The following is a 57671-nucleotide window of genomic DNA, read 5'->3' as shown; positions in this document are numbered from 1 at the left end:
AGCTGAGTCTCGGGGGCTACAACCGCAAAAACGACCAGCTGGCTGGGACCACCTTCGGGCGGAGAAACGGCGATCGCTGCCGTCTCACAAATCTCCGGAACCGTGTTTAAAGTCCGCTCGATTTCCGCTGCACTAACTTTAATACCTCCCAAATTCATCGTGTCATCGACCCGCCCTAAAGCCCGGTAATAGCCCCCCGGCAACCGCTCAAGTTGATCACCATGACGGCGAAGAGGAATGGAATTCCAATGGGGTGTATAAGCAAAATAGACCTGATGATGATTCTTATTGAGCAACTCTGTAGATAACCCAATCGATGGCGGAATGATGAAGGCTTCACCTTTAGAGGAGAGGCGATCGCCATCATCCACAATCACCAGATCCATTCCCAACGCCGGAGTCGTGAATGTTGCAGGGGCACAGGGCTGAACGCAAGTTCCCGTAACATAGGCACCTCCGATTTCAGTTCCACCGCAATATTCAATTACGGGTTTATAGCCTGCGATCGCCATTAGAAATAGCATGTCTTGGGGATTAGAACATTCCCCTGTAGAGCTAAAGGCTTGAATGGCACTCCAATCTAAACCCTGCATACACTGATTGGTTCGCCAGCAGTTGACCAAACTGGGAACAACCCCCAGGACATTGACCCGAGCATCCTGAAGAAACTGCCCAAACTCCCGACCCGTAGGGGCTCCGTAATAGAGGGCGATCGTTCCTTGATTGATTAACGTGGCATAGATTAACCATGGCCCCATCATCCACCCCAAATTTGTCGGCCACGCAACAATCTGCCCTGCATGAATATCTTGATGTAGATGACCATCTACGGCGCACTTTAGGGGTGTAGTTTGTGTCCAGGGAATGGCTTTCGGATCTCCTGTGGTGCCCGAGGAGAACAGGATATTAGTGTGGGCAGATGGCTCGACTGCGATGGCCTCGAACTGATCGTTTGAGCTTAGAAATTCCTTCCAGAGGCAATCCTCCGATCGCAGTTGCACGGCCGAGATCGCCTCCAGGGACAGCACGATCGCACGAGGGGCCTCTGCCTCTACCACTTTGTGATAGAGGGGTAACTGTTTACCGCCCCGCAGAATATAATCCTGGGTGACAATAGCTTTCGCTTTGGAAATGCGCAAACGCGCCGCAATCTCATCGGCTGCAAAGCTATCGGCAATGCCGACCACTACACATCCCGCTTTGACAATGCCCAGGTAAACGGCGATCGCCTCTGCCGTCATGGGCATCGCAATGGCAATCGCATCTCCAGCTTGAAACCCTGCCTCTACCAGGCCATTAGCAATACGGTTACTCAAGGCGTTTAACTCGGCATAGGTCCAGGTTCGTAACGGTTCTGATTCAGCCTGGAAGATAATGGCGATCGCATCCCCTGGAGCTTGAAAACAGCTTTCCGCAATGTTCAATCGGGCATCCACAAACCACTCTGGCGCTTCGACACCTTGCGATATATTCATCACCTGGGTGTAGGGTTGGCGAAAGCGAATCCGCAATCGTTGAACCATCTGCTCCCAAAACTCCTGTCGATGCTGCACAGACCAGGCATGCAGCTCAGCATAGGAGGTGAGATTCAGCGATCGCATCAGCTCAGCAATATTCGTCTCCCGTATCTCATCCTCTGTGGGAAACCAGGCTGGAGGTGGCCCCTGGTCACTATTCCAATCACGATAGGCCGTTTGGTACAACAGTTCATGTAGGGCAAAAGGATGCTCGGGCTTGAGCAGCTTTCGACTCAACCACTGCCAGCACTCAGCCGCCGGTAGAAAAGCCAACCACCGATTAATTGACGGCAACATCTCAGCGGCATCGCCAGGAGTAATCCCCGTTTCAAGCAACTGCTCTAGAGTGAGTTGTTTCATCCTCTATCCCCCTCCACAACCTAGTAGTCCGTCGAGATAAATTTGAGGGATCCCTCAAATCTATAAAAACTAATTCTTAGGTTTTGTTGAGGGGTTGTAACCCCTCAACAAAACCTGGACATCTAAACAGACAACGGCGCGGCCGTTCCCAATAAAGCCACCACACCAAACACCATACTCAACCGATCCCACAGAACAAACGCCTCATAGGTTTGAGAGCTCCGTTGAGTCTGAAACCGCGCTAATGCAATTCCCAAACTGATCACTGTAATCAGCGCGAAAACCGTAAATACCCAGGGATGCGCCATGGGCAGCAAAGTCACCGCGAGGGGAATAGACCCCAGCAAAAGTATCAACAAGCCCCAGGCAATGGTAAATGCCGTTTGGTCTCCTAACCTGTTTGCAATCGTGACAATGCCCTGACGGCGATCGCCCTCCGCATCATGAATATCCCAAACAACCTCCTTTGCAAAAGCAAGGCAGAACAAAAATCCAATAGGATACAGCATGGCAAAAGGACGCCCCGCGACTAAACTTCCCAGAAAAATCAGCCCGGAGATAACGGTAGCCACAATTAAATTGCCTAAAATCCCGTTGAGCGTCAGCAGGTGCGAATACTCCCACAACACCGCCGTACTCACAGCCACTAGAAGAAAGGGGTAAATTCCTAAGGGAATAGACGCCACCAGAGCACATCCAAACAGAATAGCCGCGGTGTACCAGACTTGCTGAGGCATTAGGCGACCCGATGGCAACGGCCGTTCTGGATGATCAACCCGATCTTTTTCAACATCCCAATAATCGTTGATCGCGCAGGCCGCAGACATCATGCAAAACAGAATGAGCGCCGTCAGCCAGTAATGATGAACTGGAACAGTATGATTTAGGGCAACGATCGTGGCACAACCAGCTATCCCAGCCATAATCCCTACAGGCAGACGAAAGAGTTGTGCAAAATCTCGCAGGCGTTGACCCGGATTTGAAGCATTGGGAGAAGTGTGAGGGGTATCCATAGCAAGTTCTCCAGAATCAAATTTAAGTTTGAATAGGCATTTAACTGTAGGGGGCCAGTTTCAGCAAAGTACGGTTAGATAAAGCGGCAGGAATTGAATAGGTGCCACGTAGGAACGGGTTTTACCACAATCTTTAACGACACAACCGAGATTGTTTTTAAACCCGCCCTGGGAGTAGATGACTTTTGGTAAACAGGGCAGGTTTTGCCGGAAGGTTAACTATCACAGTTATGGGTTGTTTGCTAAACCCGCCCCTACGGCGATTTTTAACGGATGTTTTATAGGTAGACATGCTCCAGGCGATCGCGCTCCAACCCATTCCAAAAGACAGCGATCGCCTCCAAGATTTCCCGCCCCCCTTGCATAAACTTCTCCCGATCAAAGTCAGGATGGAAATACACCTCCTCCAGTTCTTCCAGGGTATGCCCAGCGTGTTGACCCTCAACCCGGTTATGCCAGGTAAAAAAGGCGAGACGTAGATGGGGGTAACGGGTTTGCTTCAGTATCCCCAGGCCGTCTTCTAACTCTTGCCAGAAACCAGCCGCTGCCCAGTTTTCAACAGCAAAGCTGGCTCCCTCGGCGATCGCCGGGTCAGCACTGCCATACAGACGAATCAATTCATCACAGAAATGTAGAGTTGTGGGTCGGCCATGCTGCCGCTTCCCAATCTCCCCAAAGTCCAGTCCTAAACCGTTTGCCACATCCGCCAACCACTCAAAATGCGCGGCCCGGAAGCGACAAATTCCACCGTCTACGGTGCCCTCCGTACTGACCAATTCAGGGTCACCCTGCCGATCTTTTTCATCCTCACTCAGGCCTGTGGAAGGAGCGATCGCCTGCTCCGGTTTGCGGTAGATCACTCCTAACTCATTCAACAAAATTTCTCGGCCCGCTCGTGATTGTTGCAGGTTGGGTGCATTAATAATTTTTTGCAGCGCTGCAATCAAGAATTGATTTGAAAAGACCGAGAACTGCTTAATGAAGTGACGCAGTTCTGTATCGGAAATCTGGCCTTCGCTAAACCAACGGGTATAGACGTTGTCGGTAATGATGGGATGGTGAAGAAGTTGGCGATCGACCTGGGTCAAAAATTCTGCAAATTCATCCACTTGCGCCTGAACCAATTCCCCCCGTTGTAAACGCTCCTGAATACGAGACGAAATAGTCAGGCCCTCTGGGGATTTTGTAATGGTGTAATTCATAATGGCATCCTCTACCTATCATTTTTGTCACATCAGGGCGTGTTTTAGAATTGGCTGGAAGGATTATGTTTGCATGCACTTTACAGACGAAAAAATAGCTCTTAAAACAGACATTGAGAGTTATATTGCTAAAGCCCTTGGTGTTACAAATACAAAGTGTTTGTAACACCAAGGGCTTTAACAAAACGGTCCAATGTAGTTTTGCCATGAGTTTGAATTATTCAGCGATCCAGCTATAGGGATAATCTTTGTCTTCCAGGTCATAAGCATAGCGGGTTAACTTTAATGGCCGAAACGTATCAACCATAACGGCAAACTCATCGGTTCGGGCTTGACCAATGGATTGCTCATAGGTTCCCGGATGGGGACCATGGGGAATACCGCTGCAATGCAACGTAATCGACCCTCGCTCTATGCCCTTACGGGAAATAAAGTTTCCTTCGACGTAGTACAGCACCTCATCTGAGTCGACGTTGGAGTGGTTGTAAGGGGCCGGAATCGCCAGAGGGTGATAATCAATTAAGCGGGGCACAAAGGAGCAAAGGACAAAGCCCGGTCCCGCAAAGGTTTGATGCACGGGAGGGGGCTGGTGCACCCGTCCGGTAATCGGTTCAAAATCCTCAATATTGAAGGCATAGGGCCAGAGATACCCGTCCCAGCCCACCACATCGAGAGGGTGGCGGTGATACAGGTAACGGGTGATGTAATTCCGGGCCTTAACCCGTACCTCAAATTCGCCCTCCTCGTCGTGGGCAACCAGGCTTTGGGGAGGGCGAATATCCCGTTCGTTGTAGGGGGCTTGCTCCAGAAATTGACCGGAACGGTTCAGATACCGTTCCGGCGGGGTAATGTGCCCGTGAGCTTCAATCACCAACATCCGCTGTTCTACATCCGCATCCGGAATCAGCCGCCAAAGTACCCCTGCCGGAATGACCAGATAATCTCCGGGGCGATAGGGCAAAATGCCAAACTGAGTTTCTAAAGCCCCTGTGCCATCGTGAATAAACAGCACCTCATCGCCATCTCCAAAGCGATACCAGTAGGTCATGGGAACCGTGGGACGGGCGATCGCAATACAAACATCTGCATTGCCCATAAGGGGAACTCGGGAGGCGATCGCATCCCCGCTCCCTCTAACCACTGCCGTTCGCAGATGATGGTGCCGCAAGGGCCAATCCTCTTCGTAGGGAATGTCCACTTTTTGTTGCAGCAGAACTTTGTAAATTTGAGTCGGCGGGTGCAGATGATAAAGCAGAGCTTGAATCCCTGAAAACCCATGAATTCCAATCAATTCTTCGTGGTACAGCGAACCATTGGGTTGGCGAAACTGCGTGTGTCGCTTGTGGGGAATCGTGCCGAGCTTGTAATAGTAAGTCATGGCTGCACCTTCACAAATTACCGCGTACTGCCTGCTCCCGTTCGATCGCCTCAAACAATGCTTTGAAATTCCCCTCTCCAAAGCCTTTCGCCCCACATCGTTGAATCACTTCAAAAAAGAGGGTCGGTCGATCCTGAACTGTTTGGGTAAAAATTTGCAGCAAATAACCGTCTGAGTCGCGATCGACGAGAATGCCTAATTCTGCCAGTTTTTCTACCGCTAGATTAATAGGCCCAACTCGTTCTGTCAAATCCTGATAGTAGGTGCTTGGAACTTGTAAGAACTCTAACCCTGCGGCTTTCAAACAGCTCACCGTTTCGATGATATTGTCGGTTGCTAAGGCGATATGTTGTACACCGGGCCCCCCGTTGTACTCCAGATATTCCTCAATTTGAGATTTGCGTTTGCCGGAGGCCGGCTCGTTGATGGGTAATTTGATGGTGCCAGTCTTGTCCTGCATCACCTTAGACATTAAAGCCGAGTATTCAGTTGAAATCGCCTGCTCATCAAAGTGCACCAGCACCTCAAAGCCCATCGTTTCAGCAAAAAACTGAACCCATCGCTCCATAGCTCCCAATTCCACATTGGCGACCACATGATCAATGGCTGTTAAACCAGACGTATGGTGGTTTTCTGTGAGCGTACAAGGTTTAAATCCAGGAGCAAACGCACCCGAGTAATGACTGCGATCGACAAATTTCAGCAACACATTTCCATATAGGTGAATCGCTGAATAACACAGCACTCCAGAGTCATCTTGCGTCTTTGTGGGTGGAATCGCTTCTAATGCCCCCCGATCGGTAGCTTCCAGGTAAGCTTTCTCTGCATCTGGTACAGCAAGCGCAATGACAGCAACGTGATCACCATGATCCCAGGCAAGTTTGGCAATGGGGTGTTGCGGATTGAGGCCACTACTGACGACAAAGCGGATATTTCCCTGCTCCAGAACGTAGGAAGCGACATCCCGCTCTCCGGTCTCTAGCCCCCGATAGGCTGTATTAGTAAAACCAAAACATTTGGAATAAAAGAGGGCTGCCTGTTTGGCATTACCAACGTAAAACTCGAGATGATCAAATTGTTGAATTGGAAAACGATCGCCCATACAAGCCTCTCCTTAAGTTTCCCACTGCCAAAGCTCCCGCCAGACCTGATCTAGCAGACAGTGAAGAAACATGATGCAAACAGTTACAGCCTCTTCCACGATCAAGCAAGCTTGATCGAACCAGGATACCGACCGTTGCCTTCGAAGCACACGTTACTACCGAGTTCGGTTAATCCCATCCTAACGAGTTAGGCCTAGTTCCATTGTGGTACTGATCCCCGGTAGAGCAACCTCTGTCAGGAGACTGATCCCCGCTGTCTCTCCAGAACGATTAGTCAAACAAAGCTTTCGCAGTAGGATACAGGTATTCCAATTTCATTAGGACATACCGTTCTATGACCTCATCGGTGCAGACCTTGCTGTCAGCCGTTGTGGACTATGCCGGGCTTTTTCCCCCGGCCCAGTTGAGCCTGCCAGAAGCTATCGGGAATTATGAACAGGACCGGACGAGTTCTCAGGCCTGGATGCTGGGCCGTTTTGTATTACCTGCTGGGCGAGTACCCGAGTTAGCATTCCTGACTCAATCTTCCGGCTCTGAACCATGGCCTTTGAGTGTAGTTCTATCTGGGGGTTTGGAAGCGATTTTGGAGCAAATGCGATCGCTCCAATCGGTCCCACCCCAGGCTACTCCCAGTTCTTCCCCTCTGGCTCTTGCCGCCTTAGAATTTCCGCCCCTGCCTCCAAGCGCCCTTCAATCCTTACTGCCTCAAATGCCAAACGGGATTGATGCGTTCTTTGAAGTTCCTTTTACCGATCCGCTTCCCCATCTGAAGGCTCTCAAGGGAACGGGTGCCTTTGCCAAGATTCGCACTGGTGGCATTAAAGCTGAGGCATTTCCAACGGTTACTCAGCTCAGCCAGTTTATTTTGGCCTGTGCAGACGCTGAAGTGGCGTTCAAAGCAACAGCGGGGTTACATCATGCGCTACCCGGCGACCATCGCCTTACTTATGAGCCTGAGAGCCCTACAGCACCTATGCACGGATTTTTGAATGTGGCGATCGCCGCCACCTTTGCCTACTCGCAAGCAGCAACACTGGAAGACCTATCCAAAATTCTGAGAGAAACTCTGGCGGTCCGAGGAGATTCCTCCGAAAAGGAAAGTGGTTTTGTGTTTGAGAGCGGCGGTATAAGATGGGGTGCTCACCATATTTCTTCCACATCAATTCAAGCAACCCGCCAGCATTTCTTTCATGGTTTTGGTTCCTGTTCATTTCAAGAACCCATTCATGATTTGATGGAATTACAGTTATTGGAGACGTCACTCACGCCACAAAAACTAGCAACAAAATGATGTCAAAGTAAATTTATTTTTGAATATCTATGCATTACTCAATCAATGAAACCCACAATCCCAACTTGAAAAGTTGGGTTGAATCCGCCAATACTCCAGATACCGATTTTCCTATTCAAAACCTTCCCTTCGGCCTATTTCAACCGCTCGGCAGCACCGCATCTCCTCGTATTGGCGTCGCAATTGGGAACTACATTCTAGATCTCTCTCAATGCTCTCAACTGGGCCTATTCCAAGAGCTTCCTGAAGCTGTGCAAATGGCTTGTACCGCACCTACCTTAAATCCACTAATGGCACAAGGGCAGAAGGCTACTTCTGCTCTAAGGACCTGCTTGAGCCGGTTACTACAGGCTGACGAGCCTTCCTCACCTCCCAATCCATCTCTCCTCATATCAATGGCTGAGGCCGAATTGCTAGTACCAGCCCACATTGGCGATTACACCGATTTTTACGCCTCCATCTTCCACGCCACCAATGTAGGCAAACTGTTTCGCCCAGATAACCCTCTACTGCCAAATTACAAATATGTTCCGATCGCCTATCATGGGCGAGCTTCCTCCATACGGCCCAGCGGCACGAGTATTCAGCGGCCTAAGGGACAACGCAAAGCTCCTGATGAAACGGCACCCAACTTTGGCCCCTGCCGCTTGCTAGATTACGAATTGGAGGTTGGGTGGTTTATTGGGGCGGCCAATGAGTTAGGAAGGGCGATCGCCATTGACCAGGCAGAAGAACACATTTTCGGACTGTGTTTGGTCAACGACTGGTCAGCCCGAGATATTCAGGCATGGGAATACCAGCCTTTAGGGCCGTTTCTGGCTAAAAACTTTGCGACGACTCTCTCCCCCTGGGTTGTCACCTTAGACGCTCTGGCCCCCTTCCGCTGCGCTGCATTTCAACGACCCGAGAGCGACCCACAACCGCTGCCCTATCTGACGCTGTCCAGCGATGCTCAGACCAGCGGCATCGATATTACGGTTGAAGCCTGGCTCCAGTCAGCACAGATGCGAGAGCAGAGCATAGAACCCATCCGCTTGAGCCAAACCTCTTTCCAATACATGTATTGGACCCTGGCCCAGATGGTTACCCACCACACCAGCAACGGGTGTAACCTTCAACCCGGTGACCTGATGGCAAGTGGTACGGTATCAGGTCCAGAAGCAGGCTCCCTGGGATCGCTGATAGAGATTACACAACGGGGTGCACAGCCGATTTCACTGCCGACTGGAGAGGAGCGATCGTTTTTGCAGGATGGGGATGAAGTTATTCTGCGCGGATTTTGTCAGAAGCAGGGTTACGCCAGGGTGGGGTTTGGAGAATGCCGGGGCATTGTGCAGCCTTCAATTGATGAAGTTTGAGTGGCCAGCTTCCTAATTTACAGTGCTTTGTGCTTGAATTGGCTACGGTTGTTTCTGTGAGAGCGCGGCTCTTACAAAAACAACCAGATTTTAAGCGCTTGAGAAGCGCTGTAAGTTGGAGAGCTACTTTAGGGCGATCGCCCTAAACGCTAGAGTCCGCAGGCACCCATACCGAAACAGAACCAGCATCGCATCGAAAATTGGCCCATCCTTCATCATTCGTGGTGATCAGCTCGTCGATATGTTCAGTGATATCAATGTAGGTACAATTGGGTTGTCCAACCTCCATCCATTTTATGCCCGCTTCCCCGTTACTCAGCACTACAGCCATGCCACCGGGATGTTCTTCATCCCCTAAACGGGTCCAGCCGAGAGTATTGGGGTGGTCAAAATAGTCGTACTGATCACCATAGGCATAGGTTTGACGGGCATACAAGAATTTGTCAATAATCCATTGATGGCTATCGAGCCAAATCTCATGCTCGTTACCATCCCTGCCCTTATCTTTGTAATGGGCACCGTAATAATCGGCATAGAAGATGCAGGGATAACCCTCACGCCGCAACAGGATTAATGCATAAGCTAACGGCTTAAACCAACCTTCTACCACAGATTCCAATGCTTGCAAGGGCTGAGAATCGTGATTGTCTACCAGGGTAACGGCTAAAGCGGGTTGCTGTTGCACCAAAGTGTTATCAAAAATTTGCCGCATGTCGTAATGGTTGCCCCGAGTGCTGGCAACGCTGAAATTGTGATGCAATGGAGCATCAAACAACAGCACATCACCACCCGTAAGAGCAATGAAATGGTGTAATGCTTCAATGTCGTAAGACCAGTACTCGCCAACCGCAAATAGATCGCGGCCCGCATACCGACGGCAGTGGTTCAGCCATTCGGGAAAAAAGCCTGCTTTGACATGCTTCACGGCATCAAAGCGAAAACCATCCACATCCGTTGTATCAATAAACCATTCACCCCAGCGCTTTAGTTCATCACGAACTTCTGGATCTTCCATATCCAGATCACAGCCCATGAGGTAGTCAAAAGCGCCTTTTTCTAAATCAACTTGTTCATCAAATTTCTTTCCTTTAAAGAGGTAAACAGCATCCTCAGATTCGTTATAAACGTTGTAATCAACCGCATCAAAATGCCACCAATGCCATTCCATTTCAGAATATTTTCCGTGGCGACCTGGGAACGTAAAATGTGTCCACACCTTAATCGTTTGCATGTCACCAATGGGGCGATGGCGATCTTCTGGATCGTACGGTGTTGCTTCTACTTCTTCCAGTTCATCAGCCCCTAGTTTGTGGTTGAGAACGACATCAGCATAAACCCGAACACCCGCAGCCTTGGCAGCTTTGATAGCCGCGACATACTCCTCTTTCGTTCCATATTTGGTACGAACAGTGCCCTTCTGATCAAACTCCCCTAGATCGAACATATCGTAGACCCCATATCCAACTTCCTGGGCACCGCCCACACCTTTATAAGCTGGAGGTAGCCAAACTGAAGTTATACCTGCTTCCGCCAATCCCTGAACACGCTCTGCAAACTCATTCCATAAAGTACCATCGGATGGAATATACCAATGGAAATACTGCATCATCACGCCATTAAACTGACCCACTGATATTCCCCTATTAAAATTTTGGATAATCAAACTCAACTATAAGAACTATAACGAAAGCCTTCATTTATGTTTGTCCATCACCAGATAGAAATACAAGATACCTGTAGTTACAGTTACATTAGTTCGGACAGTTTTTCTGAAACCCTTGATTTTGCGTGCGCGAAGCGCACGCAAAATCAAGGGTTTCAGAAAACTGTCCAGAGTATTGAGTTATTGAAGTTGTAAGTGAGCAGTTGCCATTCAACATAAAACCCAAAAGGCTATGCCATCTTTTAGCTCAACTTACGTCTCAAAAAACATTTCACAAATCATGGAGAAACGTTATAAATGGCGATGGTTACTGCTTACTCACTGGTCTCAGGAGATGTCTGAGAGAAAACCTAATGTTGTCCTCTATTCATTCCGTGCACATGGAAACACTAAAAGCATTACAATCTGGGCAACTAAAGGGAAGTAAAAGACTGGATTTGGCAGCTAACCTAACCGAGTTTCCAGCAGAGATTTTTGACCTCGCAGATTCCCTGGAGATCTTAAATCTCACCCACAATCACCTGAAATCGTTGCCAGATAACTTTGGTCAATTACAGAAGCTCAGAATCGCTTTCTTCAGTAACAACAACTTTGAAGAATTGCCCGCTGTGCTATCTCAATGCCCCAATCTTTCCATGGTGGGCTTCAAGTCAAACAAAATTAGAGCGATCGCCGAAAACTCTCTCCCTTCCTCTGTCCGCTGGCTCATTCTCACCGACAATCAAATTGAGCAACTCCCCACATCCTTCGGGCAGTTAAGCCAATTGCAAAAACTCATGCTGGCGGGAAATCAGTTGCGATCGCTCCCCGAAGAAATGGCCGCCTGCCAAAACCTGGAACTGGTTCGCATCTCAGCCAATCAACTCACAACACTTCCCTCCTGGTTGTTCAGCCTACCCCGTCTATCCTGGCTCGCGTTCTCCGGAAATCCATTTTGTGAGCAATCCTCATCGGAAGCACCTCTGGAGGAAGTGGATTGGGCTGACCTAAGCATCGAAAGTACCTTAGGAGAAGGAGCCTCTGGTGTTATTTCCAAGGGAGCCTGGGCCACTAAATCCACGCAAAATGTAGATGTTGCCATCAAAGTATTCAAAGGAAAAGTCACAAGTGATGGGCTTCCGCTGGATGAGATGCGATCGTGCATTGCCGCTGGCACTCACCCCAATTTGGTCAGGCTATTGGGCAAGGTGAAAAATCATCCTGAACAGAAGGCAGGGCTGCTCTTTACATTCGTTCCCCCCACCTACAAAGTCCTTGGTAACCCTCCCAGCTTCGACACCTGCACCCGAGATACTTATCCCTCTGACGCCTCTTTTTCAGTGCCAGTTATTCTCCAGATTGCCCAGGGCATAGCGGCTGTAGCTGCCCACCTTCACGCCAGAGGCATTACTCACGGCGATCTGTACGCCCACAACATTCTGGTCAACTCCCAGGGAGAAAGTCTACTGGGGGATTTTGGAGCCGCATCCTTCTATCCATCCAGCATTTCAGACATTGCCTCATCGCTGGAATATATCGAGGTCAGAGCCTTTGGATGTTTGCTTGAGGATTTGCTGGATCGCTGTGTTGTGGGTGATGGAGATGTGGGGGTGTGCGATCGCCTGCGCACCTTACAGCAAGCCTGCATGAACCCTGTTCCACCTATGCGCCCTACGTTTACAAAAATCTGTGATGTTTTGGGGGCGATCAGCTGACCTTTCCAGGCTTCAAAGAATTGATACTGCCGTCGCTAAGCGACGGCAGTATCAATTCTTTGAAGCCTGGAAAGGTGAAACTACCTATAAAACTGAACTACCACCTTGCCTACGTTTTTCCCAGTTAGGAGGTAATTAACGGCAGTTGGAATGGATTCAATCCCATAAAACGGGGTTGGGTTGATGGCAACACGAATTTTTTGGGAATAGAACAGATCGAGGAGGCGATCGCGCGCCTCAACCATATACTCTGCATAATGCGGCATGAGAAACGCCCGCACTGAAGCTGCTTTCCAAAAAAGCTTGTGATAAATACGAGGCTGAAGAATGGGTTGAGGAGCTTTGGCATATTCTGAGATAAAACCAATACTTACTAACCGTCCTCGCACGGCTAAATTCTCAACACAGGTATCAAAGACGGTGCTGCCTACACAATCGAACACCAAATTTATGCCGTTAGGATATTCATTTTGCAAAACGCCATGTAGATCTTCCTGGTGGTAGTTGATGATGCGATCGCACCCTAATTCCTGCAAAAGTTGAGCTTTGGCCTCTGACCCGCAAGTGCCAATCACATGATTTCCGGCCAGCTTTGCTAGTTGTACGGCAATGTGTCCGGTTCCCCCAGCAGCAGCGGTCACTAATACGGTTTCCTGACTGCGCATTTCCCCCGCCTGCTCTAACGCCACGAGAGCCGATATTCCTGTCGGCATTAATGTCAGGATTTCTGGAATGGCCTCAGAAATCTTGACCGCAAGGTGGGCCGGCACAACTTGATACTCTCGATAACCTCCCCCTCGCGCTATGGTTGCAACCGCATTTCCAACGTCAAAACCGTCTACAGCATCACCGATTGCCACGATCTCACCTACCGCTTCAACACCCAGATCGAAGGGGGGGGTGAGGTTCACATAGGGTACGTTCCCCTGGCAAAGAAGGGTATCAAATCCGGCATTAACGCCAGCAAATTTGTTGCGAATCAGAAGCTCGTCAGAGTTTGGGGTGGGGATGGGGAGTTCTTCAATGGCGATCGCCGATTGAAAATCCGAGCTGAACTGTTTAACAACAAGCTTTTTATAGGTGCCGGATTGCATTGCAGCGCATCCATTTTTAATGGGACGGTGAATTGGAGGGCGATCGCATTCCCAAAGCCGGAATGTTTATCGTACTTATTTCATTCAAACATGAGTCAGATGCATCTCACGTTTGTGAATGAGGCAGGCAAAGCATTCCTCACTCACAAACGTGGCTTCCCAAATCTACAAAAGTGGGATGTATTCCATGAGTCTGTTTGCCAGCAAGGGTATAGCATTAAATTTACAGGCTCAGATTCGTTAAATGATGCGCTTCAAATTCGTCGAGAGGCCGCAACGTCATGGGTGAACAAAACCAACCATCTTCATCTATATCTCCATTAGCAGACGATTTAAATACAAATTTAGTCCCAGAGGATTGGGGTGGTGATGGTCAGAGCCGGATGCATTTATCTGGGCGATGTACAGCTATCACGTCAAAATATCTCCCTCGTCAATATCAGTATTTCGACAGCGATCCGGTTCCCAAACAACCATGGCAGGTTCATGGTGTACCCAAAACTGTCACAGCTACTGGCCGGGTGCTTTCCTGGCATGACAATGGCGCATCTACCGTCAAGGTTTTACTGCCTTCTCAATTTGAAATACCTGCAGGCAGATTTACCGCAGATCTGGAAATTTTTGTGCTCAGTGGCGCTATCCAGATGGGAGATTGGAAACTGGGCAAAGACAGCTACTCCTTCATTCCAGCAGGCGTCAGAGTCGGGCCATGGAAGACCTTAAATGGTGAAGCAGCAGAAATTTTATGGATGGCAAACGGTAACTTGCAGTATCAGGATGCGGAAAATCATCCAAATGCCAGGATGCGTGATTTTATTCCCGCATTAGACAGTAAATTGCTCTCCTGGGGAAGAACTGACACGACGCAGTTTTTCGAATCGAGCAAGAAGTGGCTGAGAAAAGCCGCGAATGGTGGAGGAACGTGGTTACTCGCTATCCTGCCCCATTATGACGGGAGGCAGGCGATGATTCAGTCCTATAACGAAGAAGCATATTGTCTGGCAGGATATTGCGATATTGGCAACTATCGATTCCTCAAGGGCCACTATGGCTATGTCCCCAGCTTCACCACGTCTCTCAGACACATTTCCGAAGACGGCTGTTTATTCTTCATTCGAGTGGACAGAGATTTATCCCAATCGGGAACCGTCTTGTCCTATGCAGATTGATGGGTTGGTACTAAAAGATAGAATCGTTGATTAATGGTGCCGTTCTTCCTGAATTAGCGTGCGCTGAAACAGTTGATGATTCTTAAACCAGTGCCAGGTGCGGGTGCGGTGATTGTTGCAAGGACTAATTTGAATCATTTCATAGAGGTAAAAGTCTGGAATGGTTTTGTAGGAGAACTTGAGGATAACCGTTGTATCATCAGCTTCCCATGCCTGTCCCTGAATCCGATCGGTGTCAAACCACAGTTTTTTGTCGCGGTAGATGCCAGGAAACTGGTGTTCCTCCTGCTTACCATTTGTCCAGGTATAGCGATTGATTTGATAGTAATCATACTCGCCTTCCTGAGGAAACTGACAGGATAAGCGGGCTTCGTGCTGGTCAAGGATTTTCGCCGTTGCATCAATCAGAGTATAGGTGCCAAACCACTCCCCTTCATGGCGGGCAAGAACAGGCATTTCTTCGCGGATGTTAGACATTGTTGTGTTTTTTATACAGGATTAATCACTGGATAGCTCCAAACTGCATGGCAGTAATCAGTTGTTACAAGATTTAACCCATTCCGGTGATATTTAGAATTAAAACCACCAGGGGTCCGCGATCGCCCCCGTCTTAATCAACAACGCCTTCCTACGCATAAACCGCCTCAAGGCTGCCGCGCCCATACGGGAACCGCCCATACCTGAGAATTTAAAAGCATTTTTCTCACCCTCATGCATGATGGCTGTAAGTGCGGCATCATTGATGCTGATGGCTCCAGCATCCAACTGTTCTGCGATCGCGATCGCCTCCCCCTCTGTCCCTGCAAAGACAGCAGCACTCAGCCCATAAATCGTGTCATTTGCTAGCGCGATCGCTTCTTCAACAGAAGAGAAGGGCATCACGGGCATGATAGGCGCAAACGTCTCTTCGGTCATCACCTTCATCGAGTGATTAACATTCGTGAGTACGGTTGGACGACACCATAAGCCGCCTTCTAAGGTTTCTACTCTGCCGCCGCAGTGAGCGATCGCCCCTTTCGCAAACGCATCTTCTAAATGCTCAGAAATAATGGTGGCCTGTCGTTCGGCAATAATGGGGCCAATCGGCCCGTCCTTCACCGTAGGGTAGGCGAGCTGAAGTTCTTTGGCCTTGTTCACCAGCCGATCAACAAAGGGTTCAACGATTGAATCAGCCACATAAATTCGCTCAATCGACAAGCAGGATTGCCCCGTGTTGACCACCGACCCCCATAAAAGCGCGGAGGTGGCTAATTCTAAATCCGCCGAGTCAAGAACAATCGCGGGATCTTTGCCGCCTAACTCCAGAAACGCGGGAATGAATTTTTGAGCCGCTGCACTGGCTACCTTACGCCCCGTTGCTACACTGCCTGTGAAGCAAATTAAGTCTACCTGTTCGATTAAATCAGCGCCCGTTTCTCCAGCCCCCTCAATGTAGGTGAGGACGGATTGGAGTGCGGGAACTGAGGCGATCGCCTCCATTAACGGCTTCAAGAAACGCGGCGCAATTTCACTAGGCTTCACCACAACCGCACAGCCTGCTAACAGAGCCGGAATCGTATCGATTGTGGAGAGTAAGAGTGGAAAGTTCCAGGGACTAATGACCCCCACCAGAGGATAGGGAACAGCGGTCTGCTGTAATCGAATAAAGGGAATGGCCGTGTTCCGTTCCTCGCCCTGCAATAGCTCAGGAGCTATATGGCACCAGCGATCGAGGCTTCCTAAAAAGGAATCAACTTCTAGTACAGAAACACCGAGCCGACCCGTATCTGCGACCAATGCCTCAATCAGCTCATCCCGTTGTGCCTGAACAGCCTGTTTCCATTGCTGTAATGCTTCAATTCGGGCATCCAATCCCTTCTGCTGCCAGTCCACTTGAGCGTTGCGTAAGCCACCACACAGCTCTGTCAGCTCGTCTGGGATAGGTGGTGTGATGTGGTAATCAACCTGGCCTGTGCGGGGGTTGCGAACACCTATTGAGGTATCCATAGCTGATAGCTCCCTATTTGGAGGAATGAGGCTTCGCACCCATCCCTTAAATCACATCTGAGTTGGCTAAATGTTCGATCGTCTGCTGCTGGGTTTGCATGAAGTGCTTGCGATCGCCCTCCCCATCAAGCATCGTATTAGCCGGATAAAACTGTGCCTGACGGTAGCTCTCAGCATACAGTTCAAAGCGTTGTCGAGAAAGCAAGTTGGTTAATCCGGGGCGACGACGGTAACGGCGTAGGGCGGCCAGATCAATTTCCGCAAAGGCAGCCATGCTTTCGCCGGTAGCGGTTTCGGCTAACACCAGCCCGCGATAATCAATGATTTTAGAACCTCCATCAGCCGAGGCGATCGGGATGGGAATTTGGGCAATACCTGCCGTATTGGCGGAAACGACGTAAGCCATGTTTTCAATCGCACGGCTGATTTTGGCAACGTCTTTGGGCGATCGCTCCTTACTCCCATAAACCTCTGAGGTCATGTGCAGAAACACCTCCGCACCCCGCATCATCAAACAGCGAGCAACTTCTGGGAACAGGATTTCATCGGAGGCGATCGCGGCCAAATTCCCAATCTCCGTCTTCACTACAGGGAAAACCCCTTCCAGGCCGTAATGCTCCAGATACTCATCCCACACATCATGGGGAGTGGGCGCAAACATGGAGTTTAAGCGTCGGTAGCGCAGGACGACGTTGCCGCTCGGATCGATCACAAAGCAGGTTTGAAAGTACAGCTTTGGAAAGTGTGGATCGAGTTCGTAAGCATTCCCTGCTAAGAAGATGCGATGCTTTTGAGCAATCTGCCCGAGGGCTTCATACTCGGCTCCTCCTATCTCCAAGCAGGCCTTATCAGCCCAAACCGCGAATGGTTCGCCCAATGGAAAGCCAGTCAGGAAATACTCTGGCAGCACAACCAAGCGACAATCAGCCCCGATAAACGCAATACTGGCCGCGATTTGAGAGCCGATGCGGGCGATCGCCTGCTGCATTAGAGTGCGGGCTTCCTGGCGATCGCTTGCCTGATTAATGGCATGACAGGTCAACTGAAGCGCCAACGCTCGGTATGCCTCAGTAGTAGCAACGTGTTCCATATTCAATTCACGTGTTTAATGCTTTATCCCATTCCAATTGGTGGCTCAAACCATATTTAACAAAGTCTTCCACTTGAGCTTTATCATTCTTACCAAAAACACCCAGGCTGTAAGGGTTCTCTTGCATCCGCTCCTCAACGAATTCCTGTTCCATTCGGATCACATCTTCTCTAGGTTTATCGGGTTTGAAGAAATCTACAACCAAAACCGTTCTCTCGTGCTCCGTGTAGTTATGGGGACAGTGGGGATAGCTGTGGTCTAACACCATAAATTCGCCTTCATGCCAATAAAACGTGTCATGGCAAATTTTCATGGCAATATCTCCCTCAGGCACAATCAGCCCCAAATAGCCACGATTTGTGTGCAGGTTATAGTTCACATGTAGCTTCACATCTAGCCCTGGATGAAAGGTTCCATAATACACATTCCTGAGAATGTTATCGTTAGTTGAATTTGTTTTTTCGATGATTTCGCTCAGTTTCGGAAAATATCTTTCTCTTAACTGAAAAACTTTTTCTGCAACATTTTCCCCATCGTATTCAGGGTGTTTAATTTGATGTACTCGGATATAATCCTCAATCAGCAACCCTTGAAATAGAACACCAAACGCGCTGTATTTTGCAGTGCCTTTCGTTTTCACCGTTTTACTTTTTGGTCCCATCACCTCATGGGCAAATCTCAGCTCTTCCTCAGATGCTTTGTTCTTAAAAAATGTAAATTCATCTCGAATCGTCTGCCAGTTTTCCTGCAACGTGTTGAGGAAAGGAAACTGCTGGGGGTCTAAATGATACTCGTTAAATTCTTCCATAATCTTTTCTCCTGAATCTGTGTGAAATGAAGCCGTTATAATTTCATTCTAAAAGTTTTATTTTGAGCAACGTAAGAAAAAATGATGTCTAGCTTTGTGTCAATGTGAACCCTAATTCCACATTAAAGGGGTAGAAGTAGGGTTTCACAATTGACGTGAATTTACAACGGCTTCCGGCAAGAGGTGTTATGTCTACAACCCCCACTCTAGATAGATTGATCAAAAACGTGCGGGTGGTTCGACCCCATAAATCATCCGTCGATCGCCTGGATGTGGGCATTAAGGACGGTAAATTCAGTCAAATCGCACCAGAAATTAGCCCAGACCAGGCTAAGGAGGTATTTGATGCTCAAAATCTCCTGGGCTTTCCAGGGGTTGTTGATGCTCACATGCATATTGGCATTTATCAAGAGCTAAGACAGGATGCGATCGCCGAAACCAAAGCTGCCGCCATGGGCGGAGTCACCACCAGCCTCAACTATATCCGCACCGGCCAGTATTACTTGAATAAAGGCGGTTCCTACAAAGATTTCTTCCCAGAAGTGCTGGCCTTATCCGACGGCAACTTTTTTGTGGATTATGGCTATCACATTGCACCGATCGCCCCTCAACACATCGACGAGATAGAGTGGCTGTATGAAGAACATGGGGTCGCTTCATTCAAAATCTTTATGTTTTATGGTGGGTATGGGTTGCATGGGCTATCCAATCAACAAAATTTGTTTTTGATGATTCAGGAGGGCGATCGCTACGACTTTGCCCATTTTGAATTCATTATGCGAGGGCTGACTCGGCTAAGGGAGCGCTACCCCAACCTGCAAGACTCCATCAGCCTCAGCCTTCACTGTGAAGTGGCGGATATTCTCAATGCCTACACCAAAATCGTGCAGCAAGATTCGTCCCTAACGGGTCTAAATGCCTACAGCGCAGCTCGTCCACCCCATTCAGAAGGACTCGCCATTTGCATTGCCTCCTATCTCGCCCATGAAACGAATTGCGCCAATATTAACTTACTCCATCTCAGTTCCCGCAAAGCTGTCGAAGCGGCCCTGATGATGCAAACCACCTTTCCCCACATCAACTTCCGGCGAGAAGTCACGGTGGGTCACCTCCTGCTAGACGTGAATGCGCCCACCGGGAAATGGGCCAAGGTCAATCCTCCCATTCGCCCCCGAGCCGACGTCGAGTACTTATGGAATGCCGTTTTGCAAGATCAGGTGGATTGGATTGTCAGCGACCATGCCTGCTGTTCAGCAGAGCAAAAAGCCAGCCTTAACGATCCAGACAATATTTGGTTGGCAAAGTCTGGTTTTGGAGGGACAGAATACTTGCTCTCCGGCATTGTCAGCGAAGGCAGCAAGCGGGGTATGTCCTACAATCACATGGCCAGGCTCCTCAGTTGGAATCCGGCTCAGCGGTTTGGACTGTTTCAAAAGGGTGATATTGCGATCGGCTACGATGCCGACCTGGTACTGCTAGATCCCACTGAAAGTTTTGTGGTACGTGCGGCCGAATCTCCTTCACAGCAGGGCTATACGCCTTTTGAAGGGATGGAGTTAACCGGCCGAGTCAAGCACACATTTCTGCGCGGGAATCTGATTTACGATCGCGGAGAGATACTGGGTTCGCCACAAGGACGTTATCTGAGGCGATCGCAAAACCTCTAGCCGGAGACCATCATCGATTGTAGGGGGGGGGTTTACCGTTATCTAAACAACAAAACTGGGGATGTTGCTCAAACCCGCTCTTTCTGTGGAATGCGATTGCCAACGAGGGCGGGTTTTGCCAAGCGGTTAACAACACAGGCAGAAATGGTCGGCTAAACCCGCCCTTACATCCTCAACGGCATCATGAGAATGCGATCGCAAACCAGGGCAGGTTTTGCCGAACGGTTAATAACACAGGCAGAAATGGTCGGCTAAACCCGCCCCTACATCCTCAACGGCATCATACCCTGCGTCCAACAATCACCCAGGTCATCTCATCCGGTGCAACTAAGCCAAACGAGGGTTCATTAAACTCATTCGATAGGATTGGTGTTACTGACTTTGCATTGCTGTGGGTGATGCGATCGCGAAACTCCTCAATATCATCAACTTGATAGGTAAAAAGAGAAATTCCCAGTGATCCAGGCTGAGCAAACTCAAGCTTATTCGGTGTCGAGTACAGCGGTGTGTAAACTTGTAAAACCCCTACATCCGTTTTGGGTGACATGAATGACGATAAAAGAAACTCCTGTCCCTCTTCTAACATTAGAATTTCCCGCGTTGCAGGATTTTGATACCCCGATCGCTTCTTCGTATTGTTAGCCGAAACTAACCCAAAAACATCGGTGTAAAAACTAACGGTGTCATGATCCGTTGTGACAATACTGGAGTGCGTTCCCTCACTGACACCCAGGGGGGAACTTGGATCAATCACCCCATAACCGGGACGTGTGTAGTTGTAGCGTTGAAAGAAAGCCTGCCGCGTTTCTGCGCCAATAACAAAAAACTCGCGCACACCCGTAAATCGTTCATAAAAGTTAGTACCGGGTTGACCAACAAATTCAATGCCTCGAATCGGTTCCGTCACAACCCAATCACCGCCATTAGCCTTGTCATCATTAAAGGCATCCGCAACGGCATAGATATCCTGCACCAACGAAGCAAACCATCGGCTACCAATCACAAACGGGTGTGATTTTTGCAGCCCTTCATTGCGAGGTTGCTCCCAAATCATGACGCGAACCAGGCCATGATCCGCCGAATTCCCATTTTGCAAACGGATCGATGTCAGGTTAGAGGCGTGCCCATAAAGCGCATGAGCCGCTTCCGCCGACAACTCCCCCCGCTGAATTTCCCGATACCCTAGCTCTGCCCAGTACCGGAGCGTCTGCTGCTCTTGCTGAGAACCAATACAATGCTCGAAGATGCCACTGATCATAGTTTGCAGAACAACTCCTATGGATGGGTTGTGGAGAAGCAGGTGAACGCGATCGCTATAACCAAGCTACAACAAAAAATGGCGATCGCTCGTAGGGGCAGGTTTTGCCATTATCCAAGCGACACATCCGAGATTATTTTTCAAACCTGCCCTTGCAAGGGGCGAGCGATCGCAAACGAGGGCATCTTCTTTGGGAAGGCTGACTATACAGGTTAAGCATCAGTACTCGCCTACAAAATCTGAATGAACCCAGAGAAACTCGCGCCGCTTGTTCTGTACTCGCACCAACCCACCAAAACCTGGATCTTTGTCCTTCAGCATTGCGTGTAGTTCTCGTAGCATGGAGCCTTGGGCACGAACGGCTTCGCCCTGTTCAAATTCAAGGGAATCACGTTTGTTTTGCCAATCGATCGCTATATCACTGCTTTTGATGCCAAATTCAAGGCTTTTTTGACCCAGGTCTAATTCCTCTTGAATGCCTTTGTAGGTGGCATCATCTAGCATGAATTGAGTTGTTGAAGCGGCAACGGGTAGAACCAGGCTTAAGGTTCCAGTTAGCAGTTTGAAGTAGGGAACTGCTTTTGTAAACCACTCACGATTGAGTTCCAACTCATAAACTCCCTGTTTGCTACCTGAAGGATTGAGAACCGGAAGAGGTTTGCGCGAATGTTCACACCACAGGGTGAGTTGAAATTTTTCGCTAACCCATGTGGGGCGATCGAAAAATCCTGGATCAATGGGCTTGAAGCTGAACAGGCGCGGGCCATCTTTGGCTTCATCCGTAAGCATCTGCATCAATATTGCAAATCTCTCATCTGCTTGGCTTAAGAGCTGACGATCATTTTGATTAAGTACCTGAAATCGTTGTTGCTCCCTGTTATCTAGAGTACGTATGTCTCTACGAATACTATCCAGCCTATTTCTGACAGTTCCTAGTTCTTCAACAAGCATTTGTTCAGTAGAAGTCTTTCGGGAGGTAGGTGCATTTCGCATCAAATCATCAATATTCAGCCATTGATTACAGCCAGAAACCATGCAAGGAAACTTCGGCATCCCCTGACGTCTGCTCTCAATTAATTTCTGCACTTCAAATAGTCCAATGCCTGGTTGATCCTTTCCACAAGGTTCGATGCATGGCACCATCACCTCACACCGTAGTCCTTCCCAAAAATGCTCAACGAGCCACTTCACTTCTTTAGTCAGCTCATAGAGAAAGAACTCCGGATAGGCAGCTCGGACTGTAATTCTAATATCGTTGCTGATATGTTCGAGCAAGGCTCGACCGTTGTAATCGTTATCGAGCATTAGGCCTCGTTGCCAGTGAACGCTGTTTTCATAGTTAGTACGTCCTAGCGAGTATTTATGTAAGCGAACGATGAGTTGGTAAAACAGTCCTTCTGCATTGGCACTCTGACCGCGATCATCAACGATGCGGCATATTTGTACCTGCTGTCTGTCTCCCTCGTCTGGTTGTTCACCCCAATTGAGCAATTGCTCAGGGCGATTGTCAGAAACCAGTTGGGCAATCAGACTGGTAGTGCTTTCTTCTCTAGAAGCTGGATCGAAGATAACTTTATAGGACAGATCGAAGCGTTCCATTAGCCGCAGAAATACCGGATGGAGTGCTTTGGGATAACCCTCTTCTCCTGCAAAGGGAGGATGGCTCCACAACTGGCTGAGATACTCAAACTCGACCAATCCGTTACGGCACCGAGTCGTTTCATCATCCAAGACAAAGCTGATGGCTTTGGCTAACCAAGCAGGCTTGAGGATGACAATATCTTGCAGGATGGGGTCGTAGTGGTAATGGATCAAATATCCCAGAGTATGAGATACGCGAACAAACAGTTCGGCAGCAAAGCCCTCAAGACCCTGTTCTTCACAAAGGGCAATCACGTCTTTGTAAGGCAAGTGGGTTTTGCCAGATTCTCCCAACAATTCCCGAATGTGTTGCCATTTTGTGGGAACCTTGCGACCCATGCCGGGTAGGGTAGCGGCAACATTTGCAATTGCGTCTTGCAATTCATCAATGCCTGTATTCAGCTTGCTATCAACATGAAAGAATCCCGCGATGGTATCGCTGCCGAATAGGTCAGCCAATTCCTGACGATCAATATCCGGCTGTCGCTGTCCAGGGCCACCATGAGTTGCTACCACCAGCACTTTTGCATCAGGCTCCCGATGCTTGATCAGTATAATCCACTCTTTGACAAACCCCTGCTGTGGCCCCTCCCGTGGCTTCCACACCACCAGATAAACCGCAGAGGAACTAAAAAATAGCTGATGCGTGGGACGATAAACCCGCTGTCCCCCAAAATCCCAACCATTCAGTGTAATTTCTGCTCCATTACTAGAAGCAGTGACAATGACAGGCTTAATTTCAATTCCATGAGTCGTAGGACGACCATCGACCCATTCATCTCCCCGCAGCGCCCCCAACAAGCAACTCTTACCGACTTCACCCTCACCCACCAAAATCAGTTTTGCCTCATTCAGCATTACCTCTCCCTCTGCCCTTGCCCTCAGATATTGCATGACGGCTTCAGTACCTTGCTCGTAAGCGGCAGCAATATCAGGATTCAGAGGATTATTATCAAGCTTAACTTCGTTTAAGTGCTTGAGCTGATGTAAAAAAATAGGCAGGTCTACAATATAATTTTCGTTAAGTAAAAGAACCTTTAATTCTGCTAGTTCTTCAACTTGCTCAGGAACCTTTATTAACTCCAGAGAGCTAAGATTCAGAATTTTTAATTTACTTAAATAACTAAACTCTTTCGGTACGACCTTGAACTGATTTCCCCAAATATAGAGCCGTTCAATTTCTGTAAGCTCTTTTAATGAATTTGGCAACGACGAAAGCTTGTTGCCGCCAACTGCTAAATGCTTTAATTGTATAAGTATGCAAATCCATTCTGGTAGGCTGGTCAGGTTATTCGCATTAAGGACAAGAGTCTTTAGCTGGGTGAGAGAAGCAATTACGTTTGGTAATTCTACAAATTGATTATCAGAGAGCTCAAGAAGTTGCAACTGGGTGAGGGATACGATCGCCTCCGGTAGCTCCGTCAATTGATTGTCAATAAGGTAAAGCTCTTGCAACTGGGTGAAGGATGCGATCGCCTCTGGCAATTCCGTCAATTCGTTGTTCGAGAGGTTAAGCTCTTGCAACTGAGTGAGAGATACAATCGCCTTCAATTCCGTCAATTCGTTGTTGGAGAGGTTAAGCGATTGCAATTGGGTGAGAGAGGCAATCGCCTCTGGCACCTCCGTCAAACCCAGTCCACTCAAATCAAGTTCCGTAGCTCCTTCCTGAAAGGCTGCTTCAATTCGCCGTTCTGCTTCCTGATAGGCTTCGTCTCGCGCCATATTCTCTCACTATGCTTTCTGCTGACTCTGTTATAGCCTCTTGTTCTGCTAATTCGGTCAAGGCATAGAATAAAGGCAGTATGAGAGCGATCGCCCGTCACGCTAACCCCAAAATCATGATGCAGACCTTAACTCTGATCGGACAGATCGACACCAATGGTCATCTTCGGCTAGATGTACCAACCGCCTTACCTCCCGGTGAGGTTGAGTTGGTTTTGGTTATTAATCCTGCCGCACCTCAAACTGCTCCGTCTCCCAAATACGATTTTTCCAACTTGGCTGGCAAACTGCAATGGCAGGGGGATGCGATCGCCACTCAACGGGCATCGAGAGATGACTGGTAATCGGTACTTGCTCGATACAAATGCGGTGATTGCTTTACTTCAGGGCAATCAGCAAGTGCTGCAACAGCTTCAAAGTAGTGATTGGATTGGGATATCAATTATCAGTCAGCTTGAATTCCTGTCGTTTTCAGGGTTAACCGAGAGCGATCGCCAACTTTTCAACCAGTTTCTTCAGCAGATTGAAACGCTCGGATTAGATCCTGCACAACCTGATCTAATAGATTTGATCATCCAACTGCGACAAACCTATCGTCTTCCTTTGCCCGATGTCATTATTGCAGCTACGGCTATTCAGGCAAATGCTAGCTTGATTACCGCTGATAAACAGTTAAAGACGATTCAAGAGATAACGGTTGTAGATTTTTTGCCTTAAAGGGCGATCGCCCTCCCTAACAACTCTCCCCAGGCTGCTCACAAGCACCAATACTGACCCAACTGGAAGACCCATCTTCCCAGTGTTCTTTTTTCCAGATAGGGGCATTGTGCTTGAGGGTATCGATTGCATACTGGCAGGCCGCAAACGCCTCTGAGCGATGAGGACACCCAACCGCTACCAGCACACTAATTTCGCCAATGCCTAAACGTCCAGTCCGGTGATGAATCGCCACGTGAGTTACATCCGTCCACTTCTGTTGAATTTCGGCGGCAATTTGCTCAAACACTCGCAACGCCATCGGCTCGTAAGCCTGGTACTCCAAACAAACGACCGATCGCCCATCGGTATTGTTGCGAACCATCCCACTCATTATCACCACAGCTCCATTCGCTGGGTCATCGGCTAACTGATAAATGGCGTCCAGCGACAACGGCTCCGAGGTCATCAAGAAATTTGGATTTCCTTGATTAGAGTCAGGAAAGGCGGACGAGAGGGTTGCAGCCAGATTCATGGTTCTAAAATTCGCGTGAATAGGGATTGAGGATCTAGGGGAAAAGCTGAGGCGTTTCTAGAACATGGAAGTAAACCAATGCCACCACCGCCAGAGTATAAAGGGTTGATGTTCCAACCCCCATCAGCACATCCTTCTTCAGGTTACGCTCCCGATTCTCAAACAAAACATCTGTCGCGCCGAACTGCATCATCAGTATGCCCAGCACATTTGAGAGCCAGTACCCTACCACGGTAGCAGGCAAAAACCACTCAGGCGCGAAGAACCGCACCAGGTAGCCAAACCCATAAGCGATCGGCAAATTAAAGAACAGGTCGTTCCACCAGGACAGAGGTGACAGCATAAACCCCAATCCGACCCAAAATCCACCCCGCAGGCGTTTGAGCCAGCGCGACAAAGATGTGGATGAAGTAGCCTCATCCTCCATCTTCTGCCCTGTGCCCTCGGCCTCCTGCCTTACTTCGTCAGCCTTCATCCTTCACCGTGCGCCCACTTCCCATAAGGTACAGCAGCGCCATTCGCACCGCAACGCCACTGGTTACCTGCTGGGAGATCAGGCTGAAAGCTGGGTCATCCATCAACTCGGAGCTGATTTCTACGCCGCGATTGACCGGGCCGGGGTGGAGAACTTTCACGTCGGGTTTGCAGAGTTTGAGGCGATCGCCCGTGATCCCAAACTGCAAGTGATACTCTCGCAGGCTGGGCAGTAGATGGCTCGTCATCCGCTCCCGTTGGAGGCGCAGGGTCATGACGTAATCAGCATCGCGCAGGGCCGGTTCCAGGTGCCAGTGGAAATGGAGCGATCGCGGCACTTCTGGATGAACTGTATTGGCATTCTCCACAAAACCCTTGAACCACTCCGGCAGCAGGGTAGGTGGCCCCGCCAGGTGTACCTCGGCTCCCGCTGCTGTGAGGCTCCAGATATTCGAGCGGGCTACGCGGGAGTGGAGGATGTCGCCCACGATCGCAATCTTTTTCCCGGCCAGCATGGAGAGGCGCGGAGATTTGGGGTTGATCAGGGTGCAGAGGGTGAACAGATCCAGCAACGCCTGAGAGGGGTGTTCGTGCTGGCCATCCCCAGCGTTGAGGACGCCGACGTTGGTTTTGAGGCGATCCATTTCCTCGGCGATCGCCTGAGGCACGCCCGACTCCTTGTGGCGAATCACCATCATGTCGGTGCCCATCGCCAGATAGGTCTTGGCTGTATCCAGAATAGTTTCGCCCTTGGACAGGGAGGAGCTACCTGGGGCAAAGTTGAGTACGTCTGCTGAAAGCCGCTTGGCTGCTAGCTCAAAGCTGCTGCGGGTGCGGGTAGAGGACTCAAAGAACATATTCGTAATCACCTGCCCCTGTAAGGCCGGCACCTTTTTGGTACGGCGGGACAGGACTTCCTGGAAACTGGCAGCCGTTTGTAGAACTGTGTCGTATTCTTCGGGGGTAAAATCTTCAAGAGACAAGACGTGCCGCCGATTCCAGGTTGTCGTTACCATATCTGCTTCAGGAGAAATAACTGGCACAACTTGCAATCCTTTTCTTACTTCGCCATGATTAGAATCCGGACGACTACCCACCCCATCCGAACGATCTTGAGAACACCCGATGGGGTTTGTCTTCGCTTAATTCCAACTTCAGGGCTACCGCAAGCCCACAGGATTGTGCCATGAACCGGATCAACTATAAATCTCTTTCTGCACTGATGGTGGCTTTGAGTCTCTGCATCAGCCTCGCCAGTTGCCGCAACAATACCGCTGAAACTCCCAGAACCGGGTCACCGACAGACAATTTGACCCTCGCTCCCAATGGTTCCCGCAGTGCCAGTCCTTCTCCCAATGCTCTAGGTAGTGCTGCCAGCCCTGCCGCCAGCCCTGGGTCTTCGAGCGAGACTCCCGCTACGGGGCAATCCACCAACTCGGCCAACTCGGTGACAGTGACGGTCTACAAGTCCGATGACCAGTGTGTGAATTTTGAGCCCCAGCAGGTACAGGTGGCGGGCGATCGCCCCTTAGAAGGGGCGGTGGGCAAAGTTCTCGAAAATCAGGGCAGTGGTGACTTCGACCTCTCGGGCTACCGAGTGACCGTTGATCCCAATACCCGCGTCGCCACGGTGGATTTACGTATGAACCCCAACTCCCAGCGCAAGCTAGTGTCTCTCTCCGCCTGCGAGCAGTTCGCTCTCTTCGGTAGCCTGAGGGAAACGCTCGTCAAAAACCCTGACTGGAACATTACCGATGTTCGCTTTACCGAACGGGGCGAGGAAATTGCTTTGTAGATCGATTTTGGAAGATTGATGCATGTCAAAGACTAGATCCCCAGTTTTTTCTGGAAAGAACGGGGATCTAGCCCTTGTAATCCTCAAACCAGTTCCCCGTTTTTCTGAAAGACGGGGAACTGGTTTGAGGATTACTGACTTTACACGCTTGGGTTTAAACTACGGTTGAAAGAATAACGGTTGATGTCATCGCGCTTCACCCAACCCCGTCGCACTCAATACTCATTTGCCAGGTCATTATCAACAAAAACATCAATATGGGTCTTAAAGATACCGATAGACTCCAGCTCTGATAGACAGCGTTCAACGAGAGCTGATGCAATTCCACGGTTCCGATACTCAGGTAAAACGATCACGTGTTGTAAATATCCACGCCGACCATCGTGCCCACACATTGCACAGGCAATTATGCGATCGCCGTCTAGAGCTACAAAGCTTAATCCCCGATTACGTTCAAGGTAGCGGGCTGTCGCTTCTTTTGAATCAGCCGAACGAACTGACACCCCTGGAACTTGTTGCATTAAGTCTAGAACATCATCGTAATGATTAATGGCCATTTCAGCAATTTTCATCATTTTTGGTTTAAACCTGACCAACAATTCAAATGATGCTGCTCCTACCCAATTCTCCAAATCACTTTGACTTTTACAAATTCTCTGAAACCGATTGCTACCGCACAAACTTAAGCCGTGTTAACGGCCGCGCTCATCGGACGCAAATAAGCCTCGCAGCTTAGCTAAGGATCCTTACAAAAATAACTTAATTAACTAAGCTGTCTTTCGCGGCACAATCCGGTAGTTCCATTCTCCATGAAATCGACACCGCTCAATGGCTATTGCATTGAACTGTTCATCCGTCACTTGAATACCCGTGGGATAGAGATTGTCATCCAATTGAGCGTGAACTTCTAAGCCGGTTCCAGTCGTGGTATTGCTAATCAAGTTAATCACAGTTTCTAAACTGGTTAATGGCTGTCCTCTCCAGTTCGTCGTGATCTGACAAAATAAACGGTGCTCAATCTTGTTCCACTTGCTGGTACCCGGTGGAAAATGACAGACATGCAGCGTTAAGCCCGTTTCATCCGCAAATTCCTGCAGCTTCAACTTCCACAATCGATTGCGATAGCCGTTACTCCCGCCACAATCCGCCGTAATCAATAGATGCCGACTGCGGCCATATTGAGTTTGTCCAAGTTGCTGCCACCAACGTCGAATCGATTCAACTGCAAACTCTGCGGTGTCATGATCAATGCCGACATTCACCCATCCCTGGTTCTGAGTCAGGTCATAAATGCCATAGGGAATCGCTTTACCCTCGCTTTGACTCGGAAAATCATGGGTCTTAACCGCAATGGGTTCCCCTTCGGGTTGCCATTCTTGTCCACCATTTTTGAATTGACCCAGGTTCTCCTTCTTCTTGGTATCAATTGAGATCACCGGTCGGTGCCGACCTTGAAATGCTTCCACTTGTTGGGCAATGTGGTGAAACTGCGCATCTCGATCCGGATGTTGCTTGCCTTCTTGAGTTTTGCGATTGTTCTGCAAGCTGTAGCCCATCTCAATCAGTAGGGTATAAACCGTCATGGCACTAATCTGATAGCCTTGCTGCTGCAATGCGTCTGCCAGGTGATTGACGCTTTTGCACGTCCACCGTAAGGGAGATTCGGGTTCTCCTCGGCTGGTGGGTTCCACCAATCGGTCTAAGGCCTCTAAAATCGACGGCGTGTGTTCCTCTACTCGTTTGCGTCCACCCCCCACCTGGCGAATGCGCTCCTTAGGGGGTAAATCCTCTGCTTCTCGTTCCAACTCCTTCAGGCCAGCGCGAATAGTGTTTTGGCTGATACCCGTGGCTCGGTGAACAGCAAGGATACCGCCATAGCCCAAAGCCCGTGCTTCCGTTGCCGCCCATAATCGACGACTGCGCTCGTTGAGGTAAAGACTGAGGTTATGATACTTTTCCTCAATCTGCTTGACTACAGAATCGGAAATCATAGGAAAGGCTGAACATCGCTTTCCTCAGCCTAATCATTCAATGCCTGCTTGAACAAAGTAGTTACGCAACTTATTAATTTAAGAATCCTAAGCATAACGAAACGTTCCGGTACAGTGCGGTTGTTAGGTTGCTGCTGAACCCCTAAACTTAAAATAAAGTCTTCATCAAGAGTTTCATCTCTCTGTCAATAATTGCATGGCACCAAACTAAGCAACCAGATAACGAGCGCTCTAGCATTTAACCATCTACGAATACCTAACTATGTTCTTGTACCTGGCAAGAATATCAGGGTTTTTTCTTAGCCTTTCCTCCAAATCAAACGAGTTCCACCAAAGAATTCTATTTTGTTCCTTCCTGTCCTTTTGCCTTTCTAGCATTTCTGTTAGGTCTCTTGTAATTTGAGTATTTACAACTAACATATAGCCATCGGGTCTATAGTCAAAGATTGTGTTGGCTATATCTACGTCTGCTTTTCCAATTGAGCTACGTTTAGAGCTATTTAAATTAGTTTTACATTGAACAATCATCTTTCCAATTTGAATTGAACTCTCGCCTTTCTCAACCTGACGTTCGTCGTAGCGCATATTGTACTCACATATCAGGTCTCGACCGTTATCACTCTGATTGGTAGGAGCTACTTTCTTAACTGAGAAGATATAGGGTTCACGGTTTAGCAACTCTAGAACAAGATCTTCAAATACAGCGCTATCTTCCCTTGTTTTTATCCTCCACTCGATTTTTCTATCACCAAACAAGAGTTCTATTTCTTGCTGCTGCCGCTTCCATATGAGCTCTTTTTCCTCTGCAACACCGAGGAAACCACTATTTGCGTGTTTAATTACTAAATGCAAATCAGAAACAAACAATAGCTGGTTTTCTTGTGATATCGCAATCGTTTCTGTTGCATCGTTAAGAGAAATAAAAATTTTATGGGCTAGGTCTTCATGCTGATATGAAATTGCATTACTTAGATTTCTAAATAATTCTATTTTCGCACAAACTCCATTTAAACGTTTAATATTACTTTCATTATTAGAGTAAAGTTGCTTCAGAAGCTTCGCTATGTGTGGACTTTGACAAACAGACAACTCCTCAGAAAAGCTTCTAAAATAAAACCAGTCAGGGTTTTTGCGAACATTGGCTACATAAGAAATTTTGTTCCCTAAAACAGATGTAATTTTATCTACCCATTCATTGAGCTCCGGTGATTCAAAAGAAAAGTCTTCTTCTGCGCTCTCAAGACAACCAAGGACATCTCCTTGAAATAGATAATAGACAAACAGAAGGTCAAGAATCCCTAAAAAGACTTCTAAGTCTTGCTTATAGCCTGGGCGTATTCGCTCATTAAAGGGTTGCGCAGGAAAGAGATACATCCCATATAATTCGTCCTCTATTCCACTAAAATCGTTGTGCTCACCTAGAAATCTAAAGGAACAATAGCCTTTGCTTTTCACTATCCCTGCAAAAACTGTCGGAATAATTTCGTGTAGGTCAGTAACCTCTTCAATGCGTATTTGTCTCAAGTAGATTAGTGGAAAGTAAGTGCCATCATCCATAAGGTATAGCGAAATTCGCCATGAAGGACAACACTCCAAAAAAATACTAATGTTACCATTCTCCTGAATAGTAGCTTTAAAGCCAATTTCTTCAACCTTAGTGAGGAATTTGGTTAACATGAAACAACGTGTTTATTACACCTAACAATTGAGTAGGCTAAAGCTTTCGGCCTATCATCAAAATTTAAGGGATCGAGGGGAGGCTTATGCATATTAACCAGATTGGGGCGATCGTGAGAAACTTCCCGCCGAGCTACTTTATTTAGAGAGATCGGGAACAAAACTTCTGCCTATTATCCCGATTTGGTTAAATCGTAAGAAACTTTTTATTCCGTGATCATAAGATAGCGAAAAACCTTCCTTATATTTTTCGACGAGTATTGACAACCGCTCCGATCGCCCTAACCCTCCTCTCACGTAGGCGCTCTTACGAAGCAGTAGCCCTTCTGTAAGCCAGGCAGCACCCATCTACTCATCTACCCACACACCCCTATATAATAGGAAAGATCTCCGTTCACAAATCTACAAATTCCCACCCTGGAGCCTTCATGCTGCGACTGGAACATATCAGCAAAATTTACCCGACGGGCGAAGTGCTCAAGGACGTCAACTGGGAAGTGAAACCGGGCGATCGCATCGGCCTGGTCGGGGTCAACGGTGCAGGCAAATCCACTCAACTGCGGATTATTGCTGGGGAAGAGGAACCGACGAGTGGCGAAATCATCCGTCCCGCCAGCCTGAAGATTGCTCACCTGACCCAGGAGTTTGAGGTCGATCCCTGCCGTACCGTGCGGGAAGAATTTTGGCGGGCCTTTGCGGAAGCCAACGATGTCCATGAATCTCTGATGCAGGTGCAGCGGGATATGGAAACCGCCGACCCCGACACATTGGACAAGCTGATTCACAAACTGGATAAGCTACAGCGGCAGTTTGAAGCATTGAACGGCTATGCGCTGGATGCCGAGATTGAGAAGATCATGCCCGAGCTGGGCTTTGAGTCAGAGGATGGCGATCGCCTCGTCAGTGCCTTCAGTGGCGGATGGCAAATGCGGATGAGCTTGGGCAAAATCCTGCTGCAAACTCCCGACATTCTGCTACTGGACGAGCCGACAAACCACCTGGATCTGGAAACTATTGAGTGGCTGGAAGTTTATCTGAAGGGAATTGACACCCCCATGGTGATCGTCTCCCACGACCGGGAATTCCTCGATCGCCTCTGCACGCAGATTGTGGAAACCGAGCGCGGTGTTTCCACGACCTACCTGGGCAACTATAGCTCCTACCTTCAGCAAAAAGAAGAGAATCGTCAGGCTCAACTAGCTGCCTACGAAGGACAGCAAAAGGAACTCGAAAAACAACAGGCATTCGTAGACAAGTTCCGAGCCAGTGCCACCCGTAGCACCCAGGCCAAGAGCCGCGAGAAGCAACTGGATAAAATCGAACGGATCGAGGCTCCTGTCGGAGATGTGCGGACACTACATTTCCGCTTTCCTCCGGCACCCCGTGGCGGGCGCGAGGTGGTCATGATTGAGGACATGACCCACACCTACGACGACAAAATCCTGTTTTTAGGCACGAATTTATTAATTGAGCGGGGCGATCGCATCGCCTTCCTCGGCCCCAACGGTGCAGGCAAATCCACTCTGCTCCGTCTGATTATGGGCATGGAGCAACCCACTGAAGGCGCAGTAAAACAGGGCACCCACAACATCATCCCTGGCTACTTTGAGCAGAACCAGGCCGAAGCGCTGGATCTGGAAAAGACGGTGCTGGACACTATCCACGACGAAGTGCCCGACTGGAAGAACGAGGAAGTTCGTACCCTATTGGGACGATTTCTGTTCAGCAGCGATTCGGTATTCAAGCAGGTGAAAGCCTTGAGTGGAGGGGAAAAGGCACGTTTGGCTTTAGCCAAAATGCTGCTGCAACCCGCCAACCTGCTCATTCTGGACGAGCCTACCAACCACCTGGATATTCCAGCCAAGGAAATGTTGGAAGAGGCTATTTGCAACTACGATGGCACCGTGTTGATTGTGTCCCACGACCGTTATTTCATCTCCCAGGTTGCCAACAAAATTGTTGAAATTCGGGATGGAGAATTGAAGCTGTTCCGGGGCGACTATCACTACTACCTCGACAAGATTGCTGAGGAGAAAGAAGCGGTGAAGTTGGCAGCGATCGCCGCCGAAGAAGCCGCTAAAGCTGCTGCCAAACGCGAAAAACAAAAGCAAAAGGAAAAGGAAAAGAAGGAAGCTAAAACGGCGGCTAAAGCTGAAAAAAAGGGTAAGTAACCCTGTTTGAGTAACTGGATGATAGAAACCCGGTGCTTTAAAAACACCGGGTTTTTAGGTTTTTCTAAGTCAGCGAATTTAGCTAATGCATATAGCGCTGTGCGGGTTTATGGTGTTGTGGGGCGCGTAGCGCCCCACAACACCGTTTCTGTCCTTAAACCGCTATGGACCGAAACCTTGCCGTTCGGAAATGGCTCATACTGCATTGAAGAACTTAGAGATTCAAACCTTCCATAAGGACGGCTCCCAATGCTCATAGCTCTCGAAGGTGCGCCTGCCGTTGGCAAATCCACAACATCCCAGGCTTTGGTGAAGCAACATCAAGTCTTTGTGGTGCCTGAGGTGAACAAGCTCTTTGCCCGTCCTCAGAATGAGCCTGAACAGTGGTATTTGAATCGACAAGTTGCCCGATGGGAAGTGGGTTTGCGACAAGTCAAAAACTGTGACCGCATTCTCTTTGACGGGGATTTGTTCCAACCTCTCTGGTTTAGCTGGATTTATCCCGACGAGCCGTGGACACCTCTTGAAGCAGCAGAAGCTTTTTACCAAGAACAAATCGTAGCTGGCAGACTTGGCTTTCCGGATGTGTATTTTATCTTATGGACAAGCCCTGAAGAACGGCGACAACGGGAATATGAACGAGGGCGGGCTTTAAACCAGGATGATGCCAAAATTGAGGCAAAGGTTCAACGATACGAACAATTCGCGAGCCCACAACTTCAATATTTCAAAGCATTTCAACAGCTTTTTCCGGAGAGGGTTCAGTTTGTTCAGTCCTCAACGGTTGAGGAGAATGTGAGGGCGATCGCCTCCACCCCACCTCCCCTAAAAAAGGAACAAGACTTAGAAATATTGGACAGATTAGTTGAATGGTTACGAGTCAATAAACCCAAGCAGGGCTTAGATCTATAGACTGCCTGCATGAATGGGTGCGCGGTTAAATCTGCACCATTAAAAAAACTACACAAGCCTGTGAAACGGATCAATCTGGAATGACCTATATCTCCTTTGTAGTCTTAGCAAGTGACTACTAAATTGATGAGCTAGCTACACGCTCATCTACATAACTTGACGAGGATTTCTATATGGAGTGGTATTTGACAGCTCTCCAAAAGTACGCCGTTATAAGTGGACGAGCCCGACGTAGAGAGTATTGGTACTTTGTTCTATTTAACTTTCTGATTTCCCTTGGACTGGGTATTATTGATGGGGTCTTAGGCTTGACCATTGAGGGGGGGTTGGGGGTCCTGGGTGGCCTTTATTCACTGGCTGTATTTATTCCAGGCACTGCTGTTACAGTTAGACGACTTCACGATACAGGTCGTAGTGGATGGTGGCTTCTTCTGGTCTTAGTCCCTCTCATTGGCCCTTTGGTTGTGCTGTTTTTTCTGGTCGGTGATAGCCAACCTGGAACCAATCAGTACGGCTAACAATATTGTCACGTTTGGCCTATATCGCGATATAGTCGCTTAAAAAAGTTGCGTACGCTTGGTGTACGCAACTTTTTTTGGTCAACTTTGAGATGTCAGAACTTATATCAAATTCGGTTGAAAGTGGTGTTACACGCTTAATAAACGTGTATAACACCACAGATCCAATAGAAGTACCCAATGAGAACAAAGCTTACGCCCTGGATAGTTTAAACTAGGGACGCGATCGCTTCACCCGTCGATACTTAACATGAAGACGGAAGCCCAATAATAGAAGGACTCTGATACGAATGCACCTAGAAATTCTTGTGCTTCGGGAGACATAAGTTATGCAAGTTTCATCAGGAGCAACAGTGGACAAACAACGGAAAAAACGATCTGTCTAAACCTTCGCGGCATGCAAAATTGCTCTATGCAGGGGTGGAAACCCTTTAGATACTACAAAGGATCGCTACATGTTGTTGCTTCAATTCAGCACCTCTCATTACTGTCGTAAAGCTCGTTTGGCCTTGGGTTATAAGGGTATCTCCTACCGGGTTGAGAACTTAACTCCAGGCATCCATGCCTTGAAGCTACGACCCCTCACGGGATTAACCACAACGCCAGTACTGCTCCCCGAAGTGCCGGGAGAGGTCGAGGCGATCGCCGACTCCACCCACATCCTCACCTTCCTCGATCGCTACCAACCTGACCCACCGCTATTCCCAACGGAACCAAACCTGCGCAATGAAGTCAATTTGCTAGAAGATTGGCTCGACGAAAGTATTGGAGTGGCCACGCGGTTTGTGTACTACGACTACCGATCTGGAGAAGGTAAAGCACTCGATCCATCCCTGGCGAGCCAGGCCGTTATTCAGATAGTGCGCAAGCAGTATGGCATGACCCCAGCGCGGGTCACGTTGGCGAGCGATCGCCTTGCCAACGCCCTCGACGCACTCCAACGGTGGGAGAAAGCGTATCTAGTAGGCGATCGCTTCACCGCAGCCGACCTCACCGCAGCCGCTCTACTCAGCCCTTTGGCCCGATTACCTTACTATCGTCAGAACTACCCTTGGCTGTTTGCGCGTATCATCGAAGTGCATGAACGCTGCCATGAACCCCTTCCCCCTGGATTAGAAACCGATTCTCTATCCGTCTAATTGCGCTATGTCTAAAGCCACTGCTTCTCGCCTTTGCCTATCCCTCCTCGGTTTATCGATTGCCCTTCCCCTCACGCCAGCAGTGGCCCTGCCACCCCCAGACGATATTCCCGAAGAAGTGTTACGGACACAAATTGTGCTGGAGGGGCGATCGCCTGAAGATGGCGAATTGCTCTCCGCCCGTGAGTACGCCGAACAGGATGCGGCAACAGATGCTAACCTCAATGCTCCCGGCATTGTTACCGGGCAGATTGCACAACTCGTCACGCTGCTGCGTATTCGTAAAGCATTGCGATTCGTGTTGCCAATCATTCCCTAAAACAGGCCGTGTTTCCAATATGTGGTTGTGAAGCAGTTGCTAGCTCCCTTTCCACAACCAACGATGCGTCTATAGCGCGGTGCAAATTCTTTACAACGCTTTGCGCTCGAATCAGTCACGGTTGCTTTTGTGAGAGCCACGCGGAGCGCAGCTCTCGCAAAAACAACCAGATTTTAAGCACTTAAAAAGCACTGTAAGTACCCAGGAATGGGGGGTGTGGTATTGCACATCCTATCCCCTGTGTACTTGACGTGCTTGCATACTGCTCTATTGATTGCATGTATCTGAATGTGTAACGAGAGCCATGCAGCTCAAATGACTGGTTAAGGTGAAATCGGAGTACATCACTCCTGCCCCTTAGTCGATCTAACGCATTCATCAAAAGGAATTGAAACGATGGTACGCCGTGGACTTCCTGTTGCTCGCTGGCCCCAAGCTTCTGCTCTGTTGTTGTCGCTAACCCTGCTGGTAGGGGGTGTTGCCGAAGCCCCAGAAGCTTTTGCCAACCCTAACCTCACAACCTCTTCACCTCCAGCTATCGGTGACACGTCCCACATTCCTCCCCAAATGCTCGTAAACCGGGTACTACGCACCGCTTCCCGCGACATTGGATTAGCGCGCCGAAACCTACAAATTCAGCGCTTTAGCCGGGAAACCTGGACGGATGGATGTTTGGGTTTAGGTGGCCCAGCAGAACTATGCCTGGCAGCGACGGTAGAAGGTTGGCAGATGGAAGTCACCAACGGCGAACGGAGCTGGTTCTATCGCACCGATGCAAGCGGCCAGACCATCCGCCGGGTTGAGCGGCCTGATGTATTGCCGCCTTCGGTGCGCGATCGCCTTCTCGCTGAAGCTGCCCGCCAACTCAACGTTCCCGTATCGGAGCTGGGCGTGCTCTCTTCAGAGCCCCGTACCTGGGATGGTTGTATGGGCATCGTTATTTCAGCCGCGCAGGTGTGCCAGGACATGGGCATTTTAGGGTGGCGTGCTCAGGTTCAACGGGGTGAAGCCACCGCAACAGCCCCCACCTGGGTCTTCCATCTCAACAGCGATGGCACCGATGTGCGATTAAATCCACGACCTGAAGACCCAAGCACCAGAGCCATTCCGACCAAGATGAACAGTGCTGAGTTGCAAGTCTGGTTAGATACCCAGGATCGCCGTAACATCAACACTGGGGCGGTACAGGAGCGAATTCCCACAGAAGCGCTAGTCACATGGCTGCGGGAACACTGGCAGCAGGGCAGTGACCCCGCTGAGGTACAGGCTGCCCTGCAAGCGGCAGATTGGCAAAGCGGTCCCGAAGATTTTCAGGTCATGGATTTGAATGGGGATGGTCGGGATGAGTGGCTCTTGACCATTCGTCTTGACCCCAATCCGTTGCCCTGGGGACGGTCAGGAGATTTCTGGATCATTGGTGATAGCGATCGCCTCCTCCACCGCTTCTTTGAGCCCGAAGATTACTTCCGGGCTAGCTCAGAGGAAAACCCCATTCCCCTCTCACGGGAGTTCTCCTTGAGTGCGCCTCAAATCGTCGCGCTTCAAGACTACACCGGGGATGGAGCCCCCGAAATTCTGCTACAACGCCAGATGTGCGGGGCTCACACCTGTACTCAGAGCTACACCGTCTTGAGCTACCGAGATGGAGCCATTCACTCCTTGATCTCCCAAGCGCCTTCGTTGGAAACAGAAGGTCTTTCCGTTGTCATGCCCGCTTCTGAAGTGCGCCCTTCCCGAGATGAGAACGGAGATGGTCGCCCTGACCTGGTGCTTCATGGCGGGGTGATCAGCAGTGCAGGAGCGGGATTGCAGCGCCCTCGCATGGAAGTTTGGTCCTGGAATGGTACTGGCATGACCCATTACGACACCTACTGGGACTACAGCGACTATCGGTTCCATTTGCTGTATGAGGCAAACTACCGTATGGCTCAAGGTGGGCGTGAGCGAGCGAGCGCCCTCTACCGCCAGGTGATTGATGACGAGTCGTTGCGCAATGACCTCTGGTGGAATACATCCGGGAGTGTTTACGATAGCAGTCGTCAGTTTGCTGCCTTCCGCTTAATGATGATGGGGATGATGGCGGGCGATCGCCATGAAGTCGATACCTGGCAGGGCTGGCTGTGGCTCACCTACCCCGACGCTCCCATCACCGAAGCTGCTCGTCAAGCGGCCGAGCTGTGGAATAACGGGTCTTCTCTGGAGGCGGCCTGTACCGCTGCTCACGATTACCTGACGCCTCTGGATAAACCCGAAGATGACCCTGTAGCCTCCGATGGCCCTACAGGCCCACTTCGGTACATGGGCTATGGCAATCCTGAATTAAAGGGCTCAGATGTTTGTCCCTTAGACTTGGTGCGAGGAACGACGCCCTAACCATCGCTCAAGTACGTAGGCGTAATTAACCCCAAAGTGCTGCGCCACCCGCAATGCGAGTGGCGCAGCACTTTGGGGTTTATGGTTACAGGACTTACGCATTTGTGTTGTAGGTGGGGTGCGAAGCACCCCACCTACAACACAAATACACTACAGATAGCGGGCTTGCGTAAGTCCTGGGTTAACTGAGTTGAGTGACTTTTGTTGGACGAGCTGCAAAAGGTTCTTGACGAGAGCCTTTTGCAGCTCGTCAGCTTTCTCAGTTGCGTCCGCTTTGCCGCTCACGAATCACAGTACTGGCTGTAAATTAAAGCGTTAGAAACAACTGAAATTCTACTTTTTCCAACCTTCCCACCAATGGCTCAATCTGCCCCCCCAGACAAACCGCAATCTGGCATCCGAGGCAAAGGGACGTTAGCCCTTCTGGCAACATTTCTAGCTTCCCTTTGGGTTCCCTGGCTCTTGAGTCTTGTGAGCTGCTTTCTCAGCCTGTGGATTGTCATTCCGGCTCCCACATTTTCCTTGCTGCCCCTAGGAGTGGGAACGCCAGAAGTCAGCCCCTGGTTAGTTGTTGTGAATGCGATCGCCCTGCTGCTCGTAGCACTGCGGCTCCAATCGAGCTGGATATATGGCGTCGCCCTAGGAGTAAGCCTGCTGGGTCTGCTGCTCAGCCTATTGCCTCTAATCCAGTTCCCAGCCGCCAATGCTCGCATTGCGACAGCGATGGAAGCCGAATTTGGGGCAGCGGTGCTGACACCTCCCATTTCTCAGGTGTTGCGCTCCCATCCGTTCGTCTGGATCGATGCGTTTCGGGGGATTCGGGTGCCAGAAGTTCGCGTAGATCGAGGTATTCCGTTTGCCACTGTGGATGGGGTTAAATTAACCCTTAATCTCTATCGCCCTTCGACAGTGGGGCTGCACCCGGCGATCGCTGTCATTTACGGAGGAGCCTGGCAAGCTGGCACACCTGCCAATGACGAAACCTTTAGCCGTTATATGGCCGCTCAGGGTTATACAGTGGTGGCTCTGGATTACCGCCATGCGCCACAATTCCGCTATCCAGCACAGCTCGAAGATGTGCGAACGGCATTGTCATTCATTCAGACCCAGGCAGAAGCATTTGAAATCGATCGCCAGCGCATTGCCCTGTTGGGGCGATCGGCAGGTGCACATCTGGCCTCTCTGCTAGCTTATGGGCAAAGTCCTCTACCGATTCGAGCGATCGTCAACTACTACGGGCCAACAAACCTGATCGAGGGCTATACTGACCCACCGGTGCCGGACCCAATCAACACTTGCGCCATCTTGGAAGCGTTTTTGGGGGGCAACCCCGATCAAGTGCCACAAATTTATCAGGAGGCCTCTCCCGTCAATCACATTTCACCCAACCTGCCTCCCTCGCTGCTCGTCTACCCAAGCCGCGATCACATCGTTCTTCCCAGGTTTGGACGGCAGCTCCATGAGAAACTGCAAGCATCGGGAAACCAGGCTGCTCTGCTCGAAATCCCCTGGGCAGAACATGCCTTTGACGCCGTTTTCAATGGTGTGAGCAATCAGCTTGCCCTATACTACACAGAGCGATTTCTTGCCTGGGCATTAAGGGAACTGCCATGACGCAGCTAAAAGATGCCGTTGTGCTGATTACAGGAGCGACGGGTGGCTTTGGGCAGGAGATTACTCGACAGTTACTTATGGCAGGAAGTCGGCTCATTTTGGCGGATCTGGATGGGGCAAAGCTGGAGCAGCTAGCCGCCATGCAGTCCAGTATTTCGGCGGGAAAAGTGCTGGCTTGTGTAGCAGCAGAGCTCTCCACAGTTGAGGGCTGTGAGCTGCTCTACAAACAGGTTCAAGCACTTAACACATCAATTGATATTTTGATTAACAATGCGGGGATTGCGGTGTTTGGTCGCATGGACGAAGTACCCCGTGACCAATGGGAACGGCTGATGCAGATTAATCTTCTGGCTCCCATGCGACTGAGCAGCTTATTTGTTCCAGAGATGATTGCGCGGCGATCGGGGCATATTGTCAACATTTCATCAGCGGCGGGTTGGGTGGCGATCGCAGGTCTCACACACTATGCCACCAGCAAGTTTGGGCTACGGGGCTTTAGTGAAGGACTGCAGGCTGAAGTGAAACCTTACAACGTTCGGGTAACAGCCGTTTATCCATTTTTTAGTCGTACTCCTATTCTGCAATCCAAGCGTTATGGCAGCTTACAAGAAAAAGCTAAGGGCATTCCAGATAACTTAATTACAGATCCGGCTGTCGTGATACGTCATACAATTCGGGCAATTGAACGCAATCAACTGCACGTCTTTCCCGATCGCACGGCATACATCCTTCATCTACTCAAACGTTTTGCTCCCTGGCTGCTCAAATCGTTGTAGGCTTCGCGAAGCGCACGAAAAACAACTTTCAAAACAAGCCCTAGACTGGATGAATAGCAGACATCATCGGAGGATACGTTGTGTTGCAGAGCGATCGCCCCAGGGTAACGCCCCAGGCCGTTGACCGAACCGATCGACACCTTATCCTGGGAGCCGGATTTGTGGGGCTGGGCATGGCTCAGGCACTTCAAGCGGCTGGAATTGCTTATGATCAGGTCGATGCCAGCGATCAAATTGGTGGTAACTGGTATCACGGCGTTTATCAAACCGCACATATTATTTCATCGCGGAAGGTGACTCAATTTACGCACTTTCCTATGCCCGCCGATTATCCTGATTTTCCCAGTGCTACACAAATGCGGGATTATCTGAATGCCTTTGCGGATCACTTTAATTTACGTCCCTCCATTGAATTAAACTGTGCCGTTCAAGCGGTGCAACCCGTCGAGAACAATTACTGGCACGTCACATTTGCGAACGGAGAACAGCGAATTTACAAAGGTGTATTACTCTGCAACGGGCATCATTGGGATAAACGCTTTCCACAATTTCAAGGCAAATTTAATGGCGAAATTATTCACTCCAAAGATTACAAACATCCAGACCAACTCCGAGAAAAACGGGTACTGGTAATTGGTGGAGGTAACTCTGCCTGTGATATTGCGGCAGAAGCCGGTCGTGTTGGGGCAAAGTCGGTCTTAAGTCTGCGCGAATCTGTCTGGTTTTTGCCCAAAACCTTTGCCGGAAACCCAATCACCGATTTGATTCAGGGGTGGATGCCAGAATCGCTGCAACGCCTGATTGCCTACGGCATTATTCGTCTCACCTTTGGTAAACATGAGGACTATGGTTTAGCCAAACCCACTTACCGCATCTTTGAAAAACACCCCACCCTGAACAACGAAGTGCCCTATTACATTCAACATGGGCGCATCCACCCGAAACCAGCGGTACGAGAACTCAAAGGGGACATTGTTGAATTCGTTGATGGGAGCTGCGAAGCCTTTGATTTAATTGTCTGTGCTACCGGGTTTCATGTTTCCTATCCCTTTCTACCGCCTGCCCTGCAGCGTACTGAGGGGGCGATCGTTCAATGTTATGGCAGCTGCTTTTTAGACGACTACAAGGGAATTTATTACATCGGCTGGGGTCAGGCACGGGGCGGTGTTGGCTCTCTGATCGCAGCCTATGGGCCCTTTTTTGCCCGCTGTCTCAAACTCCAGGATGAAATTCAGGTACCGCTGGGTCTGGTTTTCAAGGAAATGGGCATGCAGCTTCCCAAAACACACCTTTCCGATCCACATGCTGCTTTTCGCCAGCTGAAGCTTGCCAGCCTGGGGTTTGGCTGGCTCACTTATAAAGCACATCAGGTCGATCGCCAGTACCCCAATTTTCAAAACACGATCTAACATTAGTTCGGACAGTTTTTCTGAAACCCTTGATTTTGCGTGCGCGAAGCGCACGCAAAATCAAGGGTTTCAGAAAAACTGTCCAGAGTATTGATCTAATATACTCTTCGCCATTTTAGGAGATTTCTGAGAAACAATATCCCCATTATTTGGAAAAAAGGCGCGGCTTCGCCGCGCCTTTTTTCCAAATAATGGGGAAGCTCTTATCTGGAAACCTCCTTAGTTAGGAGAAGAAAGTGCTTTGTACTCTCTTCTCCTAACCAAAGTGCTATTGCTATATGAAATCCAATTTCACAATAAGTCATGCACCACTTCCAATGGGATGAGATAGAAAGACTCTCGTATCCCATCCCATTGAGAAATCCAATATTTGGCTTAGCTTAATTGTTGAATATAGCGCATCAGATCGTTATCCCGGTTGAGCCAGCCTTGTAAAAACACTCGTTGACTGGGGTCCCGGTTGACTCGACGGTAGCGATAGTCGATCCGGAGTTGTGGGTAGCGAAGACCCAAATCAGCATGGTTGCATTGACCCAAAGCTGTTTGAGTGCGGGGGCCAAAAACGCGATCGACCGGGACGCGCAATAATTCTTGCAGGAACAGTGTGGCTCCACCAACACCAAAGTTCACAGCCGTATCGAAATGGGCGATCGCCAACGGTCGCGCCATCGCCTCACAACGAGCAGGCTTCCAATACATATTCTCGTAAATCTCGCGCACTTCGGCATCTGTGATGAACCGCACACTCTGCCGGGGTAGGCCTTTCCGCGCGCGATAATCCCGATAGGTCGCTGTGGTAATGCCCTTATTCGTTTCACCCCCATGATCAGCGGGGTGATTCACATACCCTCCCTCCCACCTGAGGGTAAAGCGAAGGGCTTCTTCAAACAGAGAGCGAGATGGTGGGGGCAGAGGCGGGGAAGATGGAATTGCCTTCAGGAGCAGGCCCGCCGCTCGGGGAGAAAGTTCGTCAGCGAGAAGCCCAAAACGATAGCAGAAGGCCGTGTAGGCCGATGCTGTATCAGCCCGCCAGATCCCGTCAGCGTTACCCAGCAGAAACCCTAACCGCCGTAACGCTGACTGAATTGACTGCACCACGGAACGCTCATCCCGCAGGCTGGAAAGAGGATAACTGATGGTGTCGCGGGCGATCGCCGCCAAACTCAGTTCCGGCATAGGTCACAACACGAAGTTGACTGATCGTTATTAGGGTTATAGTGCACGGGCAAGCCTCAATCAATACAGACACCCCATCCTGAGATCCAGCATTAGGTATTTATATTGCGTGAACAAAGCCCAGCCAATAAAACACGACATCCTAGACTGTCATACAAAGTCAGTTTATCCCCCAGGAAGGAGTTGATGGTTTGGAGGAAACCCACAAACCATCAACTCCAGATCAGGTGGTGTACTCCGCATTGATGCGAACGTAATCGTAGCTGAGATCACATCCCCAGGCAACGCCCTGCCCCGGCCCACCCCCCAGGTGAATGGAGATGAGAACCGTGTCGTCTTTTAAATACGCACCAGTAGCCGCCTGTTTCAGATACGCACTGGCGGCAGGGCGATCGAAGGACAGCGGTTGACCATGCTCCATCATCAGAAAATCGCCCAGTTTAATCCGCAGGTTACTCTGGTCAAACGGCACCCCGGCCCGCCCAGCAGCAGCGGCAATCCGGCCCCAGTTAGGGTCACGGCCAAACACGGCAGATTTGAGTAAGGAAGACCCAGCTACAGTCCGAGCAACCTGGCGAGCAGCGGCATCATCGGGAGCCCCTTCGACACGGATCTCGATCAGGCAGGTGGCCCCTTCGCCGTCACGGGCGATCGCCTTGGCCAAATGAGTACACACCTCCGTCAGCATTGCTTCCAGCTTTTCTGCTTCTGGGCTCATTTCCGTGATGGCCGAGGTGCGTGACTCGCCATTGGCCAGAGCCAGTAGGGTATCGTTGGTGCTGGTGTCCCCATCCACGGTGATCTGGTTGAAGCTGCGATCGGCAGCACGGCTCACCATCTGTTGCCATAGGGGGGGCGAAACGGCTGCGTCGCAGGTCACGAAGGCTAACATTGTTGCCATGTTCGGGTGAATCATTCCCGACCCCTTCGAAATGCCACCAATCCGTACAGGGCGGCCTTCCAGCGTGGTTTCGAGGGCAATGGATTTGGTTACCAGGTCTGTGGTAGTAATGGCACGGGCAGCATCCTCGCCCCCCTGATCCGAACAGGCCCCCACTAATTTGGGAACGCCAGCCCGCAGCGCATCCATCTTAATCTGCTGACCAATCACCCCCGTTGAGGCCACCAGCACCGACTCCGATGGAACCCCGATCGCTGATGCCACAAGCTGAGCACTTTCCAGAGCATTGGCCCAACCCTGAGCCCCGGTAGCCGCATTAGCCTGACCTGCGTTGCAAAGGATGGCATGGGCGGCAGGTTTTTGTTCCAGGCGTTGCTGACAATAGTCCACACAGGCTGCGCGCACATGGCTGGTGGTGAAGACTCCGGCGGCGATCGCCTCCGCCTCTGACCAGATCAGGGCCAGATCTGGTGCTCCCGATGGCTTCAATCCGGCGGCGATCCCCCCTGCTTTAAATCCTTTAGGAGCCGTTACACTCCCCTCAATGGCGTACCACTCTGTCATGCAGTCCTCCAGCGTTTGCTGATGCGCGATAGCTCAGTTCCAAATGTGAAGCCTAGTTTAGCCAATCTTGGGAACCGCAACGCTGTCCTTAAGCAATTGACAAAAAAGAGCACTCCTCAGGGGTTGTATGCATAACACACATAACCTCTGAGGAATGCCCGGAAAAAGCAGAAAGCGCCCGGCAATGCCGGGCGCTTTCTGCGGTTAAAACCCTAAAACCCTTAGCTCATCGTGGAGCTGCTGCGGTCGTAGTTCTTGCTAAAGGTGGGATGGGGCTTACCTTGAATGCTGTTCCAGTAATCGTGGGTGTCATCAATGCCGATTTCTGCAGCGGCACGATTCAGCATGGACTGCTGGCGGTTCTTCACCATATGGTGATGGCGGGACAGCAGGGCACGGGCCTGATCGTGGGTCGACATAACGCTCTCTCCTTGAGTGATGGTCTTGCTGAATTTGCTTTGCTCTATCACTATAACAATGATTTTCTGTATAGACGACTACAAAACTCTTTATTATGAGTATTTTTAATAATTATTTACATTTGGGTAAAAATGAATAATCTCTTGCCTCCCGTCCCCGCTAATGAGTAAGCTCAGCTTCAGACGTTTAGACAATCCAAAAGGCCAAAAGGCTGATTTTCTGTAGGTTTTGCCCACAAAACATGCTTTTTTGAAACCCTCTTTTATACAGATTTAGGAGCGTGACGCTGTGGCAGTTCAGGAAAAAAACGCGGAAGTCGGCAAGTTAACCTGGTTTTACCGGGAGGCTGAGCCTGACAGTCCTCGCGATAAGCCTCCCGTACTGTTGCTGCATGGATTAGTGGCCCAGAGCTATAGCTGGCGTGAGGTGTTGAAAGCTCTGGAAGATCAGGGGTTCCGGGCGATCGCCCCCGACTGGATCGGCTCCGGTTTCTCTATCAAACCCGATCGCCGCGATTTTGCTTACACCCCCGACGCTTTTATCAGCGCCCTTGATGATTTTTTAAATTCTCTAAACCTTTCTCAGATTTCTCTGGTAGCTCAGGGCTTTTTGGGGTCGGTTGGGGTGCAGTACGCCCTGCGTCATCCCGAACGGGTGGATCGTCTGGCAATTCTCAACACACCGCTGCAATCCACCGATAAACTTCCCTGGAAGATGAAACAACTGGGCGTCCCCCTGATGGGAGACATGATGACCCAGGACCCCCTACTGGTGGATCGCACCCTGGAGGGTGGCGGCGGTTATCGCGTCGAGGATGCCGACCTGGACGTGTACCGTCGGCCCTTCCTGAAAAGCTCGGATGCAGGCCGTGCTCTATTTGCCACCGTGCAGAATTTGAAACTCAAGGATGTGACCGCTGAAATCGAAGCGGGCTTGGCCCAGTGGAAGCAACCCTTGTTGTTGGGATGGGGCGATCGCGATCCCTGGCTTCCAGTCGCCCAGGCAAAGGCGCTAGCTCAACGTCTTTCAGGAGTAGATCTCGTGACTTGGGAAGAGGTCGGTCACTATCCCCAGGAGGACTGGCCCGAAAAGGTCAGCGAAACTCTGATTAACTTCTTGCGGCGGCAGGCTTAAGCGACACATCCTCAGGCGAGAACACCCGATACGTGCATCATGGCTGCTGTAAAGCTGCACAGGAGAGGCGCTACGCCCCACATCCTGTGCAGCTTTATGTGGTTTGGTCGTAATTGGCTGGGGTTGTGATTCTGACAAAAACCACACCCCAGCCAATTACCTGGGTTAAATAGCAATGGATTTTAGAGTGCTTAACGCTTCACACCCACAGGATGTTTGCGAGCGCAGCCGTTGCTTCACCTGCTGCTCTAGGGCGTGGCGTAGCTCACCGTGAGCTATGCCTGTGCCAGCCAGGCTGTGCTGTTTCTGAAATAACTCAACAGCATGAGCCGTTGCAGCATTGTAAAAGCCGTTCAGGGGAAGTTGCGTTTGCACCACCAGATTTAAGCTGTGTTGCAAATTACGAATCAATTGACGGGCGCGTTCTTGCGTCGCGCGATCGAGTTGCCCACTCGGAACCAGTTGATAATCTTGTTGAAATAACTGAATTGCGTTGGTGAAAACCTGATCAGGTAGATCCTCTGTATTACAAGCCAGCTCGGATATCGGTGCAGCGGGTAAATATCCTAAACCCTGTAACACAGCGCGAAACTGATGTAGCGAGTAGGCCGTTCCCATACCTTGTCTCCCCGGCCTTTTCGGTGCCGTTTTTAAGAACGTATTGACTGAGATATGTGCAATGGGGGATGTCATCGTTTCTAGCCGAGGTTAATCAGGCCAATCGGCCCACAGGACCCAAGGACAGGTGAATTGCTATATCCCTACGTTACGAATCTGATGCGGCTCCTGCCTCATGCAAACGTCTCACCCGACAGTATGATTCTGAAAATTCTTCCTGGAATTGCGATCGGCCGTACTGTAGACCACATACCTTTGGGTTGTATTCGCGTTTGCTTCGCATAAAGTGGGGATATGGGTAGTCGGCGATCGCCCAACATCCGATATGCTTACACCATCGCTCAATATATGCCTGAGGCATAGATTCAGCCACTTCTGCCAATACCACCTTTGCCTCGCGCTTTACCCTTACTGACGCCTGAATTTGGTCCTATGTCAACTATGTTCGATCTGCTCGTGAAAGGTGGCCCGGTAATGATCCCCCTGATGGGGTTTTCAGTCTTTACCATTTCTACGGGCTTGGAGCGAGCCTGGTTTTGGTGTCGTCTCTTACGCCAGGAAGATCGGATTGTCCATGATGTTCTAGAAGCAGCCCGTACCAACCTCACCACAGCTCGGGAGATTGCTGAACAAGCCCGCGACTTGCCCATTGGTCGCTTCCTTCTGGCCCCCCTGAGCCTGCGTCAGCCCACCCCCGAAACCTTTCGGCTAGCAATGGAAGCAGCCGGAGACAAGGAATTTGTCAAGATGCAGAAAGGGGATAAGTTTCTAGAAACCACGATTGGAGTTGCGCCACTGCTGGGTCTGTTAGGAACCGTCACTGGGCTTATTGCCACTTTTGGCAGCTTAAACATTGGTGGCACTGGTACTACAGATCAGGCCACCAAAGCTGCAGCGGGCATTGGGGAAGCCCTGATTACGACCGCTGCAGGAATGATCATTGCCATTATTGCCCTGCTCATCTTCCGGGTTTTGGTAGGTCTCCAGTCCAGCCAGATGGATTATTTTTCGGAAGTGGGCAACGAGTTGGAACTGATTTACCGGCAGGTGTGGTATGAACCCTCACTGATTGCTGACGATCGCGGCACTCCTGACCAACCCATGGAACGGGAAACCCTTACACGATTTTAGGACAGGGCACTTCCATGGGTTTTCGCAAACGACGACGTGCCACCATGCCAGAGCTGAATCTGGTGCCCATGATGGACGTGTTGATGACGGTTCTCACCTTTTTCATTATCGTATCTATGACCTTAAGTCTTGATCAGGGAGTTGAGGTGACGCTACCCAGCAACCAACCACAGCCAGCCGTAGAGGAGCCACCTCCCTCGGTGCTGATCGTTGAGATGGATAGTGAAGGGCAGTTCTCTATGGAAGGGGAGACCTTGGAGAAAGCACAGTTATTAGGGCGATTGCGCTTTTTCTTACAACAGGATGAGAAAGCTCAGGTGGTCTTTCAGGCCAATCCCTCTCTCCCCTACGAGCAGGTCTTGCAAACCCTGACCGAACTCAAGCAAGTGGGGGGCGATCGCATCTCCCTCGCCATCGAATAATTCTCGTAACGAGGCCAGCCCTATGGCATTTCGCAAACGCCAGCGTGCCCCCATGCCCGAGCTGAATCTGGTGCCCATGATGGACGTGTTGATGACGGTTCTCACTTTTTTCATCATCGTGTCCATGACCCTACGCAGCCAGCAAATGACGAGCATCAACTTACCCGGGGTCAAGTCTGAAAATGAATTCGTGGAAAATGTGGATACTACAGCCCCGGCTCTGGTCGTGGGCTTAGATGCTAACGGCCAGCTTTTACTAGCAGAAAAACCGGCTTCCGTGGAACAGTTAGCCCAGGCCATGACTGACCACTACACCCAATATCCAGATGGAGTAGTTCTGTTGAAGGCCGATCGCACATTAGATTTTCGGCAGGTGTCGCAAACCCTGAAAATGATGCGAGATATTGGGGGCGATCGCGTTTCGCTAGCGATTGGCAAGGAAGGATCGTAATAGCGGCTATTATGCCCATTCCAGCCTATATCAGATAGACGCATGAACCGTTGCGCAAAGAAGCTACGCAACAATTTAACCTCGGTTCGGGATAAGCTGAAGTGCTCATTTTGGCGTGCACTATGTGACGCCAAAATGAGCCTTTTCGAGTGCCGCGCGTTGCGCGGCACTCGAAAAGGCCCTTAACCCGAACTCAGGTAATTTATACAGAAAGGCTAATAGACCTCCTCCGTGAATTGGCTTTGGGGGTGTGAATCGTTGCGCAAAGAAGCTACGCAACGGTTCACACAGGAGGTCTAATGTGTAATTGGCCGTGATGAGTTGATTCGCTCTCCAAAATGAGACATTCACCCAATCGGGTGAAGGGAGGCTTGAAGTATCCCTGTAGCATGGTGCCAAGCCTGCAATATTTGCCAAAGGGAGGCAAAAAACATGCTCAAGCAAGACGGCATCTCCACCATTCTGACCGCACCCGCTCAGGGCGCGAGCCGTGGCATGAAAGGTGCTTCCCAGCAGGTGCGCCAATATGACATTACCCCACCCCCTGTCGCAATTTATATGGGTAACGTTTGGCGGCAACTAAAACTAGCTTTTACTTTTAAAAGCCCAGGGGCCGCGCCAATTCCCGCTGTAGTAGCACCTCCAGCAGCCCGAGCCCTGACCCCCGATTTTTTCCAACGGTTCCCCCGATGCTGTGGGTTGAACTTTTTTGCTTCGGTCAGCATTCTAAATCCATCGTGCAGGTTGGGATAGCTCAACGTTTGAGACATTCCTGCTGAACTGCATAGCCCTCTAGGGGGCAACCGCCGATGCGATTCGTCTGACGGAGCAACGTCCTCACCAATGGGGTCGGGACGTTCAGGAAGTTTCCGTTCCGTTTCGTAACCCCTGTGCCGGTTGCCCCCGTTTATGTTGAGCCATTGACTTGGGCATACCCCGCCCGGGCAGGCAACCACAGGGTTTGGCCTCACCGTCTGAGCATTCCAGCAACAGCTCGGATTGCTCTGGGACTTCGCTGTGCCCGTGTTGAGGCCGCCATCACTTTTTTATCAGCGCATTGCGTTTTGTTTTGCATGCCCTACAACATTGCCAAGGACTTACTGTCATGTTTACCAAACCCTCCAAACTTGAACGCTATCGGGAATTAGAACTGATTCCGGCTGAGTTGTACCCGGACTCCTATGGTTGGAAAAGCTGGAGTGTAATTCGAGCGATCGCCCGATGGATTGCCGACGTCACCCTCAACAGCAGAGAACCCCGCATCTTCCGCGGTATAGATGACGCCGGAGTGTTATATTGGCGCGTCCATGACCCCGTCACTCGCAGCTCGGCCCGCTTTTATGACGAAAGCGAAGTACGGAGCTGGTTGGAAGAACGTTACCATAACCGTCGCAACGCAACAGTACCCCTGCCAAATACAGCAGCGTCTCGGTTGGGTAGCGATCGCCTCTGGCATTAGCCATGGCTCAAAATGTTGATAATTCGTGCGCTTCCTGCACGAATTATCGACGCTCCAGCGCAACTTTATTCTGACTCTGCTTGCACAGTTAATAGGTTATGCACTTTACGCATAACAAATCTTTCCTTCCTAGGCAACCCTGCTATAGCAGGTGTCCAAGTAACAATATCCCTGTCATGCTAGAAAACGGCCTGCCTTAGGAGGGCTAGCACCCCCCTAGCAGTGATTTTTCGTGAGCATTGTTCACGAAAAACCTGTGTTTCCAGAAAATTTCTCGCTCAAAAGTGTCCTGTCCGTTGGGCACAACACCTGCACGGCTGGGGCGTTTCTTAAAGAAATTTTCTCACTGCGACCCAGTACATCGACTGCCTACCCGTTGATCCTTAACCCTGGTTATGACGTTACCATCGCATCCTTTAAACAACCCCGAATCCATGAAATCCAAGTGGATGTCTGAACTTGAAAGCTGTTTCCGGCTTGCGCTCCCTCTGGCTGCAGCCCAGCTCGCCCAATCTGCCACCGGATTTGTTGATACGGTCATGATGGGGATGCTGGGCAGTGAAGTTATTGCTGCCGGGGGATTAGGTGCAACCGTATTTATCTGTCTACTCCTCATTTCAACAGCCATCGTCTCTGCCGTCAGCCCCCTGGTAGCAGAAGCCTTTGGATCAGGTCGCAACGCTACCGTACAATCTGTCGTGCGGCAGGGATTATGGTTAGCGCTGTTGTTAGGCATCCCTGTCACTTTGCTGTTATGGAACATGGCCCCCATTTTGCGAGTTTTGGGTCAAGAAGAATCCGTCGCAGTTTTGGCTCAGGTTTATTTGCGGGCGATCGCCTGGGGTATAGTTCCCGGTCTACTGGTTGGGGTATTACGTAGTTTCGTCTCAGCCCTATCTCAGACGCGTCCTGTCATGGTCATCGTCATTTTGGGTACAGCGCTGAATGTTGTGGGCAACTACATCCTCATGTTTGGTAAGTTTGGCTTTCCGAAATTAGGGCTGGCGGGAATTGGTTATGCCAGTGCCGCTTCCTTCTGGGGCATGCTAGTCGCTCTGGTGATCTTTATCCTGACGAATCCAGTTTTCCAACCCTATCGGATATTCCATCGCTTAGGGCAGTGGGAACCTGCGATTTTTGGCAGCCTCGTGAAAATTGGCATTCCCATTGGCGTGCTGGCTATGGTGGAAGCAGGTTTATTTACCATCACCACGTTCCTGGTGGGGCAATTAGGAACGGTCGCCCTGGCTGCCCATCAAGTCGCCATTCAAACCGCTGCCATTACCTTTACTGTGCCCATGGGCATCTCCCTGGCAACGACTGTGCAGGTAGGTCAAAGGCTGGGCCAGCGAGATTTCCGGGGTGCTCGCATCAGTGGCTTTGTTGGCATTGGCCTCAGCATGGCGTTCATGCTCGTGATGGCCATTACCATCTGGACGATACCCACCACTATTGTTGACCTGTATCTCGACATTTACGAGGTGAGCAATACTCCTGTTGTTATGCAGGCAGAAGGCTTGCTAGCCGTTGCCGCTATGTTCCAACTGGTCGACGGTATCCAGGTTGCTGCCACAGGCGCGTTGCGAGGACTTCAAGATACTCGGGTTCCCATGCTCGTTGGCATTCTGTGCTACTGGGGCATCGGTCTGAGCAGCGGTTACTGGCTCGGTTTTCACCAACATATGGGTAGTGTCGGGCTCTGGTGGGGATTGGCGATCGGATTGGCCGGGGCTGCATTATTTTTAACCTGGCGGTTTTGGCGGATCAGTCGCCACCATGAGCGGCAGGCGATCGCCCAATCCTAAGTCTTTATCTGCATCTCCCAAAAGCGACAGGGCCGTTCTGTAGAAAGGCCCTGTCGCTACTCATATCTTGCAGCACAACCCTCAATTTTGCGTAGCCTCAGTTCGGGTTAAGGTTTTTTTCGAGTGCCGCGCTTCGCGCGGCACTCGAAAAAACCCATTATTGCGTACACTTCGCGCACGCAAAATTGAGGGTTGTGGTTTGAGCAAGGTGAGGTAAGTGTATATAAGCCTTGTGGAATTAATCTAGCGATCGCTCCCCCACTTCCATGTGGGCAATCCGTTCGCGGATTTCTAATTTGGCGACGGCAAAATGATTTCGTAATCGTTCTAATTCAATTTCCAGATTGCTTTGTTTGTCCTGGGCTTCTTGCAATTCTTGCACTAACGACAAATATCCAGGTGAGCCTTTCAGCTCCAGAATTTGGGCTTCTCGCTGGCGATCGTTTTTCAAATCCATATCAAACGCAACGGTGTATTTGATGTTAGCGTCCATATCAGCGAGTGCCACTCTGAGTTCGCGCACTTGCTGCGTCTGTAGGAGAAGAGAGCGTTGAGCTTGGGCGATCGCCTCTGGATACTCGTTCAGTTGCATAGCCAGCACTTCTATAAATCGAATCTACTTACATCTTGCACCAAAACTGAAAACCATCATTTCTCCACCTTAAAGCGGCAACAGAATCAAGGGTGTTATTGAATGGAGCTCTGAGATGGGATGTAGAACTGCAACACATACCATCCCAAAGCTCCATTCAGCAATGGGAAATCAAGGGTAGCAGGACGACTAGGAAAATATTGCTATGTTTCATGATTTCGGCAAATTGAAGTATTTAAATTTTATGGTATCTAGAAAACAAAAAGAGGTGATTGAGCAAACTAAAACAACTATTCTAAATATCGTAAAAACAACTATCTTTTAGTAAATATGAGAATTAGAAAAGAACAAAATTGCAAACTATCCTAAGTATTTGAAATCAATCTAGTACAGCAAAACGAAAGTTTTGTAGGGAGTGAAGGGGTAGAACCCCTTCTTGGGGGCACAGCCCCCAAACCCCCATGTTGCAAAATTTGGTGTTTGCAACACTAGGCTTAGATTGATTTCAAATACTTAGGACAGTGAAAATAGATTATTTTTGAGAAGCAGAATGGAGTGCAGTTTTGCAAAACCTGCATCAAAAAGACATTAACGCTGTACAAGTGCTATGACGGCTTGAACAAGCTGTTCCGGATCGAGGGGTTTTGTAATGTGGCATTGAAAGCCTCGGGTTATTGCTTGCTCCCGATCATCCTCCCTCGCATAGGCAGTGAGAGCGATCGCCGGAATCTTTCCGCCCTGCACAGGTGGTAACGTCCGAATTTTGTCTATTAAAGAGTAACCATCCACTTCAGGCATACCAACGTCACTCACTAACACATGAGGTTGGAAGGTTTCTAAATTGGCTAATACATCTCCCGCCGAAACAACCGTTAACACCTCGGCTCCGTACTGGGTTAACAGGGTAGTTAGTAAGTCCCGGGCATCAGGGTCATCATCCACCGCAAGAACTCGTACCCCGCTTAAATTAAGTTCCTGCGTAGATGACCGGCTCGGCTCAGTCTTTCCCGGCTCTAGATTTAACAGGGGTAAACGAATGGTAAATGTAGAACCCATGCCTTCCCCCGGACTATCAGCCCAAATAGTTCCCCCATGAGCCTCAACCAACGAATACACAATCGCCAATCCCAACCCCAGACCTCCAAACTTGCGTGTTGTTGAGGCATCTTCCTGCCGGAAAGACTCAAAAATATGGGGTAAAAAGGTAGGATTGATCCCTTTGCCCGTGTCGGTGACCGTAATTTGGGCGTAGGAAGTCATGGGCAGTGAACTATGGGTTCTAGAATTTTGTGTGGGTTTCTCACCCATGAAGGACGTTCCATGACCCGTCACCCGCTCCAAACGAATATCAACCCGCCCGTTATTGGGAGTGAATTTGATGGCATTGGATAGCAAGTTCCACACAATCTGCTGAAGGCGGGCTGCATCTCCCGAGACCAGGCCAACCTGAGGTAAAACAGGATGCAGAAGGATCGATTTAGCGACGGCCGCTGACCTGACGGTATCAATAGCCGACTCAATCACAAACACCAGATCAATGGGGGTAGACTCCATGCTGAGCTTGCCCCGGAGGATTTTGGCAACATCTAGCAGATCATCAATCAATTGGGTCTGGAGTTTCGCGTTGCGCTCAATGGTAGCTAAAGCTTCAGTCGTTTTTGCCGGGTCGAATTTACGGTTCTGCATCAGCTTCGTCCAACCCAGGATGGGGTTGAGAGGCGATCGCAACTCATGGGAAAGAATCGCCAAAAATTCATCTTTGATGCGATTGGCACGTTCAGCGGCTTCTCGGGCCGCCTGCTCGCGTTCTAGCAGAGTACGTCGTTTAATCTCCAATTCCTTGTCATCGTGAATATCGGTGCAGGTCCCAAACCATTTGACCACCCTTCCCTTCTGGCACATGGGTAGACCTTGAACCAAATGCCAGCGATACATGCCGTCATAGCGGCGCAATCGATATTCAATTCGGTAATCCGAGGCCGTTTCGCAGCCTTTTGTCCAAAACTCCTGCACTGGGAGAAGGTCATCAGGATGAATCAGATCTCTCCAGCCAACTGTCAGAGCCGACTCCAGAGGTAATCCGGTATAATCAATCCACCGCTGATTGACATAATCGGTCACACCGTGGGCATCCGTTGTCCAAACAATTTGAGGAATGGTATTGGTAATGAATCGAAACTGTTCTTCTCGTTGCTGAAGTGCTTCTTCGATTTGTTTGCGATCGCTAATATCGTGATGAATTCCGGCCATGCGTAACGGATTGCCTCGCTCATCCCGCGTAACCACCTTTGCATAGTTGGCGATCCATTTCCATTCTCCAGATTTGGTCAACATCCGGTATTCAAATCTGTAAGGTGCAGAATCGTTTTGCAGGTGGGTATTCAGCCAATCGATCACCTCGGCTTTCTCGTCAGGGTGAATCAGCTGCTTCCAGGTGCTAAAGGTTTCTGGCAGTTCTCCCTTCTCATATCCCAACATTTCCAACCATCGTGGGCTCAAGTAATTTTCATTATTGACAATGTTCCAATCCCAAAAGCCTCCACCGGAACCTTCCAGAGCCATTTGCAGCCGTTCTTCACTTTCGCGCAGAGATTGTTCGGTCTGTTTGCGATCGGTAATATCTCGCCAGGTCGCAACATAGCCATCATCAAATTTAGCCACTCGAATATCAAATGCTTTGGTTAAGTGTTGGTGCCCAAACTGATCCTCATAGTTCAGGCTATCTTTAACCAGGGGTTTCCCAGTTTCTACCACCTGACAGTACTCTGCAAATAAGCCATTGCTCTGATGGGCTGGCAATAACTCACATAGCCCCTGGCTGAGATGCTGTTCCCGCGTCAGTTGAGTGGTGAGGCAAACGGCATCGTTTACATATTCGGCCTGAAAATCGACAATTTCTCCCGCTTCATTCCGCAGAGCACGGTAGATGGCAAAGCAATCCAACATATTCTCAACGGATGTGCGGAAGCGTTTTTCGCTATCTTGTAAAGCGGCAGCTGAACGTTTAATTTCCTCAGCGTTGGCAACCGCCTGATCGCGCATCTGCCGATAGCTTTGCACCAGCGACGTTACGTCTGTCACATCTTGAATCGAAAGCATCGCATAAAAGCTGTCATCATCATCCGCCGGAACTGCTGTGACCGTTGTGTGCTGGATACGGTTCTGGCCGTTCGCAAGCGTGGCAGGAATTAAATGTTTGTGGAGCTGCGAAGAAAAAATAGTAGGGGGGCCACCTGCGAAAATAGGCGCAAGCCGGTGGACATATAGGGGCTGGCTGAGATGCGGGAAAAATTCACGGATGGATCGTCCGAGAATGCGATCGCGCGAAATCTTCGTCCAATCCTCTAAACAACGATTCCAAAATATAACGCTGTAATCTGATTGCAGAACGCAGATACCGAGCGGAATTTGATCGAGCAAGCTGAAGCGATTTTGACTATCAGGCATCATATCAAATCATTCCTTTCCCTCAAGATTGAGAGAGCAGGCTAAGTTCCTCATCAATACGTCCAAGCAACTCACCGAAGGAAGACATTTCGAAAATTAGAATAATTTCACCCATAATCTCAAGCTGCTTAATTTCAA

The 57671-nt window shown here is 49.8% G+C and carries 51 protein-coding genes and 1 pseudogene (2 of these 52 cut by a window edge); 25 read left to right on the top strand and 27 right to left on the bottom strand.

Annotated elements, in window-relative coordinates:
• The 5 genes from H6F91_RS25350 to hppD all read right to left on the bottom strand — a co-directional run.
• Positions 1–1877, bottom strand: partial view of an AMP-binding protein gene (locus H6F91_RS25350; protein WP_190774227.1) — the 5' portion only. It extends 169 nt beyond the left edge of the window; 1877 of the gene's 2046 nt are visible here — the first part of the coding sequence; it begins with the start codon at positions 1875–1877; the stop codon falls past the left edge of the window.
• A gap of 122 nt (positions 1878–1999) precedes the next feature.
• Entirely contained in the window at positions 2000–2890 is an 891-nt protein-coding gene (locus H6F91_RS25345) for a geranylgeranylglycerol-phosphate geranylgeranyltransferase (RefSeq protein WP_190774226.1), read from the bottom strand.
• Between the two features lie 278 nt (positions 2891–3168).
• Positions 3169–4092, bottom strand: coding sequence for a hypothetical protein (locus H6F91_RS25340; protein ID WP_190774225.1), 924 nt, complete (start codon positions 4090–4092; stop codon positions 3169–3171).
• Positions 4093–4309: 217 nt separating this feature from the next.
• A complete protein-coding gene (locus tag H6F91_RS25335; RefSeq protein ID WP_190774224.1) occupies positions 4310–5470 on the bottom strand; it encodes a homogentisate 1,2-dioxygenase in 1161 nt (386 codons plus the stop codon).
• A 10-nt stretch (positions 5471–5480) separates the two neighbouring features.
• A complete protein-coding gene (gene hppD, locus H6F91_RS25330) occupies positions 5481–6572 on the bottom strand; it encodes a 4-hydroxyphenylpyruvate dioxygenase (RefSeq protein WP_190774223.1) in 1092 nt (363 codons plus the stop codon).
• A 335-nt stretch (positions 6573–6907) separates the two neighbouring features.
• Here hppD and H6F91_RS25325 point away from each other — a divergent pair, with 335 nt between their 5' ends.
• Both H6F91_RS25325 and fahA read left to right on the top strand, forming a co-directional pair.
• Positions 6908–7864, top strand: a complete 957-nt coding sequence (locus H6F91_RS25325; protein ID WP_190774222.1) for a hypothetical protein — start codon at positions 6908–6910, stop codon at positions 7862–7864.
• A gap of 29 nt (positions 7865–7893) precedes the next feature.
• Positions 7894–9222, top strand: coding sequence for a fumarylacetoacetase (fahA, locus tag H6F91_RS25320; protein ID WP_190774221.1), 1329 nt, complete (start codon positions 7894–7896; stop codon positions 9220–9222).
• Positions 9223–9364: 142 nt separating this feature from the next.
• On the opposite strand, the gene H6F91_RS25315 is transcribed toward fahA, so the two are convergent.
• Positions 9365–10852 carry an alpha-amylase gene (locus tag H6F91_RS25315; protein WP_190774220.1) on the bottom strand — a complete coding sequence of 496 codons (1488 nt, stop codon included), beginning with the start codon at positions 10850–10852 and terminating at the stop codon, positions 9365–9367.
• 470 nt (positions 10853–11322) lie between these two features.
• Between H6F91_RS25315 and H6F91_RS25310 the strand changes: the two genes are divergently transcribed.
• Complete coding sequence (locus H6F91_RS25310; RefSeq protein WP_242035979.1) at positions 11323–12579, top strand: leucine-rich repeat-containing protein kinase family protein; 1257 nt, start codon at positions 11323–11325, stop codon at positions 12577–12579.
• Positions 12580–12659: 80 nt separating this feature from the next.
• On the opposite strand, the gene H6F91_RS25305 is transcribed toward H6F91_RS25310, so the two are convergent.
• Positions 12660–13673 (bottom strand): zinc-binding dehydrogenase, encoded by a 1014-nt coding sequence (locus H6F91_RS25305; RefSeq protein ID WP_190774219.1) that lies wholly within the window; start codon positions 13671–13673, stop codon positions 12660–12662.
• Between the two features lie 281 nt (positions 13674–13954).
• On the opposite strand from H6F91_RS25305, the gene H6F91_RS25300 reads away from it, so the two are divergent.
• Positions 13955–14842, top strand: coding sequence for a DUF4437 domain-containing protein (locus tag H6F91_RS25300; protein ID WP_190774217.1), 888 nt, complete (start codon positions 13955–13957; stop codon positions 14840–14842).
• Between the two features lie 30 nt (positions 14843–14872).
• Here the strand turns inward: H6F91_RS25300 and H6F91_RS25295 are convergent, their stop codons facing one another.
• The 4 genes from H6F91_RS25295 to H6F91_RS25280 all read right to left on the bottom strand — a co-directional run bounded on the left by H6F91_RS25295 (position 14873) and on the right by H6F91_RS25280 (position 18726).
• Positions 14873–15319, bottom strand: a complete 447-nt coding sequence (locus H6F91_RS25295; RefSeq protein WP_190774216.1) for a DUF3598 family protein — start codon at positions 15317–15319, stop codon at positions 14873–14875.
• Positions 15320–15418: 99 nt separating this feature from the next.
• Complete coding sequence (locus tag H6F91_RS25290) at positions 15419–16828, bottom strand: aldehyde dehydrogenase family protein (protein WP_190774215.1); 1410 nt, start codon at positions 16826–16828, stop codon at positions 15419–15421.
• Between the two features lie 46 nt (positions 16829–16874).
• Positions 16875–17918: a nitrilase-related carbon-nitrogen hydrolase gene (locus tag H6F91_RS25285; RefSeq protein ID WP_190774214.1), complete on the bottom strand. Its 1044-nt coding sequence runs from the start codon at positions 17916–17918 to the stop codon at positions 16875–16877.
• 7 nt (positions 17919–17925) lie between these two features.
• Positions 17926–18726 carry an aspartyl/asparaginyl beta-hydroxylase domain-containing protein gene (locus tag H6F91_RS25280; protein ID WP_190774213.1) on the bottom strand — a complete coding sequence of 267 codons (801 nt, stop codon included), beginning with the start codon at positions 18724–18726 and terminating at the stop codon, positions 17926–17928.
• Between the two features lie 188 nt (positions 18727–18914).
• On the opposite strand from H6F91_RS25280, the gene H6F91_RS25275 reads away from it, so the two are divergent.
• Complete coding sequence (locus H6F91_RS25275; protein WP_190774212.1) at positions 18915–20393, top strand: amidohydrolase family protein; 1479 nt, start codon at positions 18915–18917, stop codon at positions 20391–20393.
• Positions 20394–20673: 280 nt separating this feature from the next.
• Here the strand turns inward: H6F91_RS25275 and H6F91_RS25270 are convergent, their stop codons facing one another.
• On the bottom strand, positions 20674–21651 hold the full coding sequence (locus tag H6F91_RS25270) for a hypothetical protein (RefSeq protein ID WP_190789538.1): 978 nt from the start codon (positions 21649–21651) through the stop codon (positions 20674–20676).
• Between H6F91_RS25270 and H6F91_RS25265 the strand changes: the two genes are divergently transcribed.
• Positions 21628–21867 carry a hypothetical protein gene (locus H6F91_RS25265; protein WP_190774210.1) on the top strand — a complete coding sequence of 80 codons (240 nt, stop codon included), beginning with the start codon at positions 21628–21630 and terminating at the stop codon, positions 21865–21867. The two genes, H6F91_RS25270 and H6F91_RS25265, sit on opposite strands and share 24 nt — an antisense overlap.
• Before the next feature lie 3 nt (positions 21868–21870).
• On the opposite strand, the gene H6F91_RS25260 is transcribed toward H6F91_RS25265, so the two are convergent.
• The gene (locus H6F91_RS25260) at positions 21871–25014 is read right to left on the bottom strand and encodes a COR domain-containing protein (protein ID WP_190789537.1); all 3144 of its coding nucleotides are present in this window, start codon (positions 25012–25014) and stop codon (positions 21871–21873) included.
• A gap of 80 nt (positions 25015–25094) precedes the next feature.
• On the opposite strand from H6F91_RS25260, the gene H6F91_RS25255 reads away from it, so the two are divergent.
• Both H6F91_RS25255 and H6F91_RS25250 read left to right on the top strand, forming a co-directional pair.
• Positions 25095–25358, top strand: a complete 264-nt coding sequence (locus H6F91_RS25255; RefSeq protein ID WP_206754975.1) for a hypothetical protein — start codon at positions 25095–25097, stop codon at positions 25356–25358.
• Positions 25348–25731, top strand: a complete 384-nt coding sequence (locus H6F91_RS25250; RefSeq protein ID WP_190774208.1) for a PIN domain-containing protein — start codon at positions 25348–25350, stop codon at positions 25729–25731. The genes H6F91_RS25255 and H6F91_RS25250 overlap by 11 nt, the downstream gene beginning before the upstream one ends.
• A gap of 16 nt (positions 25732–25747) precedes the next feature.
• On the opposite strand, the gene H6F91_RS25245 is transcribed toward H6F91_RS25250, so the two are convergent.
• From H6F91_RS25245 to H6F91_RS25235, 3 genes are read right to left on the bottom strand one after another with little or no spacing between them, the layout of a single operon-like run.
• Complete coding sequence (locus tag H6F91_RS25245) at positions 25748–26245, bottom strand: molybdenum cofactor biosynthesis protein MoaE (protein ID WP_190774207.1); 498 nt, start codon at positions 26243–26245, stop codon at positions 25748–25750.
• 34 nt (positions 26246–26279) lie between these two features.
• Positions 26280–26720 (bottom strand): hypothetical protein, encoded by a 441-nt coding sequence (locus H6F91_RS25240; RefSeq protein ID WP_242035978.1) that lies wholly within the window; start codon positions 26718–26720, stop codon positions 26280–26282.
• Positions 26710–27735 (bottom strand): aspartate carbamoyltransferase catalytic subunit, encoded by a 1026-nt coding sequence (locus tag H6F91_RS25235; RefSeq protein ID WP_190774248.1) that lies wholly within the window; start codon positions 27733–27735, stop codon positions 26710–26712. Before H6F91_RS25235 ends, H6F91_RS25240 begins: the two co-directional genes overlap by 11 nt.
• A 170-nt stretch (positions 27736–27905) precedes the next feature.
• On the opposite strand from H6F91_RS25235, the gene H6F91_RS25230 reads away from it, so the two are divergent.
• Positions 27906–28514, top strand: coding sequence for a sporulation/spore germination protein (locus H6F91_RS25230; RefSeq protein WP_190789536.1), 609 nt, complete (start codon positions 27906–27908; stop codon positions 28512–28514).
• Positions 28515–28732: 218 nt separating this feature from the next.
• Here the strand turns inward: H6F91_RS25230 and H6F91_RS25225 are convergent.
• The 3 genes and pseudogenes from H6F91_RS25225 to H6F91_RS25215 form a co-directional block, all read right to left on the bottom strand.
• Positions 28733–29089: pseudogene (locus H6F91_RS25225) on the bottom strand (GNAT family N-acetyltransferase); the annotation flags it as partial.
• Positions 29090–29281: 192 nt separating this feature from the next.
• Positions 29282–30505, bottom strand: a complete 1224-nt coding sequence (locus tag H6F91_RS25220; protein ID WP_190789535.1) for an ISAzo13 family transposase — start codon at positions 30503–30505, stop codon at positions 29282–29284.
• Between the two features lie 246 nt (positions 30506–30751).
• Positions 30752–32182, bottom strand: a complete 1431-nt coding sequence (locus H6F91_RS25215) for a hypothetical protein (RefSeq protein WP_190789534.1) — start codon at positions 32180–32182, stop codon at positions 30752–30754.
• 428 nt (positions 32183–32610) lie between these two features.
• Here H6F91_RS25215 and H6F91_RS25210 point away from each other — a divergent pair, with 428 nt between their 5' ends.
• The 9 genes from H6F91_RS25210 to H6F91_RS25170 all read left to right on the top strand — a co-directional run bounded on the left by H6F91_RS25210 (position 32611) and on the right by H6F91_RS25170 (position 43413).
• On the top strand, positions 32611–34353 hold the full coding sequence (locus H6F91_RS25210; protein ID WP_190774202.1) for an ABC-F family ATP-binding cassette domain-containing protein: 1743 nt from the start codon (positions 32611–32613) through the stop codon (positions 34351–34353).
• A gap of 249 nt (positions 34354–34602) precedes the next feature.
• Positions 34603–35265: a hypothetical protein gene (locus H6F91_RS25205; RefSeq protein WP_190774201.1), complete on the top strand. Its 663-nt coding sequence runs from the start codon at positions 34603–34605 to the stop codon at positions 35263–35265.
• A gap of 173 nt (positions 35266–35438) precedes the next feature.
• On the top strand, positions 35439–35783 hold the full coding sequence (locus tag H6F91_RS25200) for a DUF805 domain-containing protein (RefSeq protein WP_190774200.1): 345 nt from the start codon (positions 35439–35441) through the stop codon (positions 35781–35783).
• 455 nt (positions 35784–36238) lie between these two features.
• Positions 36239–36922, top strand: coding sequence for a glutathione S-transferase family protein (locus tag H6F91_RS25195; protein WP_190774199.1), 684 nt, complete (start codon positions 36239–36241; stop codon positions 36920–36922).
• 7 nt (positions 36923–36929) lie between these two features.
• Entirely contained in the window at positions 36930–37241 is a 312-nt protein-coding gene (locus H6F91_RS25190) for a hypothetical protein (protein WP_190774198.1), read from the top strand.
• A 396-nt stretch (positions 37242–37637) separates the two neighbouring features.
• Positions 37638–39614 (top strand): hypothetical protein, encoded by a 1977-nt coding sequence (locus H6F91_RS25185; protein ID WP_190774197.1) that lies wholly within the window; start codon positions 37638–37640, stop codon positions 39612–39614.
• A gap of 357 nt (positions 39615–39971) precedes the next feature.
• Positions 39972–41228, top strand: a complete 1257-nt coding sequence (locus H6F91_RS25180) for an alpha/beta hydrolase (RefSeq protein WP_190774196.1) — start codon at positions 39972–39974, stop codon at positions 41226–41228.
• On the top strand, positions 41225–42004 hold the full coding sequence (locus tag H6F91_RS25175; RefSeq protein ID WP_190774195.1) for an SDR family NAD(P)-dependent oxidoreductase: 780 nt from the start codon (positions 41225–41227) through the stop codon (positions 42002–42004). The genes H6F91_RS25180 and H6F91_RS25175 overlap by 4 nt, the downstream gene beginning before the upstream one ends.
• Positions 42005–42084: 80 nt before the next feature.
• Entirely contained in the window at positions 42085–43413 is a 1329-nt protein-coding gene (locus H6F91_RS25170) for an NAD(P)-binding domain-containing protein (RefSeq protein ID WP_347280084.1), read from the top strand.
• 375 nt (positions 43414–43788) lie between these two features.
• On the opposite strand, the gene H6F91_RS25165 is transcribed toward H6F91_RS25170, so the two are convergent.
• The 3 genes from H6F91_RS25165 to H6F91_RS25155 all read right to left on the bottom strand — a co-directional run bounded on the left by H6F91_RS25165 (position 43789) and on the right by H6F91_RS25155 (position 46473).
• Positions 43789–44589, bottom strand: a complete 801-nt coding sequence (locus H6F91_RS25165) for a glycosyl hydrolase 108 family protein (protein WP_190773391.1) — start codon at positions 44587–44589, stop codon at positions 43789–43791.
• A 223-nt stretch (positions 44590–44812) separates the two neighbouring features.
• Positions 44813–46054: a bifunctional ornithine acetyltransferase/N-acetylglutamate synthase gene (gene argJ / locus H6F91_RS25160; protein WP_190773392.1), complete on the bottom strand. Its 1242-nt coding sequence runs from the start codon at positions 46052–46054 to the stop codon at positions 44813–44815.
• 221 nt (positions 46055–46275) lie between these two features.
• Positions 46276–46473: a hypothetical protein gene (locus H6F91_RS25155; RefSeq protein WP_190773393.1), complete on the bottom strand. Its 198-nt coding sequence runs from the start codon at positions 46471–46473 to the stop codon at positions 46276–46278.
• A 289-nt stretch (positions 46474–46762) separates the two neighbouring features.
• On the opposite strand from H6F91_RS25155, the gene H6F91_RS25150 reads away from it, so the two are divergent.
• Positions 46763–47608, top strand: coding sequence for an alpha/beta fold hydrolase (locus H6F91_RS25150; RefSeq protein ID WP_190773394.1), 846 nt, complete (start codon positions 46763–46765; stop codon positions 47606–47608).
• Between the two features lie 165 nt (positions 47609–47773).
• Here H6F91_RS25150 and H6F91_RS25145 read toward each other — a convergent pair whose 3' ends face one another.
• Together H6F91_RS25145 and H6F91_RS25140 are read right to left on the bottom strand one after the other, a co-directional pair.
• Positions 47774–48226: a peptidoglycan-binding protein gene (locus tag H6F91_RS25145; RefSeq protein ID WP_190773395.1), complete on the bottom strand. Its 453-nt coding sequence runs from the start codon at positions 48224–48226 to the stop codon at positions 47774–47776.
• Positions 48227–48374: 148 nt separating this feature from the next.
• Complete coding sequence (locus tag H6F91_RS25140) at positions 48375–48587, bottom strand: hypothetical protein (RefSeq protein ID WP_190773396.1); 213 nt, start codon at positions 48585–48587, stop codon at positions 48375–48377.
• 71 nt (positions 48588–48658) lie between these two features.
• Here H6F91_RS25140 and H6F91_RS25135 point away from each other — a divergent pair, with 71 nt between their 5' ends.
• The 6 genes from H6F91_RS25135 (at position 48659) to H6F91_RS25110 (ending at position 53494) form a co-directional block, all read left to right on the top strand.
• Entirely contained in the window at positions 48659–49357 is a 699-nt protein-coding gene (locus tag H6F91_RS25135; protein ID WP_190773397.1) for a MotA/TolQ/ExbB proton channel family protein, read from the top strand.
• Positions 49358–49371: 14 nt separating this feature from the next.
• Positions 49372–49779, top strand: coding sequence for a biopolymer transporter ExbD (locus tag H6F91_RS25130; protein ID WP_190773398.1), 408 nt, complete (start codon positions 49372–49374; stop codon positions 49777–49779).
• Positions 49780–49801: 22 nt separating this feature from the next.
• Complete coding sequence (locus H6F91_RS25125) at positions 49802–50230, top strand: biopolymer transporter ExbD (protein ID WP_190773399.1); 429 nt, start codon at positions 49802–49804, stop codon at positions 50228–50230.
• A 432-nt stretch (positions 50231–50662) separates the two neighbouring features.
• Positions 50663–50983: a hypothetical protein gene (locus H6F91_RS25120; protein WP_190773400.1), complete on the top strand. Its 321-nt coding sequence runs from the start codon at positions 50663–50665 to the stop codon at positions 50981–50983.
• Positions 50984–51335: 352 nt separating this feature from the next.
• On the top strand, positions 51336–51689 hold the full coding sequence (locus tag H6F91_RS25115) for a hypothetical protein (protein ID WP_190773401.1): 354 nt from the start codon (positions 51336–51338) through the stop codon (positions 51687–51689).
• Positions 51690–52138: 449 nt separating this feature from the next.
• Complete coding sequence (locus H6F91_RS25110; protein WP_242035977.1) at positions 52139–53494, top strand: MATE family efflux transporter; 1356 nt, start codon at positions 52139–52141, stop codon at positions 53492–53494.
• Between the two features lie 238 nt (positions 53495–53732).
• Here the strand turns inward: H6F91_RS25110 and H6F91_RS25105 are convergent, their stop codons facing one another.
• The 3 genes from H6F91_RS25105 to H6F91_RS25095 all read right to left on the bottom strand — a co-directional run.
• Complete coding sequence (locus H6F91_RS25105; RefSeq protein ID WP_190773403.1) at positions 53733–54086, bottom strand: hypothetical protein; 354 nt, start codon at positions 54084–54086, stop codon at positions 53733–53735.
• 588 nt (positions 54087–54674) lie between these two features.
• On the bottom strand, positions 54675–57536 hold the full coding sequence (locus tag H6F91_RS25100; protein WP_190773404.1) for a PAS domain S-box protein: 2862 nt from the start codon (positions 57534–57536) through the stop codon (positions 54675–54677).
• Positions 57537–57555: 19 nt separating this feature from the next.
• Positions 57556–57671, bottom strand: the 3' end of a protein-coding gene (locus H6F91_RS25095; RefSeq protein WP_190773405.1) for a chemotaxis protein CheC. The gene runs 508 nt beyond the window's last position; only the last 116 of its 624 coding nucleotides appear in the window; the start codon falls outside the window, past its right edge; the stop codon is at positions 57556–57558.

Origin of the sequence: Leptolyngbya sp. FACHB-8 (assembly GCF_014695575.1) — a bacterium.
GTDB lineage: Bacteria > Cyanobacteriota > Cyanobacteriia > Elainellales > Elainellaceae > Vacuolonema.
The sequence above is the reverse complement of the archived record's forward strand: the minus strand, read 5'-3'. Positions and strand labels throughout refer to the sequence as shown.

Excerpts from the sequence above, each read along its gene's own strand:
- H6F91_RS25345 (WP_190774226.1), bottom strand. The coding sequence starts at position 2,890 with ATGGATACCCCTCACACTTCTCCCAATGCTTCAAATCCGGGTCAACGC.
- H6F91_RS25340 (WP_190774225.1), bottom strand. The coding sequence starts at position 4,092 with ATGAATTACACCATTACAAAATCCCCAGAGGGCCTGACTATTTCGTCT.
- H6F91_RS25335 (WP_190774224.1), bottom strand. The coding sequence starts at position 5,470 with ATGACTTACTATTACAAGCTCGGCACGATTCCCCACAAGCGACACACG.
- hppD (WP_190774223.1), bottom strand. The coding sequence starts at position 6,572 with ATGGGCGATCGTTTTCCAATTCAACAATTTGATCATCTCGAGTTTTAC.
- H6F91_RS25325 (WP_190774222.1), top strand. The coding sequence starts at position 6,908 with ATGACCTCATCGGTGCAGACCTTGCTGTCAGCCGTTGTGGACTATGCC.
- fahA (WP_190774221.1), top strand. The coding sequence starts at position 7,894 with ATGCATTACTCAATCAATGAAACCCACAATCCCAACTTGAAAAGTTGG.
- H6F91_RS25305 (WP_190774219.1), bottom strand. The coding sequence starts at position 13,673 with ATGCAATCCGGCACCTATAAAAAGCTTGTTGTTAAACAGTTCAGCTCG.
- H6F91_RS25300 (WP_190774217.1), top strand. The coding sequence starts at position 13,955 with ATGGGTGAACAAAACCAACCATCTTCATCTATATCTCCATTAGCAGAC.
- H6F91_RS25295 (WP_190774216.1), bottom strand. The coding sequence starts at position 15,319 with ATGTCTAACATCCGCGAAGAAATGCCTGTTCTTGCCCGCCATGAAGGG.
- H6F91_RS25290 (WP_190774215.1), bottom strand. The coding sequence starts at position 16,828 with ATGGATACCTCAATAGGTGTTCGCAACCCCCGCACAGGCCAGGTTGAT.
- H6F91_RS25285 (WP_190774214.1), bottom strand. The coding sequence starts at position 17,918 with ATGGAACACGTTGCTACTACTGAGGCATACCGAGCGTTGGCGCTTCAG.
- H6F91_RS25280 (WP_190774213.1), bottom strand. The coding sequence starts at position 18,726 with ATGGAAGAATTTAACGAGTATCATTTAGACCCCCAGCAGTTTCCTTTC.
- H6F91_RS25275 (WP_190774212.1), top strand. The coding sequence starts at position 18,915 with ATGTCTACAACCCCCACTCTAGATAGATTGATCAAAAACGTGCGGGTG.
- H6F91_RS25265 (WP_190774210.1), top strand. The coding sequence starts at position 21,628 with ATGCTCGAAGATGCCACTGATCATAGTTTGCAGAACAACTCCTATGGA.
- H6F91_RS25270 (WP_190789538.1), bottom strand. The coding sequence starts at position 21,651 with ATGATCAGTGGCATCTTCGAGCATTGTATTGGTTCTCAGCAAGAGCAG.
- H6F91_RS25260 (WP_190789537.1), bottom strand. The coding sequence starts at position 25,014 with ATGGCGCGAGACGAAGCCTATCAGGAAGCAGAACGGCGAATTGAAGCA.
- H6F91_RS25255 (WP_206754975.1), top strand. The coding sequence starts at position 25,095 with ATGAGAGCGATCGCCCGTCACGCTAACCCCAAAATCATGATGCAGACC.
- H6F91_RS25250 (WP_190774208.1), top strand. The coding sequence starts at position 25,348 with ATGACTGGTAATCGGTACTTGCTCGATACAAATGCGGTGATTGCTTTA.
- H6F91_RS25245 (WP_190774207.1), bottom strand. The coding sequence starts at position 26,245 with ATGAATCTGGCTGCAACCCTCTCGTCCGCCTTTCCTGACTCTAATCAA.
- H6F91_RS25240 (WP_242035978.1), bottom strand. The coding sequence starts at position 26,720 with ATGAAGGCTGACGAAGTAAGGCAGGAGGCCGAGGGCACAGGGCAGAAG.
- H6F91_RS25235 (WP_190774248.1), bottom strand. The coding sequence starts at position 27,735 with ATGGTAACGACAACCTGGAATCGGCGGCACGTCTTGTCTCTTGAAGAT.
- H6F91_RS25230 (WP_190789536.1), top strand. The coding sequence starts at position 27,906 with ATGAACCGGATCAACTATAAATCTCTTTCTGCACTGATGGTGGCTTTG.
- H6F91_RS25220 (WP_190789535.1), bottom strand. The coding sequence starts at position 30,505 with ATGATTTCCGATTCTGTAGTCAAGCAGATTGAGGAAAAGTATCATAAC.
- H6F91_RS25215 (WP_190789534.1), bottom strand. The coding sequence starts at position 32,182 with ATGTTAACCAAATTCCTCACTAAGGTTGAAGAAATTGGCTTTAAAGCT.
- H6F91_RS25210 (WP_190774202.1), top strand. The coding sequence starts at position 32,611 with ATGCTGCGACTGGAACATATCAGCAAAATTTACCCGACGGGCGAAGTG.
- H6F91_RS25205 (WP_190774201.1), top strand. The coding sequence starts at position 34,603 with ATGCTCATAGCTCTCGAAGGTGCGCCTGCCGTTGGCAAATCCACAACA.
- H6F91_RS25200 (WP_190774200.1), top strand. The coding sequence starts at position 35,439 with ATGGAGTGGTATTTGACAGCTCTCCAAAAGTACGCCGTTATAAGTGGA.
- H6F91_RS25195 (WP_190774199.1), top strand. The coding sequence starts at position 36,239 with ATGTTGTTGCTTCAATTCAGCACCTCTCATTACTGTCGTAAAGCTCGT.
- H6F91_RS25190 (WP_190774198.1), top strand. The coding sequence starts at position 36,930 with ATGTCTAAAGCCACTGCTTCTCGCCTTTGCCTATCCCTCCTCGGTTTA.
- H6F91_RS25185 (WP_190774197.1), top strand. The coding sequence starts at position 37,638 with ATGGTACGCCGTGGACTTCCTGTTGCTCGCTGGCCCCAAGCTTCTGCT.
- H6F91_RS25180 (WP_190774196.1), top strand. The coding sequence starts at position 39,972 with ATGGCTCAATCTGCCCCCCCAGACAAACCGCAATCTGGCATCCGAGGC.
- H6F91_RS25175 (WP_190774195.1), top strand. The coding sequence starts at position 41,225 with ATGACGCAGCTAAAAGATGCCGTTGTGCTGATTACAGGAGCGACGGGT.
- H6F91_RS25165 (WP_190773391.1), bottom strand. The coding sequence starts at position 44,589 with ATGCCGGAACTGAGTTTGGCGGCGATCGCCCGCGACACCATCAGTTAT.
- argJ (WP_190773392.1), bottom strand. The coding sequence starts at position 46,054 with ATGACAGAGTGGTACGCCATTGAGGGGAGTGTAACGGCTCCTAAAGGA.
- H6F91_RS25155 (WP_190773393.1), bottom strand. The coding sequence starts at position 46,473 with ATGTCGACCCACGATCAGGCCCGTGCCCTGCTGTCCCGCCATCACCAT.
- H6F91_RS25145 (WP_190773395.1), bottom strand. The coding sequence starts at position 48,226 with ATGGGAACGGCCTACTCGCTACATCAGTTTCGCGCTGTGTTACAGGGT.
- H6F91_RS25140 (WP_190773396.1), bottom strand. The coding sequence starts at position 48,587 with ATGCCTCAGGCATATATTGAGCGATGGTGTAAGCATATCGGATGTTGG.
- H6F91_RS25135 (WP_190773397.1), top strand. The coding sequence starts at position 48,659 with ATGTCAACTATGTTCGATCTGCTCGTGAAAGGTGGCCCGGTAATGATC.
- H6F91_RS25130 (WP_190773398.1), top strand. The coding sequence starts at position 49,372 with ATGGGTTTTCGCAAACGACGACGTGCCACCATGCCAGAGCTGAATCTG.
- H6F91_RS25125 (WP_190773399.1), top strand. The coding sequence starts at position 49,802 with ATGGCATTTCGCAAACGCCAGCGTGCCCCCATGCCCGAGCTGAATCTG.
- H6F91_RS25120 (WP_190773400.1), top strand. The coding sequence starts at position 50,663 with ATGCTCAAGCAAGACGGCATCTCCACCATTCTGACCGCACCCGCTCAG.
- H6F91_RS25115 (WP_190773401.1), top strand. The coding sequence starts at position 51,336 with ATGTTTACCAAACCCTCCAAACTTGAACGCTATCGGGAATTAGAACTG.
- H6F91_RS25110 (WP_242035977.1), top strand. The coding sequence starts at position 52,139 with ATGTCTGAACTTGAAAGCTGTTTCCGGCTTGCGCTCCCTCTGGCTGCA.
- H6F91_RS25105 (WP_190773403.1), bottom strand. The coding sequence starts at position 54,086 with ATGCAACTGAACGAGTATCCAGAGGCGATCGCCCAAGCTCAACGCTCT.
- H6F91_RS25100 (WP_190773404.1), bottom strand. The coding sequence starts at position 57,536 with ATGATGCCTGATAGTCAAAATCGCTTCAGCTTGCTCGATCAAATTCCG.